The following is a 57,671-nucleotide window of genomic DNA, read 5'->3' on the forward strand; positions in this document are numbered from 1 at the left end:
TCGCAGCGGCGGGTGCATTCGGAGCCGCCGATCAGGAAGGTCGCTTCCTTGTCTTCCCAGCACTCGAAGATGTTCGGGCAGCCGGCTTCCTCGCACACGGTGTGCAGGCCTTCTTTTTTGACCAGGTTCTTCAAACCGACGAACTCCGGCCCCATCTGGACCTTGGCCTTGATCCACTCGGGCTTGCGTTCGACCGGAACCGCTTTGTTGCGCTGCTCAACACGCAGCAACTTACGGCCTTCAGGTGCCAGGGTCACTGGATAGCTCCTTCGGGGCTGAGGACGAGTGCTTCTTCGTGCTTGCGGAATTCCTCCACGAAGCGGTCGACGATGTCCGCGGGGTTGATGGTGCGGCCCGTCTCCAGGGACATGGTGGTGACCCCGGCGTCTGTGATGCCGCAGGCAATGATCTGCGCGTACGGGGCAAGGTCATTACTGCAGTTGATGGCGACGCCGTGCATGGTCACGCCGTCGAGGACCCGGATGCCGATGGCGGCGATCTTGCGGTCCGGGCCTTTGTCGTCGGCTTTGATCCAGACGCCGGCGCGGCCCTTGATGCGTTCGGCCTTGATGCCGTAATCGGCCATGACGGCGATCATGGTCGCCTCGAGGCGCTCAACATAGTCGCGGATGCCGGACCGGTTCCTGAGCTTGATGATCGGGTAGGCGATCAGCTGCCCCGGGCCGTGCCAGGTGAGTTTGCCGCCGCGGTCCACGGGTACCACAGGGGTTCCGTCGAAGGGGCGCTCGTGGTCTTCCGTCAATTTGCCTGCCGTGTAGACAGCAGCGTGCTCCAGGAGCAAGACGGTATTAGGTCCCTCGCCGGCAACAACCTTGTTGTGGATTTCGCGTTGTACATCCCAGCCGTGCATGTAATCAACGAAATCGGGGGCAAGACCCAGTTGTGAAAACTCAAGAGTCATGCGTTCAAGCTTAGACCCCGTGGCTGGTCCGCCATGATTTTGTGGCCAAGCTCTCAGTCATGAGCGGGGATTTGGCGGCCTGTGGATAACTTCTGCGGCGTTTCTCCGTTTTGGGCCATCCTTGACGCATGGATACTTCCGCCTCCCCGCAGATCCCCGGTTATGCAGCCGTCCGTGAGCTGGGACGTGGTCCCTCCGGTCCTGTGTGGCTTGCCGTGAGCAAGGACCAGCGCCGCCAGCTCGCCGTCAAATGCTTCAGCGGCGGTTCCGGCGCTCCCCGGGCCTGGGACGAACAGGCCATGTCCGGGGTGCAGCGCGAAGTCAGGATCTTTTCCAGGCTGCAGCATGAGCACCTGGTGCGCGTTCATGAAGCAGTCCGCCTAACAGGCGCGTTCGAGGGCATGCCCGGGCTGCTGATGGACTATGCGGCCGGCGGTTCCCTCGAGGCATTGCTCAGCGCCCGCGGGAAGCTCAGTGTGGGCCAGACGGTCACGGTGATCACGCCGCTCGCGCGCGCGGTGGCCTTCCTGCACCAGGAAGGTGTGGTGCACGCTGCCATCACACCCGGAGAGGTCCTGTTCACCGCACAGGGCAAGCCGCTGCTGGCGGGAGCCGGCATGGCCCGGATGCTCCGTGGTGCCGCCGGCGAGGAAGGTGCAGGCGAAGGCACAAGTCAGGAAGGAGCACGCCAGGAAGATGCGGAGCTTCGGAGCGCCAACCTATTTGACGACCCCGCAGCCGCTTCGCCGCCCGGAATCGTCCGTCCGGAGCGCGACTGCTATTCATTGGCGGCGCTTGCCTGGTACTGCCTCACGGGGGCCCCGCCCGAACGGTCCTCTTCGCGATTGCCATTGACGATGCTCGTGCCCGACGTGCCGGCAGCCCTGGCGGCTGTGATCGAGGCGGGGTTGGAAGAAGATCCGGCCGCCCGTCCGGCGGCAATGGCCTTCGGCGCAGCCGTCTACCGCAGCGCGGCAGCCGCACCCCTTGAGCTTCCGGCCGGTCCGCACGTGGCGTTGCCGGAGCCTGCGCAGCCGCGAGGAGTCCTGCAGGGAAATCGGGTCCGTTTCAGAAGGCCCGGCAAGCGCCAGCGGCGGCATGCCAGCGGAAGGGAAGGGCGGCCGACGGCGGCCAGGCGGCGGAAGGCGCTGACTGCGGGCATTGCCGCGCTGGCGCTTGTCCTTCCAGTGTCGGCAGGAATCTGGTGGTCTGCCGTCCACGAGCCGCAGCCCGCGCCGGCCCAGGACGGTGCGCCGATCGCAGCGCCCGCGCTGGAAACCCCGGAACCCGTGACCCCGTCCGCTTCCCGCCCACCAGCCGCGGGCGAGGGCCTCGATGATGACATGCGCGCCCGCCTGCGCTCCGATAATCCGGAGGAAGCCCTCGTCGCGTTGTCCGCCCTGCGGGACTCCGCGCTGCGCACCGGGAAGCTGGAACTGCTCGACTCGGTCAATGTGAAAGGTTCCGCAGCAGCGGCGGCGGACGCCGGAATTGCTGCACAGATGAAAAAGGCGGGCGTGGTCCTGGCAGGATTCACCACCACCTTGAACAACATCCGCCTGATTGCCTCCACAGGCGACGGGGAAGCGTCAGTCACCGCCGCCGTCGGGACGTCCCGCTTTGACGAGCGCAACGCCTCCGGGGTGCTCGTCCGCCCGCGGCCCGCCGCTGCGCCTCAGCAACTGCGGTTGGTCCTTCAGAGGGTGGAGGGTGCCTGGCGGATCGCGGACATCCTGGCCGCAGGCACCTGACCCCTCCTAGTTGCTCCCCGAAGCCACCCATTCCGCGGCGCCCGAAAGCGCAGGATGCTTCCAGCGGAAGCCGGCGTCGAGGAGCCGCGCCGGCTCCATGCGCTGGCTGGCCAGGACCAGCTCGTCGGCAAGCCTGCCGAGGGCCAGGCGCAGGGCGGGGGCAGGAACCCGGAAGAACGCCGGCCGGTGGAAGGCACGGGCCAGAGCAGCCACCAAGGCATTCACGTCGGCGCTTTCGGGAGCACATAGATTCACGGGGCCTTCGATCCCGGCCTCCAGGAGGAAGCTGAACGCCGACACCTCGTCGGCCAGGGTGATCCACGGCCAGAACTGGCGTCCGTTCCCGAACGGGCCGCCGAGGCCCAGCTTCAGCAAGGGGAGCAATGGACCCAGGGCGCCGCCTTCCGGGCTGAGGACCACTCCCGTCCGGGGCGTGACAACCCGGACTCCGGCGGGCGCGGTGTGTGCGGCGGCTTCCCACTCGACGCACAAGCGGGCCAGGAATCCGCTGCCGGAACCGGAGTCTTCGCGGAGGACGCCGTCGCGGGAACCGTAGTACCCGGAGGCCGACTGGCTGATGAACACGCCGGGCGGTTCGGGAGTCCGGGCCATGGCTGCAGTCAGCGTCTCCGTTGTCCGCAGCCGTGAAGAAGCCAGCTCACGCAGCCGCGCCTTGCTCCAGCGCCGTGCGCCGATCCCGGCGCCGGACAAGTTGATCACCGCGTCCGCACCGTCCAGGACAGTCGGATCCAGGATCCCGGCTGCCGGATCCCAGAACTGTTCATCACCGGCAGCGGCAGGCCGCCTGACCAGGCGGAGCACCTCGTGCCCGCTTTCGCGAAGGCTCTCCGCCAGCGCGCTGCCAATAAACCCCGAGGCCCCCGACATGACGATCCGCATGCCTTCATCACACCATGGCACGCGGATTTCCGGCACCGTTGGCACCTCCCCGAAGCGAAACAACCGTTTGACTATGATCGAACAATGACCTCCTCCAGTTACTTCCGTTTCCCGCATCTGCACGGCAATCTGGTCACCTTCGTTGCCGAGGACGACGTCTGGATCGCACCGCTCGACGGCGGCCGTGCCTGGCGGGTATCGGCCCAGCAGTTGCCCGCCCGCAACCCGCGTTTCTCGCGGGACGGCAAGCAACTCGTGTGGACCACCGTGGTGGGTACCGCCCCGGAGGTCGTGGCCGCAGACGTCGACGGCGGCGGGTACCGCCAGCTGAGCTACTTCGGCCACAGCAGTACCCGGGTCCGTGGGTTCACGCCCGCCGGCGAGGTGCTGGTCACCAGTTCCTACCGGCAGGCCGAAAGCCGCCACACCCACGCCTATGCTTTGCCGCTCGACGGCGGTCCCGCCGTCGAGCTCCCTTTCGGCCCTGTGGAATCTGCCGCGTTCGGTCCGGTTGTGGGGGACGAGCGTCCGGTCGTCCTGGCAAGCGTGCTGTCGAGGGAACCGGCCTGGTGGAAACGGTACCGCGGCGGCACGGCCGGGAAATTGTGGATCGACCGCGACGGCAACGGGGAATTCGAACGGTTGGCCGCGGAAATCGACGGCAACCTGACAGACCCCATGTGGATCGACGGCCGGATCGCGTTCTTGTCCGACCATGAAGGCCACGGCAACCTGTATTCGGTGCTCCCTGATGGCAGCGGCCTGCGCCGGCACACAGACCACGAAGATTTCTATGTGCGCCATGCTGCGACGGACGACACGCGGGTGGTCTTCGAATCCGCCGGCGAACTGTGGCTGCTCCCGGGCCTCGGTACCGACGCGACGGCCGTCAAACTGGACATCACCCTGGGCTCGGCGTCTCCGGCGCGCCGCCCGGCCCCGCTGAAGGTGGCATCCCACCTCGGCGAAGTTTTCCCGAACACCACGGGCACCGCCAGCGCGGTGGAAAGCCACGGCACCATCCACTGGTTGCGCCACAAGGACGGCCCCTCCCGTGTTGTCGAGGCGACCCCGGGCGTCCGGGCCCGGCTTCCGCGTCCGCTGGGCGACGGCAGGATCGCATACGTCGCGGACCATGACGGCGTCGAGGCCATCTACCTCAAGGACATCGCCGCCCCGCTCCCCGGACAGGAAGCCGTACGGGCCGCCGTTGGCGAAGAAGCGCGTCCGCTCGACCCGGAGGCCGAGGAAACGGCCGCGCTGCCCCGGCCGGTCTCCGCGGCCGCTGTGACGGGAACCGCTGCTGCCGCTTCCGATACGGACACGTACGACGACGGCGCCGCACCGAACCCCGCAACCGCGCCGGATGCCGCAACCGCGCCGGAGGCCGCGATCGGTGAAGGGGCGCCGTCCGCCGAAGAGCCTCCGGCGGTCCGTCGGATCGACTTCCCCCGCCCTGCCCGGCCGAGTGCGCTGGAAGCCAGCCCTGATGGCCGTTGGCTCGCCGTGGGCACTGCCTTCGGCGACGTCTTCCTGGCCGACACCCGCGACGGTTCCCTCCGTTCCCTGGTGACGATCGGCGAGGGTTCCATCGAAGACCTGGCCTGGTCGCCGGACTCCCGGTGGCTCGCCTGGTCCGAACCCGTGACGTCCTTCGGTTCACGCAGCAAGCTGCGGATGGCCGAGGCCGACGGCGACGGCGCAATCGTGGAGATCACCGACGGCCGCTTCCGGGACGAATCACCCGTGTTCACCCCGGACGGCAGGTTCCTGGCGTTCCTGTCGAACCGCAGCTTCGATCCCGTCTATGACGGACACGCCTTCGACCTCTCTTTCCCGAGCCCCATCAAGCCGTACCTGCTGGCACTTGCCGCGGACACGCCGTCGCCGTTCGGACCCGCCGTCGAACTTACTGATGTCGATTCGCCGGAGGATGCTCCGGCGGGCGACGGCGAAAATGCGGAGGAGGCTCCTTCCGGAACGGACGTCCCCGAGGTGCGGGTCGACGTTGACGGCCTGCCGTTCAGGGTGATCGGCGTTCCGGTTCCGCAGGGCAACTACTCGTGCCTGTCCGCGCAGGACGGCGCGCTGCTGTGGCTCGATACTCCGCTGGCCGGCGTCACCGGCGACGGCCGCGGCAGCCTGCAGGACAAGGCGCCCGCACCGTCCTTGGTGCGCTATGAGCTGGCCAAGCGCAAGCAGACCACGCTGGTGCAGGCCTTGACGCGTTACCGGCTGTCCGCTGACGGCAAGAAGATTGTCTTCGTCCACGAAAAGCAGCTCAGCGCCGCGCCGGCTACTGCCAAGGCAGATGAGGAATCCGGCGAGTTGGTCAAGGTGGACCTGCAGCGGATCCGCGTCCAGCTGGACCCGTTGGCCGTGTGGGGCCAGGCCTTCGACGAGGCCTGGCGGCTGCAGCGGGACTTCTTCTGGACCGAGGACATGGCCGGCCAGGACTGGGACGGCGTATACCGCAGGTACCGTCCGCTCGTGGAGCGGCTCGGCTCCCACGACGACCTCGTGGACCTGCTGTGGGAACTGCACGGCGAACTGGGCACCTCGCACGCCTACGTGCGCCCGATGGCGGTCAGCGAGCCTGGAAGCAACGGACAGGGCCGGCTCGGCGCCGACCTCGAATTCCGCGACGGCGGCTGGGAGATCACCAGGATTCTCTCCGGCGACTCGTCGGACCCGCTCGCGAACCCGCCGCTCAAACGTCCCGGAGCGGACGCGAAGGAAGGTGACGTCCTGTTGGCGATCGACGGCGTCGCGCTCTCCGCCGAAGTCACTCCCGCGAAGCAGCTGCTCGGCGCCGCCGGGCGCGCCGTGGAGCTGACCCTGCGCAACGGTCCCGGCCACGGTCCCGCCGCCGGGCGGCAGAGACGGATCGCCGTCGTTCCGCTCAAGCACGAGGAACGGCTCCGCTACCAGGAGTGGGTGCACGGCAACCGCCGTACGGTCCGCGAAGCGTCCAACGGCGCCTTCGGATACCTGCACGTTCCGGACATGATGGCCAACGGCTGGGCCCAGCTGCACCGTGACCTGGACACTGAGACCGCGCTGGACGGCCTGATCGTGGACGTCCGGCGCAACCGCGGAGGGCACACCTCCCAGCTCGTGGCAGAGCTGATCGGCCGCAAGGTCACCGGCTGGAGCATGCCGCGCGGCGAGCGGCCTCGGACCTACCCGCACCACGCCCCGCGCGGACCGGTGGTGATCCTCGCGGACGAGTTCGCGGGTTCCGACGGCGACATCATCACCCAGGTCTCCAAGCTGCGGGGGATCGGCCCGGTGATCGGCACCCGGACGTGGGGCGGCGTCGTCGGCATCGACAACCGCTTCACCCTGGCTGACGGTACCGGCGTCACGCAGCCGCGCTACGCCACCTGGTTTGGCGAGGGAGTCGCGTGGGGCGTCGAAAACCATGGTGTTGAGCCGGACATCGAGGTACTCTTCCCGCCTCACGCCTATGCCGCCGGCACAGACCCGCAGCTGGAGTACGGCATCGGCGCCCTCAAGGAAATGGTCGAGGAGCTCCCGACGGACCGGCCGCCGCTGCGCGAGGGGTACCGCAACCTCCGCCCGGCGCCCCTGCCGCCGCGGCCTTAACGCGTGAGGCCCTGGCCCTCCGGAAGGAGGGCCAGGGCCTCATTCATTGATGCGCGGGTGCGCGCCGCGCGCGGGTGCGCGCCGCAATCACTAGGATGCGAGCGTGGCATCCAGGGTGATCGGCGTGGCCTTGAGGGCGGCCGACACCGGGCAGTTGACCTTGGCGTCCTCGGCCAGGCCGCGGAACTCCTCCTCGGAGATGCCGGCGATCTTGGCGACCAGGGTCAGGTGGATGCCCGTGATGCCTTCGCCCGGCTGGAACGTGACGTCAGCCTTGGTGTTGACCTCTTCCGGGGTGTGGCCGGCGCCGGCTGCCGCGTGGCTGAATGCCATGGAGAAGCAGGCGGAGTGCGCTGCCGCGATGAGCTCTTCCGGGCTGGTCTTGCCTTCGGCGGACTCGGAGCGTGCCTTCCAGGTGACATCGAAGGTGCCCAGGCCGGAGCTGTCCAGGGTGGTGTTGCCGGCGCCCTCAATCAGGCTGCCGTTCCAAATGGTGTGTGCGGTGCGTGTAGTTGCCATGTCCACTCCTCAGCGTCGTCGCGATTCGGCTGCCGGCAAATACCGGCGGCCACCACGGTCAATCCTATGGATTCCCGGCCCGCCCCGCACGGACTGTCCGCTGCGGGTGGAATATGACCCCGGGTCCCTAGACTTTGCTGCATGGAGAACACCGAGGAACGTATTATCCGGCCGCGGATCGCTTCGATCATGGTCAATGCCAGTGATGCCGAAAGTCTGGCCGCTTTTTGGAGCGCAGTGCTGGAACTGCCCGTCGCTTCGCGGCATGGGCAGTTCATCTGGCTTGAGGCACCGGGCCCCGGAGCGCCCCAGGTGGCCTTCCAGCAGGTGCCGGAACCATCAGGAGGGCGGCGGCTGCATCTTGACCTGCACCATCCGGACCCGGCGGGGCTCCGCCGTCGCGCCGAATCCCTGGGCGCCGTTTTCGTCGAAGGCCACGACATCGGCGACTTCCACTGGGACGTCATGCAGGATCCGGAAGGGAACGAATTCTGCATCGCCGCGGATTAAGCGCCGAAGGCCACCCTGCCGGGCAGGGTGGCCTTCGGAGATGCCGTTGCGGGTCTGAAGCGTCCTAGTTCCAGATGGTGGCAATGGCGATGTTGATCAGTGCCAGGCCGCCGACGCCGTGGGCCAGCCCGGTGGAGACCGGTTCGCCCTTCTTGACCTTGCGGGAGCCGATGACGGCCAGGACGGCCACGGCCAGGCCGATGGCGAACTTGATGCCGAGCTTGAAGTAGTTGGCGTCCATGTCGAGGGCCGGAATGAGGCCCATCATGGCGATGCCGGTGAGCAGCTGGAGGAACGCGCCGTCGCGCTGGCGCGGGTGGACGGTCGGTTCCTTCATGGTGGCGATCCAGTAGCCCACAATCATGGCCGCGCCGACGATGTGCAAGAAGACCAGAATGCTGTAGAGAATACTCATGGCTACAGCTTAGCGACACTTTGTCAGGGAATTCTACTGATTGTAGAACGACGGCGGCCCGCCCCCTCAGTGGGGACGGGCCGCCGTCGTGTTTCGCTTGGCTTAGAGACCGAGGTCGCCCTCGAAGGCGCCGCCTTCGAGGCGGGCCTTGACGGTCTGCAGGAAGCGGCCGGCGTCGGCACCGTCAACCAGGCGGTGATCGTAGGTCAGGCACAGGTACATCATGTGGCGGATGGCGATCGAGTCGTTGCCGTCGGCGTCGGTGACGACCATCGGACGCTTGACGATGGCACCGGTGCCGAGGATGGCGACCTGCGGCTGGTTGATGATCGGGGTGTCGAACAGGGCGCCGACAGAACCGATGTTGGTGATCGAGAAAGTGCCGCCGGAGAGCTCGTCCGGGCCGATCTTGCCGGAGCGGGTGCGGTTGGCGACGTCGGCGATCTTGCCTGCCAGTCCGGCGAGGTTCAGGTCACCGGCGTTCGACACGACGGGAACCAGGAGGCCCTTGTCGGTGTCGACCGCGAACGCCAGGTGCTCGGCGTTGTGGTAGGTGATCTGCTGGGTCTCTTCGTTGTACTCGGCGTTCAGCTTCGGGTGGGCCTTCAGTGCCTCGGCGACTGCCTTGGCGATGAACGGCAGGTAGGTCAGGTTGACACCGTTGACGGCCTTGAAGTTGTTCTTGGCCGAAGCGCGCAGCTTGACGATGCGCGTCATGTCGATTTCGTGGACCTGGGTCAGCTGGGTGGAGACGTCCAGGGACTCACGCATGCGGCGGGCGATGACCTGGCGGATGCGCGGAGCCTTCTCGGTGGTGCCGCGGAGCGAGGACGCCACGACGGCGGGGGCTGCTGCAGCAGGAGTTGCGGCGGCGGGAGCTGCGGGAGCTGCTGCAGGAGCCGGGGCGGCTGCCTTCTTGGCTTCCGCTGCGGCCAGGACGTCCTGCTTGCGGATGCGTCCACCGACGCCGGTGCCGGTGACCGTGGTGATGTCCACGCCGTTCTGGTTGGCGAGCTTGCGCACCAGCGGGGTCACGTAGGAGGAAGACTCCGACGACGACGGCGCTGCGGCCGGAGCGGGAGCGGCAGCCGGAGCGGCGGGAGCCGGTGCTGCTGCAGGGGCGGGGGCAGCGGCGGGTGCCGGTGCTGCAGCCGGAGCGGGCGCAGCGGCCGGGGCCGGAGCTGCCTCAGCGGCGGGTGCCGGGGCGGCCGGAGCCTCAGCCGGGGCTGCCGCGGCAGGGGAGCCCGAACCGATGACGGCGAGGACGGAGCCGACCTCTGCGGTGTCGTCCTCGTTGACCCGGATCTCAAGCAGGGTGCCTGCGACAGGGGACGGGATTTCGGTGTCGACCTTGTCGGTGGAGACTTCGAGCAGCGGCTCGTCCACCTCGACGCTGTCGCCGACGGCCTTGAGCCAGCGGGTGACGGTGCCTTCGGTAACGCTTTCGCCCAGTGCCGGGAGAGTGACGTCGTGGCCTTCGGCGGCAGCCGGGGCAGCGGCGGCAGGAGCGGCCGGTGCTTCCTCGGCGGCAGGAGCTGCGGGGGCTTCTTCCGCGGCCGGAGCGGGAGCCTCTTCGGCGGCGGGTGCGGCAGCCGGGGCTTCAGCTGCGGGTGCTTCGGCGGCCGGAGCGGCGCCGTTGCCGATACGGACCAGGGGAGCGCCAACCTCGGCGGTCTCGTCCTCAGCGACGAGGATTTCCTCGATGATGCCTGCGATCGGAGAAGGGATTTCGGTGTCTACCTTGTCAGTGGAGACCTCGAGCAAGGGCTCGTCGACTTCCACGCGGTCACCAACCTGCTTGAGCCAGCGGGTGACGGTGCCTTCGGTGACGCTTTCACCGAGGGCGGGCAAGTTAACGGATTCAGACATGTCGTCCCCGTTCTCCTTATTGGTTTTTTGTGCGGATGGGTGTTGCCTGTGATGCCCTGCGCCGGCAGTTCGTGCCGGCGCAGGGCGGCTGTCTGGGTGGCTGCTAGCCGTGGAGCGGCTTGCCGGCCAGGGCGAGGTGCGCTTCGCCCAGGGTTTCGTTCTGGGTGGGGTGCGCGTGGATGAACTGGGCGACGTCCTCCGGGTAGGCCTCCCAGTTGACGATCAGCTGGGCTTCGCCGATCTGCTCGCCCATGCGGGAGCCGATCATGTGCACGCCGACCACGGGGCCGTCCTTCTGGCGGACAACCTTCACGAGGCCGCCGGTGCCCAGGATGGAGCTCTTGCCGTTGCCGGCCAGGTTGTATTCCTGGGTCTGGACCTGGTCGTCGCCGAACTTCTCCTTGGCGCCCTTTTCGGTGTAGCCGACGGTGGCGATTTCCGGCTCGCAGAAGGTGACCTTGGGGATGTTGATGTCTTCGACGATCACCGGGTTCAGGCCGGCGATCTCTTCGGCGACGAAGATGCCCTGCTGGTAGCCGCGGTGCGCGAGCTGGACACCGGGGACGATGTCGCCGACGGCGTAGATGTTGCCGACGCCGGTGTGCAGGCGCTCGTTGGTGATGACGAAGCCGCGGTCGATGGTGATGCCGGCTTCTTCGTAGCCGAGGTTCGCGGTGACCGGGCCGCGGCCGACGGCGACGAGGAGCAGCTCGGCTTCGAAGGTCTGGCCGTCGACGAGGGTGACCTTGACGCCGTTCTCGTCCTGCTCAACGCCCTGGAAGAAGACGCCGGTGCTGAACTTGATGCCGCGCTTCTTGAAGGCGCGCTCGAGGGTCTTGACGATGGCGGCGTCCTCGTTCGGAACGAGGGAGGGCAGGCCTTCGACGATCGTGACGTCAACACCGAAGGACTTCCAGACGGAAGCGAACTCGACGCCGATGACGCCGCCGCCGAGCACGATGGCGCTCTTCGGGATGTAGTTCAGCTCGAGGGCCTGGTCCGAGGTGATGACGCGGCCGCCGATTTCCAGGCCCGGGAGGGAGCGCGAGTAGGAACCGGTGGCGAGGACGATGTTCTTGCCCTTGTAGGCGGTGCCGTTGACCACGACGGTGTCGGTGCCCTGGAGCTTGCCTTCACCTTCGATGACGGTGATGCCCTTGGCCTTGATGAGGCCCTGGAGACCCTTGTACTTGCCGGCGATGATGCCGTCCTTGTACGCGTTGACGGCGTCGATGTCGATGCTGTCCAGGGTGACGTTCACGCCGTACTTGGCGGCGTCGCGGGCGTGGTCGGCCAGTTCCGCGGAGTGCAGGAGGGCCTTGGTGGGGATACAGCCGTTGTGGAGGCAGGTGCCGCCGAGCTTGGCCTTCTCAACGAGGCCGACGGTGAAGCCAAGCTGTACGGCACGCAGGGCCGTGGCGTAGCCGCCGCTGCCGCCACCGAGTACCAGGATGTCGAATTCTTGCGCAGTTGCCTGATCGGCCACTATGACGCTCCCTCGCGTGAACGATGGCACGAGATCACGCGCCATCTGGTCTTGGAACAAGTTCTGCCGCGATTATGCCAGCACGAAAAGTTCTCTTGCATTTGTGACTACCGTGGTTCACCTTAGCGAACCACCTATTCATGCTCCACCCTCCGAAGCCGTTTTGGGTGGTGCTTGTGGCCAGACTCACGTCCGGCCGTGGGGCCGGTCATGGACCGGCCCCACGGGGTCAGGCTCCCGCTCAGGAAAGCAGGTCCTCGGCGTAGGCGACGAGGGTGCGCACCGTGCAGCCGGTGCCCTGCTTGGGGGTGTAGCCGTAAGGGCCTCCGTTGTTGAAGGACGGGCCGGCGATGTCGATGTGCGCCCAGGGGATCTGCGCGCCCTGCGCGTCCTTGCCGACGAATTCGCGAAGGAAGGCCGCTGCCGTCATCATGCCGCCGTGGCGTTCGCCGATGTTGGCGATGTCAGCCACCTGGGAGTCCAGGCTGGCGCGCAGTTCTTCCGGGATGGGCATGGGCCAGACAAGTTCGCCGGCGCGGTCGGCGGCCGACTTCAGGGCGGCGGTGACGTCGTCGGATCCCATGATGCCGGCAGTCCGGTTGCCGAGGGCGATCAGCTGGGCACCGGTGAGCGTGGCGACGTCGATGATCGCATCCGGGTTTTCCAGGCTCGCGGCCACGAGGCCGTCCGCCATGACCAGGCGCCCTTCGGCGTCGGTGTTCAGCACCTCGACGGTCCTGCCGCCGTAGACGGTCAGGACATCGGCGGGACGCTGCGCGGCGCCGGAGGGCATGTTCTCCGCGATGCAGAGCCAGGCGGTCGCCTTGACCGGCAGGCCGAGGTCAGCGATCGCGAGCACAGTATTAAGGACGACGGCGGCGCCGGCCATGTCGCTCTTCATGTCTCCCATGCCGAGGGCCGGCTTGATGGAGATTCCGCCGGTGTCGAAGGTGATGCCTTTGCCGACGAGCGCGATCTTCTTCGTCGCCTTGGTGGGGGAGTATTCGACCTTGACCAGGCGCGGCTGGCGGGTGGAGCCCTTGCCGACGCCGAGGATGCCGCCGAAGCCTTCCTTCTCGAGGCGCTTCTCGTCCCAGACCGTCACCTTCACGGGCCGGCCCTTCGCAAGTTCCTTAGCGGCATCGGCGAACGACTCCGGGTACAGGTGGCTGGGCGGCTGGTTGACCAGGGTGCGGGTGGCGTTGACGGCGCGGCCGAGGACCGCGGCGCGGTCCAGGGCCGGCTGGGCTTCCTTGGCATCCACGGCGGTGTGGACCAGGACCTTGGCGACGGGGTCCTTCAGGCCGTTCCGGCTGGAGCGGTGCTCCGTGTAGGAATACGAACCCAGCGCGGCACCTTCGGCGACGGCGGCGACATCGGCAACGTCCGCCGTCGGGAACGCGAGCGTCACGCTGGCAAGTCCGGCGAGCTGGCGGACGGCCGAACCGGCGGCGCGGCGCAGGGCCTCGCCGGTGGTGCGGCCATCGGCGGCAGGCTTGCCCGTGCCGGCGAGCACCAGGACGGGGGAGCCGGTTTCCGGAAGACCGGGCAGACGGTGGACCTGGTCTGCGGCGCCGGTGATACCGAGGACGCCCAAGGAGTCGGCAAGGGCTTCGGCGGCCTTGGCGCTCAAGGGGTTGTCGAGCAGCACGGGGCCGTCGGCCCCCTGTGCGACACCGATTACGAGTGCTTCACTGGGGGACTTCTTCAGGTCCTTGGCGATGATGCCGAGGGTGATGTCTGTAGTCTTCACCACGAGGATTTGTCCTCATCTCTCTTTGCATGGCTTGGCCGGGCTGCATGTCAGGCGCCCGGTTCCGGTCGCCTGCGGACCGTCTGGTGGACGGGTCCTCTGCGGCCTGGAGCCGCCGCGGCGGCACGTGTCGATCGTAGCCGTTCCGGCGCGCCGGACAGCAAACAAAAGAGATCTGCGGCACATGCGCCGCAGGAATGCGCTGCCGGTGGCGGACGTTGTACCGGGAGAAGTTGTATAGATCGAAAGGAACCTGCCGTGTTTGAAGGTATCTCCGGCTCACTCCTTGACCCTGAATCCCTCTACGCCGGCAACATCGGGCTCTTCCACAGCCCCGAACTCAAGGGCCTGAACATGCTGGTGGGGTTCACCGGCTTTGCCGATGCGGGGCATGTGGTGCAGCAGGTGAATGCCGAGCTGCTGGAGGCGCTCGACGCCGAGACCGTCGCAGTGTTCGACGCCGACCAGCTGATCGATTACCGAAGCCGCCGCCCGCGGATCAGCTTCGTCGAAGACCACCTGGCCGATTACGAGGCACCCCGCCTGGCGCTCTACCGCCTGCACGACGGGCTCGGGCAGCCCTTCCTGCTGCTGGCCGGCTTCGAGCCGGACCTGCAATGGGAGCGTTTCGCCCGCGCCGTCATCGGCATCGTGGAGGCACTGCAGGTCAAGCTGGTCACCTGGATCCACTCCATCCCCATGCCCGTGCCGCACACACGGCCCATCGGTGTCACCGTGCATGGCAACCGCCCCGAACTCGTGGAAGGCATTTCCACCTGGAAGCCCACAGTCGACGTTCCGGCCGCCGTCGGGCATGTCCTGGAGTACCGGCTCAACGAGGCCGGGCACAATGTGGCCGGCTACGTCATCCACGTCCCGCACTACCTGGCCGACGCCGAATACCCGCCGGCCGCCGTCGCGGGCCTCGAATACCTCGGGGCGGCCACCTCGCTCATGCTTCCCACCGACCGGCTGCGCGAGGCAGGGCGCGAGGTAGGCCGGCAGATCGCCGAACAGGTTGAAGCTTCCGACGAGGTCAAGCAGGTCGTGGCCAACCTGGAGACCCGTTATGACGACAAGGCCGAAGGGCTGGTGCGCCGCTCCTTGCTCGCCGGCGAGAACGACGAACTGCCCGACGCCGATGAGCTCGGAGCCGCCGTGGAGGCGTACCTTGCCCGCAAGGACGCCCGCCCCTAAGGCGTCTTAAATCTGCTTTACTGCCGTGTTTCGGTGATAATTGAACGGTGAACGCACCCCGAGCCTGGATCATCTGGTCGATCGGGGTGCTCGCTTATCTGGTGGCTGTTGCGCAGCGGACCTCCTTCGGGGTGTCCGGCCTCGAGGCCACTGAGCGCTTCCACGCCGGGGCCGCGGCCGTTTCCTTCTTCACGGTCCTGCAGTTGCTGGTCTACGCGGCGCTGCAGATTCCGGTGGGCATCCTGGTGGACCGTTTCGGTTCGCGGGTGATGATCGCCGGCGGCGCCGTGCTGATGGGCCTGGGGCAGCTCGAACTGGCCTTCGCCGATTCAATCGGGGCCGGAGTCTTCGGCCGTGTCCTCGTCGGTGCGGGGGACGCCATGACCTTCATCTCCGTGATCCGCCTGATTCCGCTGTGGTTCGCGCCCCTGCGCGCACCTCTGGTGACCCAGCTGACCGGCATGACGGGGCAGTTGGGGCAGGTCATCAGCGTGGTTCCGTTCGCGCTCGTGCTGCATTCCGCCGGCTGGACCCCGGCCTACCTGATGCTGGCCTCCTTGTCCGCGCTCGCCGTCGTACTGGTGCTCGCGATGCTGAGGGACGCCCCGCCCGGCCACCCGCCGCGCGAAGGCGGCCAGGGCCTGCGCGCCACGGGCGTCAGCCTTGCGCATGCCTGGCGGCAGCCCGGCACCCGGCTGGGACTCTGGAGCCACTTCACCGTGCAGTTTTGCGGCACGGTCTTTGCCATGTCCTGGGGCTACCCGTTCCTGGTCTCCGCCCAAGGCATTGAGCCTGCCGCGGCCTCCGGAATCATGGGCCTTTACGTGGCCGTCGGCATGGTGGCCGGGCCGTTCTTCGGCAGCTTCGTGGCCAAGCACCCGATGCGGCGCTCTGCCATGGTGCTCCTTATTTCCGCTGCGACCGCCGTGACCTGGGCGGCTGTGCTGGCCTGGCCGGGCAGGGCGCCCCTGTGGCTGCTGGCGCTGCTTGCCGCGGTGCTCGCGGTGGGCGGTCCAAGCTCGATGATCGGTTTCGACTTCGCCCGGACCTTCAACCCGTCGCACCGGATCGGAACGGCCACGGGCATCGTGAACGTGGGCGGGTTCGTGGCTGCGTTGCTCACGATCTACCTGGTGGGTCTCGTCCTGGACGTCCTCCATGCTTCCGGGTTCTCAGGAGGCGAGCTTTACGGCCTGGCGTCCTTCAGGCTCGCGCTCAGCGTCCAGTTCGTCTTCCTGCTGCTGGGCGGTGTGCTGATCGTGCTGGTCCGCCGGAAGGTGCGGCGGCAGATGGCGGCGCAGGGCGTCCACGTGCGGCCCCTGCCGGCCGTCCTGGCGGAGCGTTTCCGGGAACGGCGCAGGCGCGGCCGCGAATCCGAAGGCACGCAGGACACCACCGTCGGCTGATCTGGCTGGGGGAGACGCGCCCCGGACGTGGCGGCACTTCTCCTCCCCAGCGTGGTCTTTCCGTGGCTGTCCACATACGCGCATCCGCGCCTGCCCGCCGGGCGACGGACTGCCGATGCTGGGACCATGACCAACGAACGCATGACAGTTTCCCGTCCCGAAGACATCCTCGGCTACATTCCGCACGTCCTCGGCATTCGCCCCGAGGAGAGCCTCGTGGCCATGACCATGCAGGGTAAGGCCCTGGGCGCCACGCTGCGCGTGGATCTTCCCGTGGACCTCGCGCCGCGACGGTTGGCGGCCTACGCGGAGCGTGTCTCTGATTACCTCACCACAGACGAAACCGCCGACGGCGTCCTGCTGGCCGTCTACGCGGCGGCGGGCTGGGAGGACGGGAGCGTCGCTGAGCGGTACGCGCCGCTGCTCGCCCACCTTGAAGGCGCGTTCGAGGCCGACGGCCTGGAGCTGCGCGACGCCTGGCTGGTGGGACCGGAACACTGGCGCGGCGCTTTCTGCGACGATCCTGCCTGCTGCCCTTGGCCCGGACACCCTGTCGAGCGGATCCGCGACAGCCGGCTCAACGCCGAAATGGTCTTCCGCGGAAGCAGCGTTGCCGACGCCGTGCCACCCGGCGACGCCGGACGGTTCGCCGGCATGTCCGAGCCCGGCTTGCAGGAGGAGGAAGAGACTGCGAAGGACAGCTTGGACGGCCATTGGCGGGACAAGGCTGCGCTGGACCGCATGCTCGACGCCTGGTTCGCTGTCCTGGACCGGCCCGGTGCGACAGGCCGCAAGCGAGCGGTGGACGCCGGGAGCGGGGCTGCCGTGGGAAAGCAGGCCGCGGGCTGGCTCAGGGCAAGCCTCTGCATTCCGGCCTGGCGCGATGCCGTGGCCGTCGGCGCGGCGGCCGGGAAGGAAACGGCCTGCGCGGGGGCGGAAGCCTTTGGCTTTTTCCGAAAGGGGCAGGGAAAGCAATTGCCATTACCGGCAGAACTGGAAGCCCTGCTTGGCGACGGAAATGCCGGGGACAGGCAGGACCGCATGCCGGCCAAGCCGCGCCGTAGCGCCGCCTCGGTGCTCCAAGCTTCGGTGCTCAAATACGGCGACGTCCTGCTCGGACTGCATCCAGCGGTGCCTGACTGGACGCGCCTCAACGCGCTCGACGCCCTGCTGGAGGACCTCGCAGCCCGGGGCGGCGGCGAGGCCAGGGCGGCTGCCCTCACGATCCGCGGCTGGATCCACTGGTGCCGGGGGAGCGGATCCATGGCGGACGCCCTGCTCAGCCAAGCCGATGCGGAGCAACCGGGGTACCGCCTGGCGGCGCTGCTGACGGAGCTGGTGCATCGCGGAACGCTCAATGGCTGGGTGAAGAACAGGGACGCGGCATGGCGGCGTTTTGGCGGGGCCGCTGCCTGAATACCCGCCATAGTCCGGGCAATTCGCCCTTGTCGGCGAAAAGCGTGAGACAATGTAGGCCGAGACCCGGTTGGGTCCGTGTTTCAAGTGCCCGTCGCAGTCCCCGTACCGGGAACATTTCGGTGGCGCCAGCAGTTTTACCTAGTGACTCTGCAGGCGCTGATCGCACTTGATGTTGATCGCGGACTTGACAGGGTCATAGTGGTGTTGCCCCCATGGTGATTCCACAGACCGCCGCTAGAAAGGTTTTCTGTGACCCCGTCTCCCGCCGAGAAGGAACCCGCCGCCCAGGCCGAGCTGACCGCCGAAGAAAAGAAGGCGGCCGCGGCTGCCAAGCGTGCGGCAACACGTGCAGGCAAGGCTTCAGACGCAGAGAAGCCGGCCCCCAAGAAGCGTGGGCCCAAGCCCGGTGCCAAGGCAGCCGCCAAGGCCACCGATGAATCCGAAGAGACCGAGGAAGAGCCGGAAGAGGACTTCGACGCCGCCGCTCCGGACGAAGCAGAACTCGGCGAAGAAGCGGAAGAGGACGAAAAGAAGCCTGCCGGCACCGGCTCCGGCTTCGTCTACTCCGACGCCGATGACGACGACGCACCGGTCCAGCAGGTCATGTCCGCCGGCGCCACTGCGGACCCCGTCAAGGACTACCTGAAGCAGATCGGCAAGGTCGCGCTGCTGAACGCCGAGCAGGAAGTGGACCTCGCGCTCCGCATCGAGGCCGGCCTGTTCGCCGAAGAGAAGATCAACGCCGATGACGGTTCGATGGACCCCAAGCTCAAGCGCGAGCTCGAGTTCATCATCCACGACGGCAAGCGGGCCAAGAACCACCTGCTCGAGGCCAACCTCCGCCTCGTGGTCTCCCTGGCCAAGCGCTACACCGGCCGCGGCATGCTCTTCCTGGACCTCATCCAGGAAGGAAACCTGGGCCTGATCCGCGCCGTGGAGAAGTTCGACTACACCAAGGGCTTCAAGTTCTCCACCTACGCCACCTGGTGGATCCGCCAGGCGATCACCCGTGCCATGGCCGACCAGGCACGCACCATCCGTATCCCGGTGCACATGGTGGAAGTCATCAACAAGCTGGCACGTGTCCAGCGCCAGATGCTCCAGGACCTCGGCCGCGAACCTACGCCGGAAGAACTCGCCCTGGAACTGGACATGACCCCGGAAAAGGTCGTCGAAGTCCAGAAGTACGGCCGCGAACCCATCTCGCTGCACACCCCGCTCGGCGAAGACGGCGATTCCGAGTTCGGTGACCTCATCGAAGACTCCGAAGCCGTGGTTCCGGCAGACGCAGTGAGCTTCACCCTGCTGCAGGAACAGCTGCACTCCGTCCTGGACACCCTGTCCGAGCGCGAAGCCGGCGTTGTGGCCATGCGCTTCGGCCTGACCGATGGCCAGCCGAAGACTTTAGACGAAATCGGCAAGGTCTACGGCGTGACCCGCGAACGCATCCGCCAGATCGAATCCAAGACCATGTCCAAGCTGCGCCACCCCTCGCGTTCGCAGGTGCTGCGCGACTACCTGGACTAGGATCTCCGTGGACCGGGACTCCCGGACCACCACGCCGCCCGGCGGATGCTACGGCACCGGCCGGGCGGCGTCGTTTAAGTCCGCGCCTCTGTCATCGAGTCCGGCAAGGCAAGGAAACAGCAACGAAAAAGCGGGCGTGGCCCCTCCGCGAAGGAGGAGCCACGCCCGCCTTTTCGAGCGGTGTATCCGTGGCTTGGGTGTCCCGCGGCCTACTCGGCCGGAACGGCTGCCTTCTCGTGCAGCCGGGACGTTTCGTCGTGCCATTCAGAGGTCTGGGGACGGAGAGTGGCTTCCACTGCACGGGCGTGGTGCCCGCAGAAGAGCAGCTCGCCGCCGGAGGTCTCGAGTACAACGCGGACGTACGCCTGGGCTCCGCAACGATCGCACCGGTCAGCAGCAGTGAGTGTGCGGTCTGCAACAGCTGTTGTCATGGTCGGCCTCCTTGATAGTTCTGTAGATCCATATAAGCAGCAAGAACGGCCAAAACCCGGCAAGGAAGGGTCACGTTCGCTGTGCGCGTATCACATGTGCGTAACACCACCGGTGAGGCCGGGGCTCCCGGGTGTGGCAAAACGGACTGCGGGCGCGTGTGCGGATAGCCTAGGAAGAGCCAGTTTTCCCCTGTCATATCCCCGAAGGAGCGCTCCGCCCGTGGCCCCGAGCTCTGAATACAACGCCCGGCATCTCTCGGTCCTGGAAGGACTCGAAGCGGTCCGCAAGCGCCCGGGCATGTACATCGGCTCAACGGACTCCCGCGGCCTCATGCACTGCCTCTGGGAAATCATCGACAACTCGGTCGATGAAGCCCTCGCCGGCTTCGGCCACGACATCAAGATCATCCTGCACGCGGACAACTCCGTGGAAATCCACGACGACGGCCGCGGCATCCCGGTGGACGTGGAGCCGAAGACAGGGCTCACCGGCGTCGAGGTCGTGTTCACCAAGCTGCACGCCGGCGGCAAGTTCGGCGGCGGCTCCTACACGGCGTCCGGCGGCCTGCACGGCGTGGGCGCCTCCGTGGTCAATGCCTTGTCCAGCCGCCTCGACGTCCAGGTGGACCGCGGCAGCAAGACCTACCAGATGTCCTTCCGCCGCGGCGAGCCCGGCCGCTTCAAGGACACCGGCTCCAAGCTGAGCCCCACCGCACCTTTCGAACCGTTCATCGAAAACTCGGTGCTCGACGTCGTCGGCAAGGCAAAGCGTGGAGTCACCGGAACGCGCATCCGCTATTGGGCGGACCGCCAGATCTTCACCCCGGACGCGAAGTTCTCCTACGAGGAACTCGCCGCCCGCGCACGGCAGACCTCCTTCCTCGTCCCCGGCCTGAAGCTGACCGTGCGCGACGAGCGCCGCCTGGCCGGCACTCCCGGCGAGGAAGGCCCGCACGAGGAAGTCTTCCACCACGACGGCGGCATCTCTGAGTTCGTGGACTTCCTGGCCGCGGACACGCCCGTCACGGACATCTGGCGCCTGCACGGAGCGGGGAAGTTCAAGGAAACCGTTCCGGTCCTGGACGAGAACGGCCACAGCACCATCGCCGACGTCGAACGAGACTGCGAGGTGGACATCGCCCTGCGCTGGGGCATCGGCTACGACACCACGGTGCGCAGCTTCGTGAACATCATTTCCACCCCCAAGGGAGGCACCCACCAGGCCGGCTTCGAACAGGCCCTCCTGAAGACATTCCGCAAGGCCGTGGAAACGAACGCCCGGAAGCTCAAGGCCGGCAACGACAAGATCGAAAAGGACGACGTCATGGCCGGCCTCACGGCCGTACTGACGGTGCGGCTGGCGGAGCCGCAGTTCGAGGGCCAGACGAAGGAAATCCTGGGTACCTCGGCCGTGCGGGCGATCGTGGCCAAGGTGGTGGAGCAGGAGATCGGCGCCCGGTTGAACTCCAGCAACCGCAACGACAAAGCCCAGTCCATGCTGCTGCTGGAAAAGATCGTCAGCGAGATGAAGTCGCGCATCTCCGCGCGCGTACACAAGGAAACGCAGCGGCGGAAGAACGCCCTGGAAACCTCCTCGATGCCCACCAAGCTCGCAGACTGCCGCACGGACGACGTCGAACGTTCCGAACTGTTCATCGTGGAAGGCGACTCAGCCCTTGGTACCGCCAAGCTGGCGCGCTCCTCCGATTTCCAGGCGCTGCTGCCCATCCGCGGCAAGATCCTGAACGTGCAGAAGGCCTCCGTGGGGGACATGCTCTCCAACGCCGAATGCGCCGCACTCATCCAGGTGGTCGGCGCCGGCTCCGGCCGCAGCTTCGACCTGGAAGCGGCCCGCTACGGCAAGGTGATCCTGATGACCGATGCCGACGTCGACGGCGCGCACATCCGCACCCTGCTGCTGACCCTGTTCTTCCGGTACATGCGGCCCATGGTCGAAGCCGGCCGCGTCTTCGCCGCCGTGCCGCCGCTGCACCGCGTGGAGGTCATCAACCCCGGCCAGAAGGCCAACGAGATGATCTACACCTACTCCGAAGCCGAACTGCACGCACTGCTGGCGAAGCTCGCCAAGGAGGGCAAGCGCTACAAGGAACCGATCCAGCGGTACAAGGGCCTGGGCGAAATGGACGCGCAGCAGCTGGCCGAAACCACCATGGACCCGCGGCACCGCACGCTCCGCAAGGTGGGAATCGAGCACCTGGAGCAGGCCGAGCACGTCTTCGACCTGTTGATGGGTTCGGATGTAGCCCCGCGCAAGGAATTCATCATCGACGGCGCCGCCCGCCTGGACCGCGAACGCATCGACGCCTGAGCCGCCGGGTGCTCCCGGCGGCCCGGTTCAGCCCAACAGGCCCGGGACGATCAGCAGCGCGGTAGGCACTGCCAGCAGCAGGGCCGACGCCGTCAGCACCATGGCGCGGTAGGCGGGCTTGAGCGGCGGCTCGGGGGAGAGCAGGCGGCTGACGCGTGACGCCGTCGTCCGCGGTGAATCGGCGCCGCCTGTCGCGCTGAGGCTGCCGTCCCCGGGACCGTTCGTGTCGGCGGGCCCTGAGGCAGTGGCGGACGGCGCCTGACCGCCGGCCACGAGTGCGATGGCGCGGATGAGTGTCGACTTGCTTTCGCTGCGGAGCGCGACGTCGTCGGCCAGCATTTCGATCAGGGAGTTCACCGCAAGCTGGGCGTAGCGTGTGGTGGGGAACCAGGGGAGCGCCTGGCGCCAGGCTGCGAACGCCCACAGCAGCAGGTCATGGCGCTGGCTCAGGTGGGCGTTCTCGTGGATCAGCACGGCCCGCAGTTCGTCCGGTTCCAGCCGCGCCATGAGGCCGTCGGAGAGCACGGTCACCGAGCGGGCGCCGCCGGGCAGGCAGTACGCCACGGGGGAGTCGTGGTTGATGACCACCGTGCCTGCGCGCTCGGACGACGGCGAAGCAAGAAGGGCGAGCAGTTCGCGGTGCCGGTGTCGCTGCCGCTCGATCTTGACGTAGGTCAGCAACAGGGTGAAAACCAGATGGGCGCTCAGCAGTGCAGCGGCAGACAGGGCGAAGAGGTGCCAGAAGCCCAGGGCCGTGGTGGGTTCGTTGCGGAAGACCATGCCGGCCAGGGCGCGCAGGCCGGCGATGAGGTTGTCGCCGATGGGTTCGAGCCCGTAGACGAGCATGGCGCCGATCATCGAGAGGCCACCGGCGAGGGCGATGGCCTGCCAGAGGACCATCGCGGTGAAGGGGGCACGCGCCGGCCACGCGGCGCGGGAGAGAAGAACGGGTACCGGCCACGCCAGCACCAAAGCAAGGACCGCCAGAAAGTATGAGGTCCAGAACATGGGGTTTAGTGGCCGCCGAGCAGTTTGCGCAGCGTTGCGGCTTCACTTTCGCTCACGGATCCGATGAACCGTGCCAGCACGGCTTCGCGGTCCGGTGCGGAGCCGAGGACCTCATGCATGAGTTCCGCGGTGTGGTCTTCCCTGCTGGAAACGGCCTGGTAGCGGTGCGGGCGGGTGCCGCGTTCGCGTTCCACGAGCCCCTTCTTTTCCAGGCGGGACAGCACGGTCAGGACGGTGGTGACTGCGAGGTCCTTGCCCTGGTGGCCGGCGCTGCCGCCCTCGGCCTCGGAATCCTGCGCGAGGAGATCGCGGAGCGTGTTGGCGGTTGCCGCCTCCTGGCTTGCCCAGAGCAGATCCATGACTGCCCGTTCCAGTTCGCCAAGACTTGCCATCAAAACATCCCTGCTTTCCGCATCCCGGCGGCATTCCTGCCGCGTCGGGCGCGATGATCCAACATTCCGTATCAAATCTAGCGCTTTTCGCCCGGCGTTTCTACGTGAAGTAGAACATGCGGCGTGGCGGACCCTTGCGGGGCCCGCAGGCCGCTGGAAAAGTGGTGCACACAAGCGGCCGACTTGTTCTACACTTTGTAGAAGAAAGTTTTCTACGAATTGTAGAAGAAGCAGGCCGCTCTGCGGGCAGCCGGACAAAGGACAGCCATGGACGCTTTGGAAATCGCACGCTGGCAATTCGGAATCACCACCGTCTACCACTTCATGATGGTGCCGCTGACGATCGGGTTGGGGCTCGTCGTCGCCATCATCCAGACCCTCTGGTACCGCACAGGCAAGCCCGAATACCTGCGCATGACCAAGTTCTGGGGCAAGCTCTTCCTCATCAACTTCATCATGGGCGTAGCCACCGGCATCGTGCAGGAGTTCCAGTTCGGCATGGCCTGGAGCGAGTACAGCCGCTTTGTCGGGGATGTCTTCGGCGCCCCGCTGGCCCTCGAGGCCCTCCTGGCCTTCTTCGTGGAGTCCACCTTCCTGGGCCTGTGGATCTTCGGCTGGAAGCAGCTCAAGCGCGGAGTGCACCTGGCGTGCCTGTGGATTGCCGTGATCGGCTCCCTGTTCTCCGCCTACTTCATCATCGTGGCCAACTCCTGGATGCAGCACCCGGTGGGCGTGGAGATGATCGACGGCCGCCCCGTGATGACCGATGCCTGGGCCGTCTTCACCAACAACACCGCACTCGTCGCCGTGCCGCACACGCTCTTCGGCGCGCTCGGGGTGGCCGGCGCCTTCCTGCTGGGCATCGCCTGGTACCACCTGTGGCGGCGCCGCCACGACGGCATCGACACCGTCGGCGCGGACGGCCGCATCATCCCGGGCGAGGCTCCCGCCGTCCCGGGCCGGGACAAAGCCGACTACACCGTATGGATGCGTTCGCTGCGGATCGGCGCCGTCGTCGCGATGATCTCCTTTGGTGGCACCGCACTGACCGGTGACCTCCAGGGCAAGCTGATGTTCGAACAGCAGCCCATGAAGATGGCCGCCGCCGAGGCCGCCTGCCACGACGGCACCGGCTTCTCCGTGCTGAGCGTTGGCAACCTGGGCGGCAAGAACTGCGATGACATCGTGGCGGTGATCGAGGTCCCCGGCATCCTGTCCTACTTGGCCAAGGGCGACTTCATTACCGAGGTCAAGGGCGTGAACAGCCTGCTGTCCGAATACCAGGAGAAGTACGGCACGCACCTGCCGGACAACCCGCTGTACGGCGACCGTGCCGGCAAGGAAATCCAGTACGTTCCGGTCATGGAAGTCACCTACTGGGGCTTCCGCATGATGATCGGCTTCGGCGGAATCGCCGCCTTCGCGGCGCTGCTGGCGCTCTGGGTGACCCGCAAGGGCGTGCTGCCGCAGTCCCGTTGGCTCATGCGCCTGGCCGTCTTCGGCATCCTCGCTCCCTTCGGCGCGAACTCCGCGGGCTGGATCTTCACCGAGATGGGCCGCCAGCCCTTCGTAGTGGCCCCCAACCCGGACCCGTCCGGCATCGACCAGGTGTTCATGTTCACCGCTGCGGCCGTCTCCCCGGGTGTTTCCGCAGCCGAGCTCCTCACCTCGCTGGTCGTCCTCACCGCGATCTATGCCGTACTGCTGGTGGTCGAGGTTCGCCTCCTGGTCAAGTATGTGCGCGGCGGCGTGGCCTCCGCCATGCCGGAACTCGCCCACGCCGCGAAGGACAGCAGGAGCAAGGACGACGGCGGCACGCCTCCGTCCGCGGGCAGCGGCGACGACGTCCTGGCCTTCGCCTACTAGGAACTGCAGAGGAAAACGGACATGGAAACCTTGCCCACCATCTGGTTCATCGCGATCGCCGTCCTCTGGACCGGCTACCTTTTCCTGGAAGGCTTCGACCTCGGCGTCGGCATGCTCATGAAGCTCTTCGCCCGCAACGACACCGAGCGCCGGGTGCTGCTGAACACCATCGGCCCGGTCTGGGACGGTAACGAGGTGTGGCTGCTCACCGCCGCCGGCGCCACGTTCGCGGCCTTCCCGCTCTGGTACGCCTCGCTCTTCTCCGCCCTGTACCTGCCGTTGCTGCTGGTGCTGGTGGCCCTGATCTTCCGGGCCGTGGCCTTCGAATACCGCGGCAAGGTGGATTCGGAACGCTGGCGGACCCGCTGGGACTGGGCCATCGCGCTCGGCTCTTTCTTCGCCGCCTTCGGCGTCGGTGCGGCCCTGGCATTGACCACCACCGGCTTGCCGCTGGACGCCAACGGTGACCGCGACGGCGGCCCCTTCGCCTGGTTCAACGGCTACGCGGTGCTGGGCGGATTCGCCGTCGTCCTGTTCGCCCTGGTGCACGCGCTCGCCTTCCTGGCACTGAAGAGCGACGGCGAGGTGCGGCACCGGGCCCGGCGCGCCTTCGTCCGCTGGGTGCCGTTCGCGGTGCTGCCGATGCTTGCCTGGTCCGTTGCCGTGCAACTGCAGGCCGGCAAGCCGTGGACCTGGGCGCTTGCCGCCGTTGCTGTCCTGGCCGCCGCGGCTGCGTGGCGCCTGGCATCGATCGGCGGGGAAGGCCGGCCGTTCATGGCGCTCGCGGTATTCATCGCGGCGTCGGCCGCCTCGATCTTCGGTGCGGCCTACCCCGTGGTCCTGCCGTCCACGATCGACCCGGCCTTCAACCTGACCGTGGCGAATGCGTCCTCTTCGGACTACACCCTGGGCCTGATGAGCATCGTGGCCGCCTTCGGCCTGCCGTTGGTGATCGCCTACCAGGCGTGGACCTACTGGGTGTTCCGCCGCCGGGTCAGCGTGGACCACATTCCCGCCGCCCACGGCTTCCTCCCTGCCATCGCGTCGAAGGTGCTTGCCGGGGGAGCCGGCGACGGCGCAGCCCACGGGAAGGCCGGACACTAAAGCATGAAGCCCGCCCTGCCGTCCGGCCCCGCCACCCGTTCCGCGCTCTACCTGCTGGGGCTGCTCGCTGCGCTCAAGGCCTTGTCCCTGGTGCTGCTGGGCCAGGCGGTCGCTTCACTGCTCGCCGGACTCGCCGGCGGCAGCGGGCAGTGGCGGGAACAGCTCGCCTGGGGCGTGGCCGGTGCGCTGCTGCGCGCCGTCGCGGTGTGGGGGCAGGGCGTGGCTGCCAGGCGCGCGGCGCTTGGCGTCAAGGAGGAACTGCGGGCGGGGTTGCTGGAGCATGCGCTGGACGGCGGGGGAGCCGCTACCGGCTCCGGCAAGGCGATGAACGACGGCGGCCTGGCCGTTTTGGCAAGCCGTGGCCTGGACGCCCTGGACAACTACTACACGCAGTTCCTGCCGGCCCTGGTCAACTGCGCCGCCATCCCGCTGCTGCTCGGCGCGCGGATCCTGTTCGCGGACTGGCTCAGTGCCGTGGTGATCGTCCTGACGCTGCCCCTGGTGCCACTGTTCATGGTGCTGATCGGCCGGCACACCGAGGACCGGGTCCACGAAGCCCAGTCCACGCTGCGCCGGCTCTCCGGGCACATCCTGGAACTGGCCAAGGGGCTCCCCGTCCTGGTCGGGCTGGGCCGCGCGGCCGAACAGCGGGCAGCCCTCGAGGACATTTCCACCGAGTACCGCACGCGCACCATGGGAACCCTGCGCACCGCGTTCCTTTCCGCCCTTGCCCTGGAACTGATCGCCACGATTTCGGTGGCCGTGGTGGCGGTGTTCATCGGCGTCCGGCTGGTCCACGGCGACATGGGCCTCGAGGCCGGGCTGCTTGCCCTGATCCTCGCCCCGGACTGCTACCTGCCGCTGCGCGAACTCGGAACTGCGCACCACGCCAGCGAGGAAGGCCGCGAAGCGCTCGCCGAAACCACCAACATCACGGAGGCGCCCGCCGGCAGCCGCCTGCTTCCTGTCTCCGCCCACGGCGCGGACGGACTCGCCGTCTCGGGGCTCACGGTGCGGTACGCCGGGCGCCCGTACGACGCCGTCGGCCCCCTTGACTTCCGCGCACCCGCCGGTCGCATCACCGCGCTCGCCGGTCCCAGTGGCAGCGGAAAGAGCACCGTGCTGGGCGTGCTCGCCGGAACTGAGCGCCATGCGGGCGGGGAAGGAACCCGGATCGCCGGGACCATCAGCGGGCCCGACGCCGGACAGCTGGCCTGGGTGCCGCAGCATCCCGCCATGGTGGCGGACACGGTCCTGGCAGAAGTAAGCCTGTACCTCGGTGATTGCGACAGCGCCGGGGCCGACACCGCACTGCGCTGCCTGGAACGCGTCGCTGCGGGGCACCTCGCACACAAGCATCCGTCCGAGCTCAGCCCGGGGGAGCTGCGGCGCGTAGCCGTGGCCCGCGGCCTCGCCCGGATCGAGGCTGGCGCCACCGTCCTGCTGCTCGATGAACCCACCGCCCACCTCGATCCCGTCACCGCCGACGCCGTGCGCACTGCCATCACCGGCCTGCGCGGCCGTGCCACGGTCATCCTCGTTGCCCATGATGCCGGGACGCGCGCGCTTGCCGACCACGTGGTGGAGTTGGCGCCCGCCATGGCCACCGGGGAAGCAGCGGACGCCGTGCCCGCCCACGCGCAGGCCGAAGCGCCGGAGCGCCTACGGGAACAGCCGCGAGGCAGCGGGCAGCAGGACACTGCCGGCCCATCCGTGCCCGGCCCGTTCCGCGCGTTGGCACGGATCCTGGCACCCCTTGGCCTCCGCTTCACGGGTGCCGTGCTGCTCGCGGCCTTGGCGGCGCTCTTCGCGGTGGCCCTGTCCGGATTGTCCGGCTGGCTCATCATCCGGGCCGCCGAGCAGCCGCCTATCCTCTACCTGCTGGGGGCAATCGTCGGAGTCCGCTTTTTCGGCATCGGCAGGGCGGTGCTGCGCTACTGCGAACGCCTCCAGGTCCATGACCTCGTGTTTGACGCCATGACCCGGCTTCGGGGCCTGCTGTGGGCGGCGTTGAGCCAGCGTGCCCTGTCCCTGCGTCGCCTGCTGCGGGGCGGCAGCGTCCTCGGGACCGTGGTGGACGACGTCGACACCCTCCGTGACCTCATTCCCCGTGTGGTCCTGCCGCCGCTCTCGGCGCTCGCCGTGGCAGCCGCGGCAGTGACCGCGACGGCGATGCTCCTCCCCGCGGCGTTGCCCGCCGTCGTGCTGACTGCTGCTGCCTCGCTTGTGGCGGCGCCGCTGGTGGCGCTCCTGGCGGACCGGAACGCGGCACGGGCAGAACAACAGCTGCGTTCGCTGGTGCTGCGGGATATCGCCTCGGCGCTTGACGCCCGGGCCGAATTGGCCGCGAACGGCGTGGCCGGCCCGGTGCTGGCCTCGCTCGCGGAGCGGGACTCGGCGGCCACGCGTGAGGCCCGGCGCGCGGCCTGGGCAGAAGGACTGGGCCAGGCCGCGACCGTGCTGGCCTGTACTCTCGGAGCCTTGGCCGCCGGGGTCGCGGCCGCCGGCCAGGTGGAGGCTGGAGCCGTCCCGGCCGCTGTCGTGGCGGTGATCGTGCTGATGCAGCTGGCCCTCACGGAACCTTATGGTGCGGTGGTGTCCGCGCTCCGGCAGGCGCCCGCCCTGGCTGCGGTGCTGCGGCGGATCGCCGCGACCGGTGCACTGGATGCTGCGTCCGGCACCGGTGTGGTTGCTGTTCCGGACAGGCCGGGGCAGCGCCCCGGCGTGGAGTTGCGGGGACTGGAGGCCCGCTGGCCCGGCGGCACGCCGGTTTTTAGCGGCATCGACGCCGACGCCGCCCCCGGCCGTTGGCTGGCCGTCACCGGGCCGTCGGGCTCAGGAAAGTCCACCATGCTCTCGGTGTTGCTCGGCTTCCTGCCGCCGTCGGACGGAACCGTTGCCGTCACTGGTAAGGCCGCGTGGTGTCCGCAGGAGGCGCACCTGTTCGACTCCACCATCCGCGGCAACCTGCTGCTCGCACGGCCGGCCGGGGACAAACCGGACGAAACGCAGATGCGTGAGGCCCTTGCTGTCGTCGGGCTTTCGGATCTGCTGGCGGCGCTGCCAGGGGGGCTCGACAGCAGGATCGGGCCCGCGGGGTCCTGCCTGAGCGGGGGAGAACGCCAGCGCTTGGCGATGGCCCGCACTTTGCTCAGCGGCGCGGAGGTCCTGCTGCTCGACGAGCCCACCGCCCACCTTGACGCGGGAACAGCCGCCGTGATGATGGCCGAGCTGCGGAGCGGGCTGGAGGACCGCACCGTGGTGCTGGTGACACACAATCCGGCGGATCTCAGGCCGGCGGATATGCGCTTGGAACTCGCTGCCGGGAAGGTGCTGGTGGAGCCCGCTACCGGCCAGTAGCCTAGGGGAATGACTCCGCTCCCGCTTCCCTCGACCGCCCCTGTTCCGCTGCCCGATTCCGCTGCGACCGGCCTGAGCTGGCGTGCCGCGGGGGCCGCCGACATCGATAACTGGGCCGCGCTGATCGCGCGCACCGCCGCCGTCGAACGGCCCGTCTGGTACGAAAAGGCCGCGGACCTGGAGCAGATCCTGCAGTCCAGCAAGAACGACCCCGCCGTGGATACCGTGATTGGCCTTGATTCCGACGGCGTGGCGCGCGCCTACGGCCGGGTGTCCAAGAACCTCGACGGCGACAAAGCCTTCGGTTTCGGCTGCGTGGACCCGGAATGGCAGCGCAGGGGCATCGGCACTGCGATCCTCGGCTGGCAGGAAGGACGGACCCGGCGGCGCTTCGCGGAGGATGCCGCTTCGGGGGAGCAGCAGGAAACGCGGCTCCGCCTCTTCATGGAAGAGAAGATGTCCCATCAGAGCGCCCTTTTTGAGGCGCGTGGTTTCGGGGTCGTGCGCTGGTACAACGAGATGCACCGCCCCCTCGACGGCGCCCTTCCGGAGGTGAGGCTGGCACCCGGCCTGGAACTGCTCACCCTGGAACCGGCGCTGCATGAGGCCGTGCGGCTGGCCCATAACGACGCTTTCCGGGACCACTGGGGCAGCGAACCGCGCGACGAGGAAGCGTGGCGCTTCACCATGGAGGACCCGCTCCACCGGCAGGACCTCAGCACCGTGGTGCGGGATGCCGCCACCGGGGAGGTCGCCGGCTACCAGATCGCCACCTTCGACCCGGACACCGCTGCGGCCCGCGGATTCAAGGAGGGCTACACCGATCTCCTCGGCGTCCGCCGGGAATACCGCGGGCGCGGGGTGGCGAGCAGCCTCCTGGCCGATGCGATGCACCGTTTCGTGGCCGCAGGCATGGACGTAGCGTCACTCGACGTGGACTCCGAGAACCCCACGGGCGCCCTGGCCCTCTACCTGAAGATGGGCTACAAAGCGGTCAACCGCAGCATGGCCTGGGACAAGCTGCTTTAGCCGCCTCCGGCCGGGCCCCTCAGCGGCCGCCCAGCCGTCCGAGCACCTCGTCGGCCTGCCGGACAAAAAGCTCCACCAAGCGGCCGGCGTCGCGCTCTTCGGTGCCGCCGATCAGCGGGCTTGCCTGGCCCGCCCACAGGGACATCAGATCCGTCCGCCCGCGTTGCCCGGCCTCCGGGCGGAATTTTCCCGTCAGCCAGTTCTGCACCGGGAACGGCGCGTGCGCGGAAGGGTCCGGCAGTTCCTTGATGACCCGGTTGGGGATGCCGCGGGCCAGCCGCCCGCTCAGGGCACGCGTCAGCACCGTCCGCGCGGTGTCCGGTCCGCGGAGCACCGCCCGGTACGCGGGAACCGCTGCCGACTGATCGGTGGCGAGGAACGCGGAGCCGAACTGCACGGCATCCGCGCCAAGGGCCAAGGCTGCTGCCACTCCGCGTCCGTCGGAGATACCGCCCGCGGCGATGACCGGGACGTCCACGGCGTCCGCCACCTGCGGGACAAGCGCCATCGTCCCGACGAGTGACTCCTCTGCGGGCCGCAGGAAGGATACCCGGTGCCCGCCTGCTTCCATGCCGGTGGCGACGACGGCATCCACGCCGCCCTCGGCCAGCGCCACGGCTTCCTCCACCGTGGTGGCGGTCCCGACGACGGCGATTTCGTTCCGGTGGGCGCTTTCCACGACCGCGGGGGACGGAACACCGAACACGAAGCTCAGCGCCGCCGGGCGGGCTTCGATGGCTGCGGCGATCTGTTCGTCGACATCGGGCATCCATGCGTCCGGCTGTTCAGGAAGCTCCACGCCGAGTTCCTCGAAGTACGGCCGCAGGACATCCACCCAGGCCTGGAACTGTTCCTTGTCCGGCTGCGGTTCTTCCTCCCCGGGAACAGGGAGCCAGAGGTTGAGGGCGAACGGAGCCGCCGTGGCTGCCTTGATGGCCTGGGCGGTGGCGGTGATCCGGGCCGGTTCGTAGCCGTAGAGGCCGAAGGAGCCCAGGCCTCCGGCGTTGCTGACCGCGGCCGTCAGTTCCACCGAGGAGACCCCGCCGAAGGGCCCCAGGACGATCGGCACGCGTGTACTGAACAGCCGGGTGGCGCGGGTCTCCGTCCACGGCATCGACGAAGCCATGGGCTCAGGCCTTCACGTCGTGCAGGTGGTGGACGAGGTCGTGCATGAAGTAGCGCGAGAAGGTCAGCACGGTGAATTCGGAGCCGTTGCTCCGGAGGCCCGTGCGCGGCCACTGCGCTTCCGTGACGGCGGCGAAGGAGGCAGCCACCCGGCGTCCCTCCTCCTCGAGTTCAGCGGCCACCGCCGCCGGATCCGCAGAGGCGTATCCGCCGTCGAGCGCTGCCTGGTCCTGGTCCCAGTTGGCAAAACGGGCATCGTCCTGGTCCAGCATGAGGTGCAGGCGCTCGTCGAAGAGGCTGAAGACATCGCGCACATGGCAGGCGTACTCGAGCGGGGACCAGGTGCTGTCATCCGGGCGGGTGCCCGCGTCCGGACGCTCAAGCACGGCGCGCCAGCGCGGCAGCATGTCCAACACCTCTCCGGATACCGTTGCGGGAGTAACCGTGGAGGGCTCGAAACCGCATTCCGGGCAGGGCTTGTGCAGGACCCAGGTCCAGTCTTTGTCATCGGGAATGATCGCCATGCGGCCAGTCTACGGGGCCTCCCGCGCACCCCTTCCATCCTGCCGTGCCAGGAGTAGAGTGACCCCGGGGGTGGGCTTGGAAAGGAACTGCCATGCTAAAAAATCTCAGCGTCGCGGCCGTACTTCCCGCCAGCGACATCAACCGCGCCCGCGATTTCTACCGGGACAAGCTGGGGCTTGAACCGGACAATCCGGACGCCAGCGACAACCTCATGTACCGCTGCGGCAACGGCACCGGATTCATGATCTACCAGACCGGCAATGCCGGCACCGCGAAGAACACCCAGATGGGCTGGGCGAGCGACGATCTCGACGCCGAAATGGAGGAACTCCGCTCCCGCGGCGTGGTCTTCGAAGAGTACGACTTCCCCGGCCTGAAGACCGAGAACGGCGTAGCCAGCTTCCCGGACGGCGAACGGGCCGCCTGGTTCCTCGACACCGAAGGAAACATCCTCAGCATCAACAGCATGTAAGTACCGCTAGCCGGCGCCGTTGTCCTCCGCCCACGCCATGCTGGCGCCGATGGCGTCCACCGGCTGGGACAGCGGAACGCCGGAACCGTCGCGGCGGCCGTGCTCCACGGGCAGCGCCCGGGCCACGCCGGCAGCGGATGACGCCTTCGCGGGTCCATGCCCGGCCCACGCGAGCAGCAGCGTGTCCTCGCCCTTCAGGAAACGGTGGGCGCGGACACCGCCCGTGGCGCGGCCCTTCGCCGGGAACTCATCGAAGGCGGTCACCTTCGCGGTGCCCGGAGCCGTGCCCGGCAGGGCGCCGTTGCTACCGGCGATCGTGACGACGACGGCGGCCGGATCGTCCGCGCGGACGGTACCGAAGTGGATCACTTCGTCACCCGCGGCCAGCTTGATGCCGGCCATGCCGCCTGCCGTGCGGCCCTGGGGGCGCACGGCCGAAGCAGCGAAGCGGAGCAACTGGGCCTGGCGCGTCAGGAACACCAGTTCGGTGCTGTCCTCGGCCGCAGGCTCAGCGGCGATCACGCGGTCCTTGTCCTTGAGTGCGATGATCTCGAAGTCTTCACGGTTCAGCGGGTAGTCGGGCTGGACGCGCTTGACCACGCCCTGGGCAGTGCCGAGGGCCAGGACCGAGTCCAGCGGCACAAAGGCCACCAGGGTTTCGCCCTTGAGCAGGGTGATGAAATCCTTCGCGGGCACGCCGCCGGCCAGGTTCGGGAGCCCGGCCACCGGCGGCAGCACGGGCATGTCCATGACCTGGACGCGCAGCATGCGGCCCTGGGAGGTGACGGCCCCGATTTCGCCGCGGGCCGAGGTCTTCACGACGGAACGGAACACATCGTGCTTGGCGCGCGGGCCTGCCTCGGCCAGCGGGTCCTGGTTCGCGGTGCGTGCGATCTGCCCCGACGCCGTCAGGATCGCCCAACAGGGATCGTCCGGGATTTCCAGCGGTAGCGCCGCAGCCTTGCCCTTGGGACCCGGCGCGGCTGCGGCCAGGGCGGCGGCAACGGTGGGGGAGACCGCCTCGGATTCGAGCAGGACGGTGCGGCGCGGGGTGCCGTACTTGGCGGCCACTTCGGCCAGTTCGCCGGAGACGAGTTCGCGCAGCAGGGTGTCCGAACCGAGGATCGCCTCAAGCTCGGCGATCTCGCGACGCAGCTCCTCCTGCTCTTTCTCCAGCTCGATCCGCGAGTACTTGGTGAGCTGGCGCAGGCGCAGTTCCAGGATGTAGTTGGCCTGGATCTCGGAGAGGTCGTAGATGGACATCAGGCGATCACGGGCGGCGGCTGCTTCATCCGAGGAACGGATGATCTGGATGACCTCGTCGATGTCCACGATCGCGATGAGGAGGCCTTCCACCAGGTGGAGGCGGTCCTTCTTCTTGCCCAGGCGGAAAGCGGTGCGGCGGCGCACCACGGAGAGCCGGTGGTCCACATACACCTGCAGCAGGGGCAGCAGGCCCAGGGTCTGCGGCTGCCCTTCCACGAGGGCCACGTTGTTGATGCCGAAGGAGTCCTCCATCGGCGTGAAGCGGTAGAGCTGCTGGAGCACGGCGTTCGGGTTGAAGCCGTTCTTCAGTTCGATGACCAGCCGCAGTCCGTGCTGGCGGTCGGTCAGGTCAACGACGTCGCTGATGCCGGTCAGCTTCTTGGCGTTGACGGCGTCCTTGATCTTCTCGATCACCTTTTCAGGGCCCACCATGTACGGCAGCTCGGTCACCACCAGGCCGGTGCGGCGGGCGGTGAGCTGTTCGATCTCCACCTTGGCGCGGGTCTTGAAGGAGCCGCGGCCGGTGGCGTAGGCGTCCCGGATGCCGTCCAGTCCGACGATCCGGCCGCCCGTGGGCAGGTCCGGGCCCGGGACGAACTGCATGAGGTCCTCGAGCGTGGCCTCGGGGTTGGCGATCAGGTGCCGGGCGGCGGCGATGACCTCGCCCAGGTTGTGCGGGGCCATGTTGGTGGCCATGCCGACGGCGATGCCCGTGGTGCCGTTGACCAGCAGGTTGGGGAATGCGGCGGGAAGGACGTCCGGCTGGGTGAGCTGGTTGTCGTAGTTGGGGATGAAGTCCACCACGTCTTCGTCGAGGTGGTCCGTCATGGTCAGCGCGGCCGCCGCGAGCCGTGCTTCGGTGTATCGCGGCGCCGCCGGGCCGTCGTCGAGCGAGCCGAAGTTGCCGTGCCCGTCGATCAGCGGCAGGCGCAGGGAGAAGTCCTGGGCCATGCGCACCATGGCGTCGTAGATCGCGGCATCGCCGTGCGGGTGCAGCTTGCCCATGACCTCGCCCACCACGCGGGCGCTCTTGACGTGGCCGCGGTCCGGGCGCAGGCCCATGTCGCTCATCATGTAGAGGATGCGGCGCTGGACGGGCTTGAGGCCGTCCCGGGCATCGGGAAGGGCCCGTGAATAGATCACCGAGTAGGCGTACTCCAGGAAGGAGCCTTCCATTTCGGACGTGACGTCGATATCGATGATGTTTTCGGTGTAGTCGCCGCTGCCTGCAGCGGCTGCTGCCTTGGCGCGGGACGGACTTTGGCTGCGTGCCATGGAGTCGGCGGATCCTTAGGGGTGTACTGCGGAAGATTTAGCTACGCTAAGCCTATGGTGGATGAGCCCGGCACCGGCGTATATCCGGAATATTGGGAAGCCGATGTCGTGCTGCGTGACGGTGGAATCGCCCACCTCCGGCCCATTTCGCCGGCTGACGCGGACGCCGTCCAGGCCTTCCACGCAGGCCAATCGCAGGCCTCCATCTACATGCGCTTCTTCAGCTACAAGGCCAGGCTGTCCAGCAAGGAACTGCGCCGTTTCACCGAGGTGGACCATGTGGACCGGGTGGCCTTCGTCATCACCATCAGCGGCGCGATCGTCGGCATCGGCCGCTATGACAGGCTGGACGATCCCGCCGAGGCGGAGGTCGCGTTCAACATTTCCGATTCGCAGCAGGGCCGGGGCATCGGTTCCATCCTGCTCGAACACCTTGCCGCGGCGGCCCGCGAAAACGGCATCCGGCGCTTCAGTGCCGAGGTCCTTCCCGAGAACAGCAAGATGCTGCGCGTCTTCGCCGACGCCGGGTACGAGCTCTCGCGGACCTTCGACGACGGCGTCGTGAGCGTCGAATTCAACATCGACCCCACCCGCAAATCGCTGGCCGTCATGGAGTCCCGCGAGCACCGCGCCGAGGCGCGCAGCGTACGGGACCTGCTGGCGCCGTCGTCGATCGCCGTGATCGGGGCCAGCCGCAAATGGGGGAGCATCGGCTACCAGTTGCTGGAACACATCATCGAGGGCGGCTTCAGCGGCCAGGTGTTCGCCGTCAACCCGGAGGCGTTCGAGCTGGCCGGCATGAAGTCTTACGCCCGGATCGCCGACATCCCGGTCCCAGTGCAGCTGGCGGTCATCGCCGTGCCCGCCGAGGAAGTGCCGAAGGTGGTGGACGAATGCGCCGCCGCAGGCGTCAAGGGCCTGGTGGTCGCCACCGCCGGATACGCGGACGACGGCGAACGAGGGCTCCAGCGCCAACAGGAGCTGGTGCGCCAGGCCCGGGCGCACGGAATGCGGGTGATCGGGCCCGAATCCCTCGGCATCATCAACACCCACCCGGGCATCGCCCTGAACGCCTCCATGGCGCCGGCCCTGCCGCGGCGCGGCGGACTGGGCCTGTTCACCCAGTCGGCGGCGATCGGCGTCTCCGTGTACGCTGCAGCGGTCCGGCGCGGGCTGGGGCTCTCGTCCTTCCTGTCGGCCGGCAACCGGGCGGACGTGTCCGGCAACGACGTCATGCAGTTCTGGGAAGACGATCCGGACACCGCCGCCGTCGGGCTCTACCTGGAATCGATGGGCAATCCGCGCAAATTTTCCCGCCTGGCCCGGCGCCTGGCCCGCAGCAAAGCCGTGATCGTGGCGAAGTCCGACCTCACCGGGCTGAGCCTCCCGCCCGGGCACGTGGGCAGGACCACCATGGCCCCGCCGTCCGCGCTCGACGCCATGATGCGCCAGTCCGGCGTGATCTCGGTGGAGACGGTGGAACAGCTCATGGACGTGGCGCAGATCGTCGCCAGCCAGCCGTTGCCAAAGGGGCCGGGCGTTGCCTTGGCCAGCAACTCCTCGGCGCTGGGCAAGGTGGTGGCCGATTCCGCCGGGCACCACGGTCTCCGCGTGGAACGCCTGCTCACCGGCATCGACCTGGACGCCGGAGCGTCGGTGTCCCTGGCGGCCCTGCGCAGCACCCTGCGGGAAACCCTCGCCGACGAAGACGTCCACGCCGCCATGGCCGCCATGATCCCGGCCCGCAGCGTCTCCACCGAGGACGTCGCCCGCGTCCTTGCCGAATGCGCCGCCGAAAGCGGCAAACCCGTCATTGCGGCCTTCGGCGGCGTGCTGGACCCGGCCGCGCGGCTGGACGGGCTCCTGCCCGCCGATGCCGCCGATGCCGGAATTCCGTGCTACTCAAGCCCCGGCAACGCCGTGGCGGCGCTGTCCGCCGTCGTCGGCTATTCCGCCTGGCTGGGCAGGGAACAGGGACTTTTCGTCGAACCCGAGGGCTGCGATCCGGACGGCACGCGGGAGGAACTTGAACGGCTCCTGGCGCCCGTGCACGGCGAGCAGCTGCTCAAGCTCGACGCCGGGGACGCCGCCTCACTGCTGGCCCGCTACGGCATGGCGGTGGAACCGTCCACGGTCTTCGAGCACGACGACGACGCCGTCGCCGCCGCGGGGCGGCTGGGCTGGCCCGTGGTCCTGAAGACCACCGATCCGGCGCTGCGCCACCGCCTCGACCTGGGCGGGGTCCGGCTGGACATCGAGGACGCCGAATCCCTGCGCCGCAACATCGTGCAGATGCGCCGGGCCCTGAAGCCCTTCGGATCCCCGGCCCTCGAAGTCCAGGCCATGGCGCCGGTCGGCCAGGCCTGCACCTTCCGCGCCATCGAGGACCCGCTGCTCGGACCGGTGGTGTCTTTCGGGCTGGCCGGGGACGCCGTGAACCTCCTGGACGACTGGGCGCACCGGGTGCCGCCGCTTTCGGCAACCGACGTGCGGGACTTCATCCGCTCGCCCCGCGCCTCGGCGAAGCTGTTCGGCTACCAGGGGCTGCCCGCCGTCGACGTTGCCGCGCTGGAGGACCTGGCTGCGCGGCTGGCGCTGCTCAAGGACGAGCACCCGGAGATCGCGCTGGTGGAATTCAACCCCGTGCTCGCCGGGCCGGAAGGTGCCCGCATCCTCGCTGCGGAAGTCTGGATCGGCAACGCCGCACAGCGGACGGACAGTGCCCGCCGGGCCATGCGCCGCTGAGGGTTAGGAAGTCCCGGACGGGATCTGTGAAAATGGGGGAATGAGCCCGAAGTCCCCGATGTCTCCTTCCGGCCCGGCCTCCGCCGGGCACCATGCGGCGCACAACCACAGCACGCAGGGGCAAAGCCTGGACCAGGCGCTGCAGCGGGCCGGTTTCTACCCCGTGCTGGTTGCCGACGTCGTGGACGACGCCCTGGACGGCCGCGACTGCCTGGCCCACCTGGTGCACCTGGAAACGCACTTCGAGCGCGCCGAGGTCCGCCGCCATATCACCGTGCTGGTCCTCACCGAAGACATGCTGGTTATCACCCATGTTGACGACCAGCAGCTCGACGACGCCGGCGAGCAGATCGTCGCCCAGATCTCCACCGAGTCCGTTCCGGTGGCCCAGATCCGCTCCGTGGTGCTCAGCTACATGTATTCCCAGCCGCAGAATTACACGCCCGGCGACCCCGTCCGCGAACTCACCCTCTCGATTGCCTGGTCCGGCGGCCAGCGGCTCGACGTCGGCCCCGCCAGCTGCGGCGACCCGCAGTGCGAAGCGGACCACGGCTACACCGGCACCATCAGCCAGGAAGACATCGTGCTGCGGATCAGCTCCGAGGCCGACGGTCCGCGTGCCGTCCACGACGCCAAGGTCTTCGCGCGGGCGCTGCGGGCAGTCAACACCGGCACCATCGCCCCGGCCCCGCACGCCACCATCCCCGCGCCCCGTCCGCGCTCGGGCGTCTTCGGCAACCGCCTCAGCCGCGGACACCAGCGCTGAGCATGGAATTGTCGCAGCAGCCGGCACAGTCCGGACCCGTCGCCATGCCTTCAACGTCCGGCCACGCGGAGCTTCCCGCCGCGCCCCTTTACGGAAAACAATCCATCGCCGAAGTCCTCGGCAGCGCCGCCGCCAGCCTGGGCCTGCCCGGTTTCAGCAACATGCTGCAGTTGCCGCCCGCGCAGCGCGTCTGCGTGGTCCTGGCTGACGGTCTCGGCCGGAACCTGCTGAAGAAGAAGGCCGCGCACACCCCGTTCCTGCGCTCCGTGGCTGCCGCCGGGCAGGGCCGGGTTCCGGTCTGGCTCGATTCCGCCTTCCCCTCCACCACGGCGTCCTCCTTGGCCAGCCTCGGCACCGGCCGCACGCCGGGCGAGCACGGCATGGTGGGCTACGACGTCCTGGACCCGGCCCAGGACAAAGTCGTGAACCTGCTGGGGAACTGGGACGCCAAGGTGGATCCCCTGGAGTGGCAGCCTTTCCCATCGATCTTCGAACGGGCCGCCGAAGAGATCGACGTCGTGACGGTCAGCCTGCCGCAGTTCGGCCACTCGCCCATGACCCGTGCGGCCCTGCGCGGCAGCCGCTTCCTGGGCGGCACCTCGCTGCACGCCCGCACGGCCCTCGCCGCCGAAGCCATGGCCGGCGGCAACCGTTCCCTCATGTACTTCTACGTGAACGAACTCGACAAAGCCGGCCACCGCTACGGCTGCGGTTCCGAGCGCTGGGAGCACCAGCTCGAAGAACTCGACTCCACCGTCAAGCGGCTCTCCGCCACCCTCCCCGCAGGAACCACCATCCTGGTCACCGGTGACCACGGCATGCTGGACGTGCCCGAATCCCAGCGCCTGGACTACTCGGCGGATCCCGCCCTGATCGCCGGGGTCCGTCACACGGCCGGTGAACCCCGCATGGTGCACCTGTACATGGAACCGGACGCGGGGGAGGCCGCTCGTGAGGCCATCCTGGACGCCTGGCGCCGCCGCTTCGGCGAACGGATCTGGGCCTTCACCCGTGAACAGGGCCTGGCCGCGGGACTCTTCGGCGCCCTCCGTCCCGAGGTGGCGCCGCGGATCGGTGACGTGATGATCGCCGCCCGCGACACCCTGGCCCTGTACGACACCCGCCGGGTCCGCCCCGCCGCCATGGAAGTGGTTGGCCAGCACGGTTCCCTGACCAAGCCCGAACGCGAAGTGCCCCTGCTGTGCTTCCCGGCGGCCGGATCGAAGCGCCGGCGTGGCTGAGCTGGTCTTCTTCTCCGGAACCATGGACTGCGGCAAGTCCACCCTGGCGCTGCAGATGGATTACAACCACCGGGCGCGCGGCCGCGGCGGCATCCGTTTCAGCCGCAACGACCGCGCCGGCGAATCCGTGATCTCCAGCCGGCTCGGGCTGCGCAGCGATGCCGTCGAGGTCACCGACCGCACGGACTTCTGGGAGGAGACCGTACGACGCCGGACCGGCGGCATGCGCGTCGACTACCTGATCTGCGATGAGGCCCAGTTCTACTCGCCGGAGCAGGTGGAGCAGCTCGCCCGCCTGGTGGACGAGATGGACGTTGACGTGTTCGCCTTCGGCATCACCACCGATTTCCGTGCCCGGCTCTTCCCCGGTTCCCAGCGGCTGGTGGAGCTGGCGGACCGGATCGAGGTCCTTCAGGTCCAAGCCCTGTGCTGGTGCGGCCGCCGCGCCACGCACAACGCCCGCACGGTGGACGGCATCATGGTGGTCACCGGTGCGCAGGTGGTCGTCGGGGACATCGCCGGCGACGACGGCCGGCCCGCGCCGGGCGACACCCCGGTGGTCGGGTACGAAACGTTGTGCCGCCGCCACTACATGCGCAGGGTCACCGCCCATGCCGCCGGGCTGATGGCCGGCCGGGAAGAGTCGCTCCCGTTCGAGCTCGATGCCTGCCTGTGGCAGGGCTCAGGAAAGCAGCAGCCGGGGAACTAGTCGCCGCGGGTGCCGAAGACGATGTCGTCCCAGCTGGGAACGCTGGAGCGCTTGGGCCGTGCCGGCTGGCGCTCGGCGGGTGCCGCTTCCTTCGTATCGTTCTTCGCCGCGGGGGTTTCAGCATCAGGCTTGGCGGTTTGAGATGAGCTGCCGGATTCGCTTGCAGTGCCGCTTCCGGGTGAGGCATGCCGGGTCCAGGCACTCAGCGGGGTCCGGCGGCGCCGGGGTTCCTCGCTCTGGCGGCGGGATGCTCCACCGAGCAGTTCGTCCAATCCGGCACGCTGAGGGGCCCCGCTGGCGTCCTCGTCGCATTCGGTATCGAGGGCGGCCGTTTCCGGAACCTGGTCGTCAGCCGCGCTCTCGTCAACGTCGTCCCCGTCGGCCTTTGCGGGGGGATTGCCGAGCGCGCGCAAGGACGCGGGAACCACGGTGATTTCCCGGGTATCGGTGCTGACGCCCTCGTGCAGGTGGAGGGAATCGTCGTCGGAGTCGTCCCGGGAACCTTCCAGGACATCGGGGTTCAGGGAGGCGAGGCTCAGGCGCGCCACGGGGCGGGTTTCCTGCGCATCTTCGGCTGCAGAGTCGTCGTCGAGGTCTTCGTCCCGCGGGTGGGCGGCCGGAACTCCGCCGCCCAGCAACAGGGCGAGGGCGTCGTCGCCGTCCTCATCGATGCCCAGCCGCTGGCCGCGGCGCAGCCGGAGCATGTCCAGCAGACCGTCGGCGTCCGGGCCGGTGGAACCTTCGCCTTCGTCGGCGTCGGTCTCGAAGTCGAAAGGCCGGTCGGCGACGGCGGACAGCCGGCGGGCGGGCAAAGGGCCGTCCAGCGGCTCCAGTTCGCTGAGCTGCTGCGCCCAGCGGTTGGCGTTCTGCAGCGTTTTGCGGCCCGGGGTGAAGGTCCACATTGCCGGCGGTTCCTCGCCGATGCTGGCCGGCGCGCCGGTGTTCGGTTCGAAGCGCGCCACCACGGTCCACGTGCCGTCGTTGCGGCGCCAGGAGTCCCACTCAACGGTGGCGGGGTCGATGCCGTGGGCTGACAGCCGGTGGTTCACCATGTCGTCCAGGCTGGCCGGGGCATCGCCGAACGCGGCCCGGTAGGCATCGTGGCCCGGAGACGGAGAAGCGACCTCCACCTTGCGGGCCTGCTGTGCGATGTATTCGCGTTCGGCAAGAACGGGGCCTTCGTAGCGCTGGACGTTGGCGAGGGGGAGGCCGGAGAGTTCGGCGACGTCGGCGGCGCTGGCGCCGGAACGGATGCGGGCCTGGATGTCGCGGGGAGACATGGCGACGGGTGCGATCGAGGCGCGGGCGGCCACCTGGGCGGGTGTGCGGCTGGCAGCTACACGCAGTGCTTCGTCGATCGGCAGCTGGAACATTTCGCCGCCGCTTCCGCTCAGCAGGAGATGTCCGCCGTCGTCATGGACGCCAACAAGCCGTAGTTCCCGCATCAAATCCTCCACCATGGCCTTTTCCGACATTCGAAACTCTGCCACCAGCACGGGGCAATTCCTACTAGGCCAAAGGGCGTGCCGCGAATTTCCACGCATTCCGGGGCCTTGGGGGAGTGCGGGCACAAAAGCGGATGCCCCTGCGTTACATACGTAAGCCAGCGGGCCGGTGCCCGCGGCGGCACGGTGGAATGCACCATGCAAGTCAACGCAACGCAGCAAAGAAGGGACCATGGCAACGGATTACGATGCCCCGCGCAAGACCGAAGAGGACGCGGGCGAGGAGTCCATCGAAGAGCTCAAGACCCGCCGGACGGAGAAATCCTCCGCCGCGGTCGACATTGACGAAAGTGACCTGGCAGACGCTTTCGAGCTGCCCGGGGCCGACCTGTCGAACGAGGAACTTCAGATCCAGGTCCTTCCGGCGCAGGCCGACGAGTTCACCTGTGCCAACTGCTTCCTGGTGAAGCACCGTTCCCAGATCGCCTTGGAAAAGGACGGAAAGCTGTACTGCCTGGAGTGCGAAGGCTAGCGCCTCGCTACGCCGTGGGTGCGGCCAGCGCCTTGAGCAGCTCGTCCGGACGGCGGGTCGAGGTGAGCCAGTAGGGGGTGCGGTCCTCGGGATCGTTGACCGGGATGCGTACCACGGGGTCGATCCAGCCGCGGATGCACAGGAAAGCGAGGCCGTTGAGCCGGGTACCGCGCTCCGCGGTGGCTTCGTCCTTGCGGAACGCTTCGGCCTGGCCCAGCAGCGCGCGCGGAATGCTCGCCCGGCCCACCTGCAGGGAATCCCGGCGGACGACGATCGCAGGCGTGGAGAGCAGCAGCAGGACCGTCATGATCCCGGCGAGCACCAGGGCCGCGATGATGCCCGCGAGGGCGCTGATCGGAGCGAAGACCAGGATGCCCGCGCCGGACAGGCCGGCGACGATCAGCCAGATCCATACCGAAGGCCATAGCTTCTCCGAGAACAGGACGTCGGATCCGTTCAGGGGCTGGCCGGGCATGGGTGAGGAGGCGGTCGCTTCAGGCATGGCTCCAGCTTATCCCTCCGCCTGCCGGCCTCCGGACCCGCACCTGCCTGCGCGGACCGCGCGGCATCCGGGCAGCCTCTGGAGGCTAGAATGAAGCATTGTGAGCCAGGAGTCAGCAGTCATTAGCCCAGAAGAAGCTTCCGCCGAATACGGCGCCCCGACCCTCCGGGTCGAACTGAAAATGCTCGACGACGGCCTGGAAGCGCCGTCGTACGCGCACCCGGGCGATGCGGGTGCGGACCTCCGCGCCCGTGAGGACGTCACCCTCGCCCCCGGCGAGCGGAAACTCGTGCCCACGGGAGTATCGATCGGGCTGCCCAACGGCTACGTCGCGCTGATCCACCCGCGCTCGGGCCTCGCCACGAAGCACGGACTCACCGTGGTCAACGCCCCCGGAACCGTCGACGCCGGGTACCGTGGTGAAATCGCCGTGACCCTGCTCAATACCGACCAGAGCCATCCGATCGAGCTCAAGCGCGGCGACCGGATCGCCCAGATGGTGATCCAGCGCGTGGAATACGCCGGCTTCGTCCAGGTGGAGGAGCTGTCGGAAACTGTGCGCGGGGCCGGCGGATTCGGCTCCACCGGCGGGTTTTCAAGCGCCAGGCCCTAAGGACGCAGGCAGGCACGCCGCCCCGCGGGCATGACGGCAGGGCGCGGCCGGCCGGGGGATCGACCACAACAAAGGAGAGGACCCAATGTTTTTTGGGCGCGGTAAGAAGTCCAAAGACGTCCGCCCGGACGCGGCGGACCAGGACACGGCGGACCGGGACGAGGCCGCTGCGGCCGACGGCGGCGCCGCGGAAACCACGACGGCCAAGGGGGACTTCCGGGTCGCCAAAGGCCCGTGGGATGTGTCCGAGATCGACAGCCAGGAGGGCTACCTCGATCTTGGCGCCCTGCTGATCCAGCCGGTCGAAGGCCTCCAGCTGCGCCTGGAAGTCGAGGAAGCCAGCCAGCGCGTGGTTGCGGTGACCATGGACCTCCACGGTTCAAGCCTGCAGCTGCAGGCGTTCGCCGCCCCGCGCTCCGAGGGCCTCTGGGGCGAAATCCGCGAACAGATTGCAGAATCCGTCGCCAGCCAGGGCGGCGAAACCGAAGAAATCGACGGCACCTTCGGCCCGGAACTCGTGGCGAAGCTGCCCAGCGAAACCGCCCAGGGACTCCAGGGCTTCCGCGCCGCCCGCTTCATGGGCGTCGACGGCCCGCGTTGGTTCCTTCGCGGCGTGATCGGTGGAGCTGCCGCCCTCGAACGTGACCAGGCTGCCGGGCTCGAAGAGCTCTTCCGCCGGGTCGTCGTCGTCCGCGGGGACAATCCGATGCCGCCCCGCGAGCTCCTCCAGCTCCGCCTGCCCAAGGACGCCGTCGCGGCAGGCCAGGACGGCACCCCCGCCCCCGGCCTGGCACAGCCCGAACGCGGACCGGAGATCACCGAGATTGGTTGACGGCCAGTTCCGGGGGACGCCGTCCGGCGAACCCCGCGACATCAGCGATCTGCCCCGCCGCGGGCGGGTCAGCTGCATCGGATTCATCGAATCGGTGACCTACCCGCCGGCCAGCGAACAGGCCCAGTTCTCCGCCATCGTGGTGGAGGACATCAGCCACGGTGCGGCCGCTGCCGCACCGCCGCGCCTGCGCGTTGTCTGGCTTGGCCGCCGCCGGATGCCCGGACTCGAGCCCGGGTCCAAGCTGCGTTTCGAGGGCATGGTCACCGTCCGTGACGGCATGCCCACCATGTTCAACCCCCGCTACGAAATCCTCACCCGGCAGGAGCATTGATGACCGCGCCCCACGGAAACGAACCGGACGGCACGATCGAACCAGGCAACGGTTCCCCGCCGGCCAACGGCACCCCGCGTCCGGCCGAAACCGCGCCGGAGTCCGCGCCCGGGATTGCCGCGCTGGCGGCCGGCTATGCCGAAAAAGCGGGCCTGCAGCGCAACAAGCACGGCCACGTGGACATCCTCAAGTCCGCGGGTGGCGTCCAGGGTATTGCCGAGAGCATCCTGCCGGGCCTCGTGTTCCTCATTGCCTTCACCATCACGCGCGAGCTTCCGGTGTCCTTGATCGCGGCCCTCGCCGCGGCCGCCGTCTTCACGGTGGTCCGCCTGGTGCAGAAGCGTCCCCTGACGCAGGCACTCGCCGGAATTGCCGGCGTCGCGATTTCCGCGTGGCTGGCCAACACCACCGGCAAGGCGGAGGACTTCTACGTCCTGGGCTTCTACACGAATGCCGCCTATATCGCGGGCATGGCGTTGTCCGTGGTGCTCAAGTGGCCCATTACCGGCCTGCTGTTCGGCTTCGTGCGCAACGAAGGCATCGAATGGCGCAAGGATCCGGAGCGGCTGCGCGCCTACAGCATCGCCACCTGGGTGGTGGTCGGCGTGCTGGCGTTGCGGCTCGTCGTGCAGGTTCCGCTGTACCTGCAGGGCGAAGCGGGCCTGGCGGCGCTGGCGACCATGCGCCTGATCATGGGTGCGCCGCTGTACATCCTGGGCTTGTGGGTGGCCTGGCTGTTGAGCCGGCCCGCGGGGCGCGGACCGGCTGCCTGAACATCACAAGCTAGCCGTCGAAGCCGTCGTCCTCTGCCTGCTCCGGCAGTTCTTCCTCGGCGGAACCGCTGCCGTGCGCTGAGGGGGACAGCAGGGCACGGAGCCCGTCCTCCGCGGCGATGGTGGTGACGAAGAACAGTTCGTCGCCGCCGTCGATCACATCATCCCGGCTTGGCGTGATGGGGGCGTGGTCGCGCAGGATCGCCACCAGGGTGGAGTCCTCCGGCCAGTCGATCGCGCCCACCGTGCTGCCGATGATGTGCGAGTCGTGCGGCACCGTGAACTCGACAAGCGAGGACACGCCCGTCTGCAGGGTGAGCAGGCGCACCAGGTCGCCGATCTCCACTGCTTCCTCCACGAGCGCCGTCATCAGCTGCGGAGTGTTGACCGCGACGTCGACGCCCCAGGAGTCGTTGAACATCCAGTCGTTCTTGGGGTTGTTCACCCGGCCCACCGTGCGGCCCACGCCGAATTCGGTCTTCGCCAGCAGGGACACCACCAGGTTGACCTTGTCATCACCGCTGGCGGACACCACGACGTCGGCCTCCTCCAGCTTCGCCTCCTGCAGCGTGCTCAGTTCACAGGCGTCGCCCACCAGCCAGCGCGCACCGCGCAGGCCGCTGCGTCCGATCACTTCGGGCTTGAGGTCGATCAGCAGGATTTCGTGCTTGTGTGCCAGCAGTTCACGGGCGATCGATGATCCCACGCTGCCTGCGCCGACGATGACGACTTTCACTCGGACTCCTTCGCGGGAACACTGGCCAGGATGCGCTGCACTTCGCTGCTGCGGCTTGTCTCCAGCATCACGTGTACGGTGTCGCCCTCCTGGTAGGAAGTGCCATGCCCGGGCAGGATGCCTTCGCCGAAGCGGGTGAGGAAGGCCACGCGGGTGCCGGAGGCGGCTTCGATGGCATCGATGGAATGGCCGATCCACTTGTCGTGCAGATCCACCTCGGCCAGGACCAGCCGTCCGGAGGGTTCGCGGTAGTCGCCGGCGAGGTGCTGTTCGGGCAGGATCCGGCGGAGCACCTGGTCGGCGCTCCAACGCACCGCCGCCACCGTGGGGATGCCCAGGCGCTGGTAGATTTCGGCGCGGCCGGGATCGTAGATCCGGGCAACGACGTGCGGGACGTGGAAGTTCTCACGGGCCACGCGGGTGGCCAGGATGTTCGAATTGTCGCCGCTGGAGACGGCGGCGAACGCGTAGGCCTCATCGCAGCCGGCCTGTTTCAGGGTGTCCCGGTCGAAGCCGACGCCGGTGACCTTCCGGCCGGTGAAACCGCTGCGGAGCCGGCGGAACGCGCGGTCGTCCTGGTCGATGATGGCCACCGAGTGGCCGGAGTCCTCCAGGGTGTGCGCCAGCGTGGCGCCGACCCTTCCGCAACCCATGATCACGAAGTGAGCCACGGTCTCTCCTTCTAAACTTGTGCTTGTCGCTGCGTAAGACTCTACCGGGGGCAATGTCGCTTGCCATGACATCGCCTGTGAATACGAGTAACGTGGCCGGGTGCTGACTATTTTCAACGCGGTCAAACGGGTGCTGGTGGGGCGGCCCTTCCGGAATGACAGCTTGTCCCACACCCTGCTGCCGAAGCGCATCGCACTGCCGGTCTTCGCCTCGGACGCACTGTCCTCGGTGGCCTACGCGCCGGACGAAATCCTCCTCACCCTCGCCTTGGCCGGCGTGAGCGCCGTGGCGTTCTCCCCGTGGGTGGGCCTCGCCGTCATGGTGGTCTTGCTCACGGTGGTGGCCTCCTACCGGCAGAATGTCCACGCCTACCCGTCGGGCGGCGGCGACTACGAGATCGCCAGCGTCAACCTCGGCAAGCAGGCCGGACTCACCGTCGCCTCCGCGTTGCTCGTGGACTATGTGCTCACCGTCGCCGTGTCGATGTCCTCGGCCGCCACCTACCTGACCACGGCGGTGCCCGCCCTGCACGGGCAACAGGCCCTCATTGCCACTGTCGGCGTCGTGGTCCTGGCGCTCGTCAACCTGCGCGGCATCAAGGAAGCCGGCACCATCTTCGCGATCCCCAGCTACATCTTCATGGCCTCCATCCTCGGCATGACCGCTGTCGGCATCTTCCAGGCCGCCACCGGGCAGTTGGGGGAGGCTCCGTCCGCGGAGTTCACGATTGTTCCTGCCCATGGATTCGACGAGGGCCTGGTGGGCCTGGCCGGGGCGTTCCTGCTGCTGCGGGCCTTCTCCTCCGGCGCCGCGGCCCTGACCGGTGTCGAAGCCATCAGCAACGGCGTGCCCAACTTCAAGAAGCCCAAGAGCAAGAACGCTGCCACCACCCTGCTGCTGCTCGGGGTGATCGCGTCCTCCATGCTTGCGGGCATCATCTACCTGGCCAACGCCACCAAGGTGCACATCGTGCTGGACCCGGCCACGGAGTTCCTGCTGAACGGGCAGCCGCTGCCGGATGACTACATCCAGAACCCGGCCATCAGCCAGATCGCGCAGACGATCTTCGGCTTGGGCTCCATCCCGTTCTACATCGTGGTGGCGGCCACCGGCACCATCCTTGTTTTCGCCGCCAACACGGCCTTCAACGGCTTCCCCGTGCTGGGCTCCATCCTGGCCCAGGACGGCTACCTTCCGCGCCAGCTCCGCACGCGCGGCGACCGCCTGGCCTACAGCAACGGCGTCCTGGCCCTCGCCGCCGGTGCGCTGGTACTGATCCTGGCGTTCAATGCGGACGTCACCAAGCTGATCCAGCTCTATATCGTGGGCGTGTTCATCTCCTTCACAGCCAGCCAGCTGGGCATGATCCGGCACTGGGGACGCGAGCTCAAGCTCGCCAAGGACAAGGCCGTGCGCCTGCGGATCCTCAAGTCGCGCACCATCAACATGGTGGGCTTCGGCATGACCGCCCTGGTGCTGACCATCGTGCTCATCACCAAGTTCGAACAGGGCGCCTGGATCGCGTTGCTGGCCATGTTCGTGCTGTACCTGATCATGTGGAGCATCCGTGCACACTACGACAACGTGGCCAAGGAGCTGGCCGTGGACGAGGATTCTTCGCCCCGAGCCCTGCCCACCAGGGTCCACGCGATCCTGCTTGTGTCCCACGTGCGCAAGCCGGTGCTGCGGGCCCTGGCGTACGCGCGGGCGTCCCGGCCGTCCCGGCTGGATGCCATCATCGTGGACATCGACTCCGAGGAAACCGCGCGCACCGTGGCCGACTGGGACAAGCTGGACATCCCGGTGCCGCTGACTGTCCTGGCCAGCCCGTACCGTGAGACCGTGACGCCCATCCTGTCCTACGTGAAGAACATGCGCCGCGATTCCCCGCGGGACCTGATCGTGGTCTACATTCCGGAGTACGTGGTGGGCAAATGGTGGGAGCAACTGGTGCACAACCAGACCGCCCTGCGCATCAAGGCACGGCTCCACTTTGAACCCGGCGTCATGGTGGCCAGCGTGCCATGGCAGCTCAAATCCTCCGAAGAAGCAAAGGCACTGCAGGACACCCTATGACGCATCACCAGCTTTCCCGTCCCCGCCCGCATTCCAGCGCGGACGAGGCGCCCCGCGAACTGGTGCTCGACGTCGGGCCGGTCGCCCACGGCGGGCATTTCGTGGCCCGCCACGAGGGCCGGGTCATCTTCGTCCGGCACGGCATCCCGGGGGAGAAAGTCAGGGTCCGCCTCACCGACGCAGGCGACGACTCCCGCTTCTGGCGCGCCGACGTCGTCGAGGTCCTGGAAGCGTCCGCGGACCGGCGGCCGCACTTCTGGCAGCAGGCGGATTCGCCGGCGGCCTGGCGCAAGGGCGGACCGCCCGTGGGCGGCGCCGAGTTCGGGCACATCAGCCTGCAGCGGCAGCGGCAGCTGAAGTCCGAGGTGCTGGCTGAACAGCTCAAGCGGCTCGCCGGCGTCGAGCTTGCCGTGGAGGTGGAGCCGGCCGGCCCTGGTGATCGCGACGGCGGCGGGCTGGCTTGGCGCACCCGCGCCGGTTTCGCTGTTACTCCGGAAGGCCGCCTGGGCATGCATGCCCACCGCTCCGACGTGGTAGTTCCGGTCCGGGAGATGCCCCTTGCCGTTCCGGCGATCAATGAGTTGAAGCTCTGGGACATCGACTTGCACGGAATTGTCCGGATCGAGGTCGCGGCCCCGGCCAACGGTTCACGTCCCCTGGTGCTGCTCGCCTTGGAGGAGGACGCCGATCCGAAGCGGCTCGGAAAGGTGCTCGCCCGGCTCCCGCATGAGGTCTCCGTGGCACGCTTCGATCCTGCGAAGGGCGATGTGCTTCAGCTGCGCGGACGCACCTGGGTCCAGGAATCCGCGGCCGGGCACGAATACCGGGTCACCGGCGAGGGCTTCTGGCAGATCCACAAGGACGCCCCGGACACGCTGGTGGGTGCCGTCAGCGCCTTCCTGCACGACGGCGGCTACCTCCTTCCGGGCTCGACGGTCGCCGACCTGTACGCCGGAGCGGGGCTGTTTACCGCGCCGCTGGCCGACGCCGTCGGCGTCACCGGATCGGTGCTGTCCGTGGAAGGCTCGCCGGGCACCAGCCGCGACGCGCGGAAGAACCTGCACGGCGAAGGACACGTGGAAATCGTGCAGGGCAGGGTGGAGCGGGTGCTGCGGAACCGGCCGCGCCGCTTCGACTCGCTCGTCATCGACCCGCCGCGCGCCGGCGCCGGCAAGGCTGTGGTGAAGCAACTCATGGATTCGGGACCGCGCGCCATTGCGTACGTCTCCTGCGATCCGGCGTCGTTCGCCCGGGACCTCGGCTACTTCCGCGCCGGCGGCTGGAAGCTCGGGGGACTGCGGGCCTTCGACCTGTACCCGCACACCCACCACCTGGAAACCGTGGCATTGCTGGTGCCGGACGCGTAGGCGACATTACGATGGGGCCATAGTCGTCCCATGTCGCGTCCTTGGCCATGGCAGGCCTCGATGCCCGGCGCTTGAATTAGGTTTGCCTAACTAGATAGCGCTGACCCGCGCGACAAAGATGAAAGCTGTTGCGAGAGGAGTCCTGCCATGAGCACTGTGGACAGCTTCGGTTCCAAAGGCGTACTGAATGTAGCCGGCACCGATTATGAAATTTTCCGGTTGAACTCCGTTGAAGGCGCAGACAGCCTTCCGTTCAGCCTCAAGGTATTGCTTGAAAACCTCCTGCGGACCGAAGATGGCGCCAATATTACGGCCGACCATGTCCGCGCCCTGGCCGGCTGGGATCCGAACGCGGAGCCCGACACCGAGATCCAGTTCACCCCCGCCCGCGTCATCATGCAGGACTTCACCGGCGTCCCCTGTGTCGTGGACCTGGCCACCATGCGTGAGGCCGTCAAGGACCTCGGCGGCGACCCCAAGCGCGTCAACCCGCTGGCACCGGCCGAAATGGTCATCGACCACTCCGTCCAGATCGACGTCTTCGGCAACGCCGGCGCCCTCGAGCGCAACATGGAAATCGAATACCAGCGCAACGGTGAGCGCTACCAGTTCCTGCGCTGGGGCCAGACCGCGTTCGATGACTTCAAGGTCGTTCCCCCGGGAACCGGCATCGTGCACCAGGTCAACATCGAATACCTGGCCCGCACCGTCATGACCCGCGAGGTCAACGGCGTGCTGCGCGCCTACCCGGACACCTGCGTCGGTACCGACTCCCACACCACCATGGTCAACGGCCTGGGCGTGCTCGGCTGGGGCGTCGGCGGCATCGAAGCCGAGGCCGCCATGCTCGGCCAGCCGGTCTCCATGCTCATCCCGCGCGTCGTCGGCTTCAAGCTCAACGGCAGCATCCCGGCCGGCGCCACCGCCACCGACGTCGTCCTCACCATCACCGAAATGCTGCGCAAGCACGGCGTGGTGGGCAAGTTCGTCGAGTTCTACGGCGAAGGCGTTGCCGCGGTGCCGCTGGCCAACCGCGCCACCATCGGCAACATGAGCCCCGAATTCGGCTCCACCGCCGCCATGTTCCCGATCGACGACGTCACCCTCGACTACCTGCGCCTCACCGGCCGCTCCGAGGAAAACGTCGCCCTCGTGGAGGCATACACCAAGGAACAGGGCCTCTGGCACGATCCTTCCCGCGAACTGCGTTTCTCCGAGTACCTCGAGCTGGACCTGTCCACCGTGGTACCGTCCATCTCCGGCCCGAAGCGTCCCCAGGACCGCATCGAGCTCACGGACGCCAAGGAGCAGTTCCGCAAGGACATCCACAACTACGTCGCCATCGCCGACGGCAGCGTGGACGAATCCCTCGCCGAGTCCTTCCCGGCCTCGGACGCCCCGTCCTTCACCCACGCGGATTCCCACACCACGGAAACTGCCCGCGTGGAGTCCGCAGCCAACGGTGCGCACGGCCGCCCGTCCGCTCCGGTGCACGTGAAGACCGCCGACGGCCGCGAATTCGAACTGGACCACGGCGCAGTGTCGATCGCCTCGATCACCTCCTGCACCAACACGTCCAACCCCTCGGTCATGCTCGCCGCGGCACTGCTGGCCCGCAACGCCGTGAACAAGGGCCTCACCGCCAAGCCGTGGGTCAAGACCTCCGTGGCCCCGGGCTCCAAGGTCGTCACCGACTACTACGAGAAGTCCGGCCTCACCCCGTACCTCGAGAAGCTCGGCTTCTACATCGTCGGCTACGGCTGCGCCACCTGCATCGGCAACTCCGGCCCGCTGGAACCGGAGATCTCCGAGGCCATCCAGGCCAACGACCTTTCCGTCACCGCGGTCCTTTCCGGTAACCGCAACTTCGAAGGCCGCATCAACCCGGACGTCAAGATGAACTACCTGGCGTCCCCGCCGCTGGTCATCGCCTACGCCCTGGCCGGCACCATGGACTTCGACTTCGACACCGATGCCCTGGGCACCGACTCCGAAGGCAACGAGGTGTTCCTCAAGGACATCTGGCCGAACCCCACCGAGGTCCAGGAAGTCATTGACTCCTCGATCGACGAGGGCATGTTCGCCAAGGGCTACGAAGGCGTCTTCGACGGCGACGAGCGCTGGCAGGCACTGGACACCCCGGCCGGCGACACCTTCGCCTGGGCCGAGGACTCCACCTACGTCCGCAAGCCCCCGTACTTCGAGGGCATGAAGGCCCAGCCGGATCCCGTCCAGGACATCCAGGGCGCCCGCGTGCTGCTGAAGCTGGGCGATTCGGTCACCACCGACCACATCTCCCCGGCCGGTTCCTTCAAGTCGGACACCCCGGCGGGCCAGTACCTGCTGGCCAACGGCGTGGAGCGCAAGGACTTCAACTCCTACGGTTCCCGCCGTGGCAACCACGAAGTCATGATCCGCGGCACCTTCGCGAACATCCGCATCAAGAACCAGCTGCTCGACGGCGTCGAGGGCGGTTTCACGAAGGACTTCACCCAGGAAGGCGCCCCGCAGGCCTACGTCTACGACGCCGCCCAGAACTACCAGAAGGCCGGCACCCCGCTGGTCGTCCTGGCAGGCAAGGAATACGGTTCCGGTTCGTCCCGTGACTGGGCTGCCAAGGGTACCGCGCTCCTGGGCGTAAAGGCCGTCATCGCCGAAAGCTACGAGCGCATCCACCGCTCCAACCTGATCGGCATGGGCGTCCTCCCGCTGCAGTTCCCGGCCGGCGAATCCGCTGCAACCCTGGGCCTGAGCGGCAACGAAACCTTCTCCGTGGAAGGCGTCACCGAGCTGAACAACGGCACCACGCCGAAGACGCTCAAGGTGACCGCAACGGCCGAGGACGGCACCGCCAAGTCCTTCGACGCCGTGCTGCGCATCGACACCCCCGGTGAAGCGGACTACTACCGCAACGGCGGCATCCTGCAGTACGTGCTGCGCCAGATCTCGGCGAACTAGCAGGCAGAAGCACGACGACGGCGGCCCCGGCTGGTCATCTGACCGGCCGGGGCCGCCGTCGTCCGCGTTGTAAAGTTAACAGGCACGTCAATCACCTAAGGAGGGGCCGTTGGGACTCTTGGAGACAATCCGGACTCCGCAGGACCTGGCCACGCTGGGCAGCACCGAACTCGAACAGCTCGCGGGGGAGATCAGGTCCTTCCTGATCACCAACGTCGCCCAGACCGGCGGCCACCTCGGCCCCAACCTCGGCGTGGTGGAACTGACCATGGCGATCCACCGGATCTTCGAGTCCCCGCGTGACAGCATCGTCTTCGACACCGGGCACCAGTCCTACGTGCACAAGCTCCTCACCGGACGCCAGGACTTCAGCACGCTCCGCCAGCAGGGCGGCCTGTCCGGCTACCCGGACCGCGGTGAATCCGAGCACGACATCGTTGAGAGCTCGCACGCGTCCTCCTCGCTGTCCTGGGCGGACGGCATCTCCCGCGCCCGCCAGCTGACCGGAGACGGCGACCGCTACGTCGTGGCCGTCGTCGGCGACGGCGCGCTGACCGGCGGCATGGCCTGGGAAGCCATCAACAACATCGCCGCGGACAAGCGCCGCCGCGTGGTGATCGTGGTCAACGACAACGGCCGGTCCTACGCCCCCACCGTGGGCGGCCTGGCCGACTATCTGGCGTCCCTGCGCCCCACCATCGACTCCTTCCGCGCCGCACCCGCCTATGAAGGTGCGCTGGAATGGTGGAAGAAGCGCCTGCAGAACGGCGGCCCGCTGGGCCAGTTCACGTACAAGAGCCTGCACGCCATGAAGAAGGGCGTGAAGGACTGGTGGGCGCCGCAGGGCATGTTCGAAGACCTCGGCATGAAGTACATCGGCCCGGTGGACGGACACAACCTCCAGGCCCTCGAGAACGCTCTGACCACGGCCCGCAACTATGGCGGGCCGGTGATCGTGCACGCCATGACGGAGAAGGGCCACGGCTACGCGCCGGCCCGGGCCAATGAGGACGACCAGTTCCACGCCGTCGGCGTCATCGACCCCGAAACGGGCGAGCCCACGGCCGCAGCCGGAGCCCAGTCCTGGACGTCCGTGTTCGCCGAGGAAATCGCGGACATCGCGGACGAACGCGAAGACATCGTCGGGATCACCGGCGCCATGCTCATTCCGGTGGGCCTGCACAAGTTTGCCGCCCGGCACCCGGAGCGCGTGTTCGACGTCGGAATCGCCGAACAGCACGCCCTCACCTCCGCGGCGGGCATGGCGTTCGGCGGCCTCCACCCGGTGGTCGCCGTCTACGCGACCTTCCTCAACCGCGCCTTCGACCAGCTCCTCATGGACGTGGCCCTGCACAAGGCCGGGGTCACCGTGGTCCTGGACCGGGCCGGCGTCACCGGCCCGGACGGCGCGAGCCACCACGGCATGTGGGACATGGCGATGGTGCAGATCGTGCCCGGGCTGCACCTGGCCGCACCGCGCGATGCCACCCGCCTGCGCGAAGAACTGCGCGAGGCCGTGGCCATCGACGACGCCCCGAGCGTGGTGCGATTCTCCCGCGGCAGCGTGGGCAACGAGGTCGAGGCCATTGAACGCCTGGCGGACGGCGTGGATGTGCTGGCCCGACGCCCCGAAGGTTCCACCGAAAACGACGTGCTGATCGTGAGCGTCGGCGCCATGTCCGAGCTCGCCCTCGACGTCGCCGCACGCCTGGGCGACCAAGGCATCAGTTCCACGGTGGTGGACCCCCGCTGGGTGCTGCCCGTGCGGAAGTCCATCATCGCCCTCGCGGCCCGGCACCGCCTGGTGATCTGCATCGAGGACGGCGTGCGCGCAGGCGGCGTCGGCTCCCGGATCCGCCAGGAAATGCGCGCGGCCGGCGTGGACACCGCACTGAACGAGGTAGGCCTGCCCGTCGAGTTCCTGGCGCACGGCACCCGCAGCCAGGTGTTGGAACGCGTAGGCCTGACGGCCCGCCAGATCACCCACGACGTCGTGGCCCAGGTGCTCGGCACGAAGGTCCCGTTCGCGCGGCCGCTTCCGGGCCAGGAACATCCGAGCACCGGCAGCATTCCCACCCTGTGATGGCCGCCAACGTTCAGGGTGATCGGGCTCCCGAAGGCCTCCAGCCCGGCGACCTGGTGGTGGCCCGCAACCGCAAATGGGACGGCACTGCGCATTGGGTGGTGCCGGGCCGCTACCTCGGCGAAGACATCCATGGCTGGTGGATCTTCCAGGGCCGGAACGAGTTCTGTTCCCGCCCCGGCGCGGCCTTCTACACCGCGTCCGACGCCGTGCTGCTGATCCCGCGCAGCGGCGACTGGGTGGCCACCTTCTACGACGACAGCTACCCGGGCGATTTCCGGATCTACATCGACCTGGCCCTTGACCACGGCTGGAACTACCTGCGCGAAGGCGTGGCCGAGTTTCACATGGTCGACATGGACCTGGACGTCATCCGTTCCACGACGCGCGGTGTGTTCATCGACGACGAAGACGAGTTCGAGGAACACCGGGCGGCCATGGCCTACCCGGACCACGTGGTGTCCGGGATCCGCGCGGAAGCGGAGCGCCTGCGCCGGGCCGTACTCACACAACAGGAACCATTCGACGGAACGGGACCGGCCGGCACATGTGCGGCATGGTTCGGAAAAGGACGGGCATGAGCGGGATCATCCGCAGCTACAAGCGCGACGACGACGGCGTACTGCTGTTCCGCGAGGCGTGGTACGACGAGGACTACGGCCAATTCGTCATCAACCACGGCACCGTGGGCCACCAGAGCAGCACCGACGCCACCGACGTCGAGGACGAGGACTCCGCTGAGGGGCTGCTGGCGGCCTTCGCCGCGCAGTGCGAGGAAGACGGCTATGCCGAGCTTCCCGAGAACGAGCAGTTCCATGTGGTGGCCCAGTTTGCGCTGAAGAGCAAGGACGGCACCGAGCGGGACCGGTACCTGGAACGCAAGGCAAGCGCGGCCCTGCGCAGCGCCTTGGCCTGGCGGGGCCTGGGGACGGTGGAACGCTCCGAAATCGGCAACTCGCGGCTGAACATCTTCTGCCTCTGCCCGGACGTGAACAAAGCCGTCAACGCCATCAAGGTCTGCATCCGCGGCGAAGACCTGGACTTCACCAAGCTCAGCATCGCCGCCGCGCCGTACAGCGATCCCACGGCATTCAAGGTCAAGCACTCGCCCAAAAACGCCACGGGCTTTACCCTCTAAGGAACACGAGCACCCGCGTGGAAAGGGAAACCTGGTGACCTCCAAACGGAACTGGCCCGGCCATACCCCCTTGCCGAAAGGACTTGCCGTCCCCGCCCGGCGGGCCCTGGCGCACGAAGGCCTGGAAACCCTGGAACAGCTCGCCGAGTTCGGCGAAGAACGCGTGGCGGGCCTGCATGGCATGGGGCCCAAGGCCATGGCCCAGCTGCAGGACGCCATGGAGGAAGCCGGAATCAGCTTCGGCGGCTGAGGACGGCCGAAGCCAAGCCCCTGGCGCCCGGAACCGGGGCGCGCCAGCCGCGTTATAGGCTGGCTCCATGACTGAATACCGCCGTCTTGGAAACTCCGGATTGACCGTCTCGGTGGTCGGCCTCGGCTGTAACAACCTGGGCCGGGCCAACACCGCCACCGAATCGCAGAAGGGCACGGACGCCGTCGTCCACGCGGCCCTGGACGCCGGGGTGACGCTCTTCGACGTCGCGGATATCTACGGCAAGGAACCCGGGCTCAGCGAAACGATGCTCGGCAAGGCGCTCAAGGGCCGCCGGGACGACGCCGTGGTGGCCACCAAGTTCGGCATGGGCATGAAGGGTGCCAACGGCAAGGATTTCGGCGCCCGGGGTTCCCGCCGCTACATCATCCAGTCCGTGGAAGCCTCGCTGCGCCGCCTGGGCACCGACTGGA

General features: G+C 68.0%; 47 protein-coding genes and 1 pseudogene (1 of these 48 running past the window's edge). 30 read left to right on the plus strand and 18 right to left on the minus strand.

The window, feature by feature from the left end; all coding sequences use genetic code 11:
- A pseudogene (locus BIU82_RS05505) lies at positions 1 to 257 on the minus strand (lipoyl synthase); the annotation flags it as partial.
- A complete protein-coding gene (gene lipB, locus BIU82_RS05510; RefSeq protein ID WP_070348477.1) occupies positions 254 to 922 on the minus strand; it encodes a lipoyl(octanoyl) transferase LipB in 669 nt (222 codons plus the stop codon). The gene lipB and the pseudogene BIU82_RS05505, both read right to left, overlap by 4 nt.
- Positions 923 to 1,050: 128 nt before the next feature.
- On the opposite strand from lipB, the gene BIU82_RS05515 reads away from it, so the two are divergent.
- Positions 1,051 to 2,673 carry a protein kinase gene (locus tag BIU82_RS05515; RefSeq protein ID WP_070348478.1) on the plus strand — a complete coding sequence of 541 codons (1,623 nt, stop codon included), beginning with the start codon at positions 1,051 to 1,053 and terminating at the stop codon, positions 2,671 to 2,673.
- Between the two features lie 6 nt (positions 2,674 to 2,679).
- Here the strand turns inward: BIU82_RS05515 and BIU82_RS05520 are convergent, their stop codons facing one another.
- Positions 2,680 to 3,573 carry a TIGR01777 family oxidoreductase gene (locus BIU82_RS05520; protein ID WP_070348479.1) on the minus strand — a complete coding sequence of 298 codons (894 nt, stop codon included), beginning with the start codon at positions 3,571 to 3,573 and terminating at the stop codon, positions 2,680 to 2,682.
- An 84-nt stretch (positions 3,574 to 3,657) separates the two neighbouring features.
- On the opposite strand from BIU82_RS05520, the gene BIU82_RS05525 reads away from it, so the two are divergent.
- Entirely contained in the window at positions 3,658 to 7,182 is a 3,525-nt protein-coding gene (locus tag BIU82_RS05525; RefSeq protein WP_070348480.1) for a S41 family peptidase, read from the plus strand.
- 90 nt (positions 7,183 to 7,272) lie between these two features.
- On the opposite strand, the gene BIU82_RS05530 is transcribed toward BIU82_RS05525, so the two are convergent.
- Positions 7,273 to 7,701 (minus strand): OsmC family peroxiredoxin, encoded by a 429-nt coding sequence (locus BIU82_RS05530; RefSeq protein ID WP_070348481.1) that lies wholly within the window; start codon positions 7,699 to 7,701, stop codon positions 7,273 to 7,275.
- 141 nt (positions 7,702 to 7,842) lie between these two features.
- Here BIU82_RS05530 and BIU82_RS05535 point away from each other — a divergent pair, with 141 nt between their 5' ends.
- Entirely contained in the window at positions 7,843 to 8,211 is a 369-nt protein-coding gene (locus tag BIU82_RS05535; protein ID WP_070348482.1) for a VOC family protein, read from the plus strand.
- A gap of 64 nt (positions 8,212 to 8,275) precedes the next feature.
- Here the strand turns inward: BIU82_RS05535 and BIU82_RS05540 are convergent, their stop codons facing one another.
- The 4 genes from BIU82_RS05540 to BIU82_RS05555 form a co-directional block, all read right to left on the minus strand.
- The gene (locus BIU82_RS05540) at positions 8,276 to 8,626 is read right to left on the minus strand and encodes a hypothetical protein (RefSeq protein WP_070348483.1); all 351 of its coding nucleotides are present in this window, start codon (positions 8,624 to 8,626) and stop codon (positions 8,276 to 8,278) included.
- A 102-nt stretch (positions 8,627 to 8,728) separates the two neighbouring features.
- Positions 8,729 to 10,495: a 2-oxoglutarate dehydrogenase, E2 component, dihydrolipoamide succinyltransferase gene (gene sucB, locus BIU82_RS05545; protein ID WP_070348484.1), complete on the minus strand. Its 1,767-nt coding sequence runs from the start codon at positions 10,493 to 10,495 to the stop codon at positions 8,729 to 8,731.
- 103 nt (positions 10,496 to 10,598) lie between these two features.
- On the minus strand, positions 10,599 to 11,981 hold the full coding sequence (gene lpdA / locus BIU82_RS05550) for a dihydrolipoyl dehydrogenase (protein WP_070348485.1): 1,383 nt from the start codon (positions 11,979 to 11,981) through the stop codon (positions 10,599 to 10,601).
- A gap of 241 nt (positions 11,982 to 12,222) precedes the next feature.
- Complete coding sequence (locus BIU82_RS05555) at positions 12,223 to 13,737, minus strand: leucyl aminopeptidase (RefSeq protein ID WP_070348486.1); 1,515 nt, start codon at positions 13,735 to 13,737, stop codon at positions 12,223 to 12,225.
- Between the two features lie 255 nt (positions 13,738 to 13,992).
- Between BIU82_RS05555 and BIU82_RS05560 the strand changes: the two genes are divergently transcribed.
- From BIU82_RS05560 to BIU82_RS05575, 4 genes are all read left to right on the plus strand, one after another.
- Positions 13,993 to 14,931 (plus strand): PAC2 family protein, encoded by a 939-nt coding sequence (locus BIU82_RS05560; RefSeq protein ID WP_070348487.1) that lies wholly within the window; start codon positions 13,993 to 13,995, stop codon positions 14,929 to 14,931.
- A 47-nt stretch (positions 14,932 to 14,978) separates the two neighbouring features.
- The gene (locus BIU82_RS05565; protein ID WP_070348488.1) at positions 14,979 to 16,337 is read left to right on the plus strand and encodes an MFS transporter; all 1,359 of its coding nucleotides are present in this window, start codon (positions 14,979 to 14,981) and stop codon (positions 16,335 to 16,337) included.
- Positions 16,338 to 16,463: 126 nt separating this feature from the next.
- Positions 16,464 to 17,753 (plus strand): DUF4192 domain-containing protein, encoded by a 1,290-nt coding sequence (locus BIU82_RS05570; protein ID WP_070348489.1) that lies wholly within the window; start codon positions 16,464 to 16,466, stop codon positions 17,751 to 17,753.
- Positions 17,754 to 18,005: 252 nt separating this feature from the next.
- Positions 18,006 to 19,283 carry an RNA polymerase sigma factor gene (locus tag BIU82_RS05575; RefSeq protein ID WP_070348490.1) on the plus strand — a complete coding sequence of 426 codons (1,278 nt, stop codon included), beginning with the start codon at positions 18,006 to 18,008 and terminating at the stop codon, positions 19,281 to 19,283.
- Between the two features lie 209 nt (positions 19,284 to 19,492).
- Here BIU82_RS05575 and BIU82_RS05580 read toward each other — a convergent pair whose 3' ends face one another.
- The gene (locus BIU82_RS05580) at positions 19,493 to 19,714 is read right to left on the minus strand and encodes a hypothetical protein (protein ID WP_070348491.1); all 222 of its coding nucleotides are present in this window, start codon (positions 19,712 to 19,714) and stop codon (positions 19,493 to 19,495) included.
- Positions 19,715 to 19,934: 220 nt separating this feature from the next.
- Here BIU82_RS05580 and BIU82_RS05585 point away from each other — a divergent pair, with 220 nt between their 5' ends.
- On the plus strand, positions 19,935 to 22,043 hold the full coding sequence (locus tag BIU82_RS05585; protein ID WP_070348492.1) for a DNA topoisomerase IV subunit B: 2,109 nt from the start codon (positions 19,935 to 19,937) through the stop codon (positions 22,041 to 22,043).
- 27 nt (positions 22,044 to 22,070) lie between these two features.
- On the opposite strand, the gene BIU82_RS05590 is transcribed toward BIU82_RS05585, so the two are convergent.
- A complete protein-coding gene (locus tag BIU82_RS05590) occupies positions 22,071 to 23,051 on the minus strand; it encodes a M56 family metallopeptidase (protein WP_070348493.1) in 981 nt (326 codons plus the stop codon).
- Between the two features lie 5 nt (positions 23,052 to 23,056).
- Positions 23,057 to 23,443: a BlaI/MecI/CopY family transcriptional regulator gene (locus BIU82_RS05595; RefSeq protein ID WP_070348494.1), complete on the minus strand. Its 387-nt coding sequence runs from the start codon at positions 23,441 to 23,443 to the stop codon at positions 23,057 to 23,059.
- 267 nt (positions 23,444 to 23,710) lie between these two features.
- Here BIU82_RS05595 and BIU82_RS05600 point away from each other — a divergent pair, with 267 nt between their 5' ends.
- The 4 genes from BIU82_RS05600 to BIU82_RS05615 are packed head-to-tail and all read left to right on the plus strand — an operon-like array spanning position 23,711 to position 30,802.
- A complete protein-coding gene (locus tag BIU82_RS05600) occupies positions 23,711 to 25,309 on the plus strand; it encodes a cytochrome ubiquinol oxidase subunit I (RefSeq protein ID WP_070348495.1) in 1,599 nt (532 codons plus the stop codon).
- Positions 25,310 to 25,330: 21 nt separating this feature from the next.
- A complete protein-coding gene (gene cydB, locus BIU82_RS05605) occupies positions 25,331 to 26,413 on the plus strand; it encodes a cytochrome d ubiquinol oxidase subunit II (protein WP_070348496.1) in 1,083 nt (360 codons plus the stop codon).
- Between the two features lie 3 nt (positions 26,414 to 26,416).
- Positions 26,417 to 29,773 (plus strand): thiol reductant ABC exporter subunit CydD, encoded by a 3,357-nt coding sequence (cydD, locus tag BIU82_RS05610; protein ID WP_070348497.1) that lies wholly within the window; start codon positions 26,417 to 26,419, stop codon positions 29,771 to 29,773.
- A gap of 9 nt (positions 29,774 to 29,782) precedes the next feature.
- On the plus strand, positions 29,783 to 30,802 hold the full coding sequence (locus tag BIU82_RS05615) for a GNAT family N-acetyltransferase (RefSeq protein ID WP_070348498.1): 1,020 nt from the start codon (positions 29,783 to 29,785) through the stop codon (positions 30,800 to 30,802).
- A gap of 19 nt (positions 30,803 to 30,821) precedes the next feature.
- On the opposite strand, the gene BIU82_RS05620 is transcribed toward BIU82_RS05615, so the two are convergent.
- The gene (locus BIU82_RS05620) at positions 30,822 to 31,928 is read right to left on the minus strand and encodes a nitronate monooxygenase (RefSeq protein ID WP_253182697.1); all 1,107 of its coding nucleotides are present in this window, start codon (positions 31,926 to 31,928) and stop codon (positions 30,822 to 30,824) included.
- 4 nt (positions 31,929 to 31,932) lie between these two features.
- The gene (locus BIU82_RS05625) at positions 31,933 to 32,451 is read right to left on the minus strand and encodes a DinB family protein (RefSeq protein WP_070348500.1); all 519 of its coding nucleotides are present in this window, start codon (positions 32,449 to 32,451) and stop codon (positions 31,933 to 31,935) included.
- A 92-nt stretch (positions 32,452 to 32,543) separates the two neighbouring features.
- Here BIU82_RS05625 and BIU82_RS05630 point away from each other — a divergent pair, with 92 nt between their 5' ends.
- On the plus strand, positions 32,544 to 32,924 hold the full coding sequence (locus BIU82_RS05630) for a VOC family protein (RefSeq protein ID WP_070348501.1): 381 nt from the start codon (positions 32,544 to 32,546) through the stop codon (positions 32,922 to 32,924).
- Positions 32,925 to 32,930: 6 nt separating this feature from the next.
- On the opposite strand, the gene BIU82_RS05635 is transcribed toward BIU82_RS05630, so the two are convergent.
- A complete protein-coding gene (locus BIU82_RS05635) occupies positions 32,931 to 35,465 on the minus strand; it encodes a DNA topoisomerase IV subunit A (protein WP_070348502.1) in 2,535 nt (844 codons plus the stop codon).
- Between the two features lie 54 nt (positions 35,466 to 35,519).
- Here BIU82_RS05635 and BIU82_RS05640 point away from each other — a divergent pair, with 54 nt between their 5' ends.
- From BIU82_RS05640 to BIU82_RS05655, 4 genes are read left to right on the plus strand one after another with little or no spacing between them, the layout of a single operon-like run.
- A complete protein-coding gene (locus tag BIU82_RS05640; RefSeq protein ID WP_070348503.1) occupies positions 35,520 to 38,210 on the plus strand; it encodes a bifunctional GNAT family N-acetyltransferase/acetate--CoA ligase family protein in 2,691 nt (896 codons plus the stop codon).
- Between the two features lie 40 nt (positions 38,211 to 38,250).
- Positions 38,251 to 38,976 (plus strand): DUF5998 family protein, encoded by a 726-nt coding sequence (locus BIU82_RS05645; protein ID WP_070348504.1) that lies wholly within the window; start codon positions 38,251 to 38,253, stop codon positions 38,974 to 38,976.
- Between the two features lie 44 nt (positions 38,977 to 39,020).
- Complete coding sequence (locus tag BIU82_RS05650; RefSeq protein ID WP_070348554.1) at positions 39,021 to 40,217, plus strand: nucleotide pyrophosphatase/phosphodiesterase family protein; 1,197 nt, start codon at positions 39,021 to 39,023, stop codon at positions 40,215 to 40,217.
- A complete protein-coding gene (locus tag BIU82_RS05655) occupies positions 40,210 to 40,926 on the plus strand; it encodes a thymidine kinase (RefSeq protein WP_070348505.1) in 717 nt (238 codons plus the stop codon). Before BIU82_RS05650 ends, BIU82_RS05655 begins: the two co-directional genes overlap by 8 nt.
- Here the strand turns inward: BIU82_RS05655 and sepH are convergent.
- Positions 40,923 to 42,371, minus strand: coding sequence for a septation protein SepH (sepH, locus tag BIU82_RS05660; protein ID WP_070348555.1), 1,449 nt, complete (start codon positions 42,369 to 42,371; stop codon positions 40,923 to 40,925). The two genes, BIU82_RS05655 and sepH, sit on opposite strands and share 4 nt — an antisense overlap.
- Before the next feature lie 232 nt (positions 42,372 to 42,603).
- Here sepH and BIU82_RS05665 point away from each other — a divergent pair, with 232 nt between their 5' ends.
- Positions 42,604 to 42,903 (plus strand): DUF4193 domain-containing protein, encoded by a 300-nt coding sequence (locus BIU82_RS05665; protein WP_070348506.1) that lies wholly within the window; start codon positions 42,604 to 42,606, stop codon positions 42,901 to 42,903.
- 7 nt (positions 42,904 to 42,910) lie between these two features.
- Here BIU82_RS05665 and BIU82_RS05670 read toward each other — a convergent pair whose 3' ends face one another.
- The gene (locus tag BIU82_RS05670; RefSeq protein WP_070348507.1) at positions 42,911 to 43,405 is read right to left on the minus strand and encodes a DUF3093 domain-containing protein; all 495 of its coding nucleotides are present in this window, start codon (positions 43,403 to 43,405) and stop codon (positions 42,911 to 42,913) included.
- 100 nt (positions 43,406 to 43,505) lie between these two features.
- Between BIU82_RS05670 and dut the strand changes: the two genes are divergently transcribed.
- The 4 genes from dut to BIU82_RS05690 all read left to right on the plus strand — a co-directional run bounded on the left by dut (position 43,506) and on the right by BIU82_RS05690 (position 45,957).
- Positions 43,506 to 44,018, plus strand: coding sequence for a dUTP diphosphatase (gene dut / locus BIU82_RS05675; protein ID WP_070348508.1), 513 nt, complete (start codon positions 43,506 to 43,508; stop codon positions 44,016 to 44,018).
- Positions 44,019 to 44,103: 85 nt separating this feature from the next.
- Entirely contained in the window at positions 44,104 to 44,850 is a 747-nt protein-coding gene (locus BIU82_RS05680) for a DUF3710 domain-containing protein (protein WP_070348509.1), read from the plus strand.
- Positions 44,843 to 45,184, plus strand: coding sequence for a hypothetical protein (locus BIU82_RS05685; RefSeq protein WP_253182698.1), 342 nt, complete (start codon positions 44,843 to 44,845; stop codon positions 45,182 to 45,184). The genes BIU82_RS05680 and BIU82_RS05685 overlap by 8 nt, the downstream gene beginning before the upstream one ends.
- A complete protein-coding gene (locus BIU82_RS05690; protein ID WP_070348510.1) occupies positions 45,184 to 45,957 on the plus strand; it encodes a DUF3159 domain-containing protein in 774 nt (257 codons plus the stop codon). Before BIU82_RS05685 ends, BIU82_RS05690 begins: the two co-directional genes overlap by 1 nt.
- A gap of 10 nt (positions 45,958 to 45,967) precedes the next feature.
- On the opposite strand, the gene BIU82_RS05695 is transcribed toward BIU82_RS05690, so the two are convergent.
- Positions 45,968 to 46,693, minus strand: coding sequence for a TrkA family potassium uptake protein (locus tag BIU82_RS05695; protein ID WP_070348511.1), 726 nt, complete (start codon positions 46,691 to 46,693; stop codon positions 45,968 to 45,970).
- A complete protein-coding gene (locus BIU82_RS05700; RefSeq protein ID WP_070348512.1) occupies positions 46,690 to 47,364 on the minus strand; it encodes a TrkA family potassium uptake protein in 675 nt (224 codons plus the stop codon). Before BIU82_RS05700 ends, BIU82_RS05695 begins: the two co-directional genes overlap by 4 nt.
- A gap of 100 nt (positions 47,365 to 47,464) precedes the next feature.
- On the opposite strand from BIU82_RS05700, the gene BIU82_RS05705 reads away from it, so the two are divergent.
- From BIU82_RS05705 to BIU82_RS05740, 8 genes are all read left to right on the plus strand, one after another.
- Positions 47,465 to 49,441, plus strand: a complete 1,977-nt coding sequence (locus BIU82_RS05705; protein WP_070348513.1) for an APC family permease — start codon at positions 47,465 to 47,467, stop codon at positions 49,439 to 49,441.
- Positions 49,438 to 50,808, plus strand: a complete 1,371-nt coding sequence (locus BIU82_RS05710; protein ID WP_070348514.1) for a TRAM domain-containing protein — start codon at positions 49,438 to 49,440, stop codon at positions 50,806 to 50,808. Before BIU82_RS05705 ends, BIU82_RS05710 begins: the two co-directional genes overlap by 4 nt.
- A gap of 147 nt (positions 50,809 to 50,955) precedes the next feature.
- On the plus strand, positions 50,956 to 53,766 hold the full coding sequence (gene acnA / locus BIU82_RS05715; RefSeq protein ID WP_070348515.1) for an aconitate hydratase AcnA: 2,811 nt from the start codon (positions 50,956 to 50,958) through the stop codon (positions 53,764 to 53,766).
- 109 nt (positions 53,767 to 53,875) lie between these two features.
- A complete protein-coding gene (gene dxs, locus BIU82_RS05720; RefSeq protein WP_070348516.1) occupies positions 53,876 to 55,849 on the plus strand; it encodes a 1-deoxy-D-xylulose-5-phosphate synthase in 1,974 nt (657 codons plus the stop codon).
- Entirely contained in the window at positions 55,849 to 56,430 is a 582-nt protein-coding gene (locus tag BIU82_RS05725) for a DUF402 domain-containing protein (RefSeq protein ID WP_070348517.1), read from the plus strand. The genes dxs and BIU82_RS05725 overlap by 1 nt, the downstream gene beginning before the upstream one ends.
- The gene (locus tag BIU82_RS05730; RefSeq protein ID WP_070348518.1) at positions 56,427 to 56,987 is read left to right on the plus strand and encodes a hypothetical protein; all 561 of its coding nucleotides are present in this window, start codon (positions 56,427 to 56,429) and stop codon (positions 56,985 to 56,987) included. Before BIU82_RS05725 ends, BIU82_RS05730 begins: the two co-directional genes overlap by 4 nt.
- Before the next feature lie 34 nt (positions 56,988 to 57,021).
- Positions 57,022 to 57,237 carry a hypothetical protein gene (locus BIU82_RS05735; protein WP_070348519.1) on the plus strand — a complete coding sequence of 72 codons (216 nt, stop codon included), beginning with the start codon at positions 57,022 to 57,024 and terminating at the stop codon, positions 57,235 to 57,237.
- A 67-nt stretch (positions 57,238 to 57,304) separates the two neighbouring features.
- Positions 57,305 to 57,671: the 5' end (the start) of an aldo/keto reductase gene (locus tag BIU82_RS05740; RefSeq protein WP_070348520.1), read on the plus strand. It continues 611 nt past the right edge of the window; 367 of the gene's 978 nt are visible here — the first part of the coding sequence; it begins with the start codon at positions 57,305 to 57,307; its stop codon lies beyond the right edge, outside the window.

The organism is Arthrobacter sp. SW1 (genome assembly GCF_001766675.1).
GTDB lineage: Bacteria > Actinomycetota > Actinomycetes > Actinomycetales > Micrococcaceae > Arthrobacter.

Bases quoted from the DNA above. Each gene is read 5' to 3' on its own strand.
- BIU82_RS05525 (WP_070348480.1), top strand. From the start codon at position 3,658: ATGACCTCCTCCAGTTACTTCCGTTTCCCGCATCTGCACGGCAATCTG.
- BIU82_RS05620 (WP_253182697.1), bottom strand. From the start codon at position 31,928: ATGGCTTCGTCGATGCCGTGGACGGAGACCCGCGCCACCCGGCTGTTC.
- BIU82_RS05520 (WP_070348479.1), bottom strand. From the start codon at position 3,573: ATGCGGATCGTCATGTCGGGGGCCTCGGGGTTTATTGGCAGCGCGCTG.
- acnA (WP_070348515.1), top strand. From the start codon at position 50,956: ATGAGCACTGTGGACAGCTTCGGTTCCAAAGGCGTACTGAATGTAGCC.
- BIU82_RS05595 (WP_070348494.1), bottom strand. From the start codon at position 23,443: ATGGCAAGTCTTGGCGAACTGGAACGGGCAGTCATGGATCTGCTCTGG.
- BIU82_RS05635 (WP_070348502.1), bottom strand. From the start codon at position 35,465: ATGGCACGCAGCCAAAGTCCGTCCCGCGCCAAGGCAGCAGCCGCTGCA.
- BIU82_RS05590 (WP_070348493.1), bottom strand. From the start codon at position 23,051: ATGTTCTGGACCTCATACTTTCTGGCGGTCCTTGCTTTGGTGCTGGCG.
- BIU82_RS05725 (WP_070348517.1), top strand. From the start codon at position 55,849: ATGGCCGCCAACGTTCAGGGTGATCGGGCTCCCGAAGGCCTCCAGCCC.
- BIU82_RS05665 (WP_070348506.1), top strand. From the start codon at position 42,604: ATGGCAACGGATTACGATGCCCCGCGCAAGACCGAAGAGGACGCGGGC.
- sepH (WP_070348555.1), bottom strand. From the start codon at position 42,371: ATGCGGGAACTACGGCTTGTTGGCGTCCATGACGACGGCGGACATCTC.
- BIU82_RS05530 (WP_070348481.1), bottom strand. From the start codon at position 7,701: ATGGCAACTACACGCACCGCACACACCATTTGGAACGGCAGCCTGATT.
- BIU82_RS05540 (WP_070348483.1), bottom strand. From the start codon at position 8,626: ATGAGTATTCTCTACAGCATTCTGGTCTTCTTGCACATCGTCGGCGCG.
- BIU82_RS05640 (WP_070348503.1), top strand. From the start codon at position 35,520: ATGGTGGATGAGCCCGGCACCGGCGTATATCCGGAATATTGGGAAGCC.
- BIU82_RS05670 (WP_070348507.1), bottom strand. From the start codon at position 43,405: ATGCCTGAAGCGACCGCCTCCTCACCCATGCCCGGCCAGCCCCTGAAC.
- BIU82_RS05615 (WP_070348498.1), top strand. From the start codon at position 29,783: ATGACTCCGCTCCCGCTTCCCTCGACCGCCCCTGTTCCGCTGCCCGAT.
- BIU82_RS05680 (WP_070348509.1), top strand. From the start codon at position 44,104: ATGTTTTTTGGGCGCGGTAAGAAGTCCAAAGACGTCCGCCCGGACGCG.
- cydB (WP_070348496.1), top strand. From the start codon at position 25,331: ATGGAAACCTTGCCCACCATCTGGTTCATCGCGATCGCCGTCCTCTGG.
- BIU82_RS05625 (WP_070348500.1), bottom strand. From the start codon at position 32,451: ATGGCGATCATTCCCGATGACAAAGACTGGACCTGGGTCCTGCACAAG.
- BIU82_RS05570 (WP_070348489.1), top strand. From the start codon at position 16,464: ATGACCAACGAACGCATGACAGTTTCCCGTCCCGAAGACATCCTCGGC.
- sucB (WP_070348484.1), bottom strand. From the start codon at position 10,495: ATGTCTGAATCCGTTAACTTGCCCGCCCTCGGTGAAAGCGTCACCGAA.
- BIU82_RS05630 (WP_070348501.1), top strand. From the start codon at position 32,544: ATGCTAAAAAATCTCAGCGTCGCGGCCGTACTTCCCGCCAGCGACATC.
- BIU82_RS05730 (WP_070348518.1), top strand. From the start codon at position 56,427: ATGAGCGGGATCATCCGCAGCTACAAGCGCGACGACGACGGCGTACTG.
- BIU82_RS05580 (WP_070348491.1), bottom strand. From the start codon at position 19,714: ATGACAACAGCTGTTGCAGACCGCACACTCACTGCTGCTGACCGGTGC.
- BIU82_RS05645 (WP_070348504.1), top strand. From the start codon at position 38,251: ATGAGCCCGAAGTCCCCGATGTCTCCTTCCGGCCCGGCCTCCGCCGGG.
- BIU82_RS05535 (WP_070348482.1), top strand. From the start codon at position 7,843: ATGGAGAACACCGAGGAACGTATTATCCGGCCGCGGATCGCTTCGATC.
- BIU82_RS05515 (WP_070348478.1), top strand. From the start codon at position 1,051: ATGGATACTTCCGCCTCCCCGCAGATCCCCGGTTATGCAGCCGTCCGT.
- BIU82_RS05600 (WP_070348495.1), top strand. From the start codon at position 23,711: ATGGACGCTTTGGAAATCGCACGCTGGCAATTCGGAATCACCACCGTC.
- BIU82_RS05690 (WP_070348510.1), top strand. From the start codon at position 45,184: ATGACCGCGCCCCACGGAAACGAACCGGACGGCACGATCGAACCAGGC.
- BIU82_RS05710 (WP_070348514.1), top strand. From the start codon at position 49,438: ATGACGCATCACCAGCTTTCCCGTCCCCGCCCGCATTCCAGCGCGGAC.
- lipB (WP_070348477.1), bottom strand. From the start codon at position 922: ATGACTCTTGAGTTTTCACAACTGGGTCTTGCCCCCGATTTCGTTGAT.
- BIU82_RS05650 (WP_070348554.1), top strand. From the start codon at position 39,021: ATGCCTTCAACGTCCGGCCACGCGGAGCTTCCCGCCGCGCCCCTTTAC.
- cydD (WP_070348497.1), top strand. From the start codon at position 26,417: ATGAAGCCCGCCCTGCCGTCCGGCCCCGCCACCCGTTCCGCGCTCTAC.